Genomic DNA, 41,533 nt, shown 5'->3' with positions numbered 1-41,533 from the left:
TCACGGGCCCAACCTCCCCCCGGGGCCGGGGGGGCCCAGCGCCCCCCCCCCCCGCGCGGGGCCCCCCCCCCCCCCCCGCGCGGCGCCCCCCCCCCCCCCCCGGCGGGGCCCCCCCCCCGCGCCGTCGTCACCCACCAAGGGGAGGACCCCACCTCATGACCACCACACGACCCCGGCGCGGACTGCTGCGCGGCGGCTGCGCCCTGCTCGCCGCCGTACTGGCCGGCCTCGCCGCACCAGCCGCCGAAGCGCATCCGCGCACGGGCGGGATCGTCCGGGTGAGCGTCGGCCTCGACGGCACCCAGCCGGACGGCGCGTCCGCCGCCCTGGGGCTGAGCGCCGACGGCCGCTACGCGCTGTTCTCCTCGGACGCGACCAACCTGGTGCCCGGCGACACCAACGGGGCGACGGACGTCTTCGTCCGGGACCTGCACACCGGCCGCACCCAACGCGTCAGCGTCGGCGCGGACGGCGCCCAGCTCGACGCCCCCACCACCCAGGCGTCGATCAGCGGCGACGGCCGCTTCGTCGCGTTCAACACCAAGGCCACCAATGTGCTCCCCGGCCACCGGGCCAACAGCGGCGGGGAGGTCTACCTCCGCGACCTCCGGGACGGCGTCACCGAGCTGATCACCGCCGGCGACCCGGCGGCCACCGGCCAGGACGGCCGCATCTCCCGTGACGCGGTGGCCAGTTGGGACGGCCGCTTCGTGGCCTTCTCCTCCTCCCGGACGGACCTCGCGCCGGTCGGCACGTTCACCAAGGAGAACATCTACGTCACCGACCGCCGGGAGGGCACCACCCGCCTGGTCACCCTCGGGGTGAACGGCAAACCGGGCAACGGCGACTCCTACCTGCCCTCGATCAGCGCCGACGGCCGCGTCATCGGTTTCAAGTCCCGCGCGTACAACCTGCTCCCGGCTCCCGCCCAGACCCCCGCAGCCCCCACAACCCCCGAAGGCCACGAAGACCACGGGAGCCACGGCGGCTCCCCCGCGATCCTCGGGCACGCCTCCTACCCCTTCTACGTGTTCGACCAGCACACCGGGGTGATCAGCGGCGCGAGCACCGACCCCGCCGGCCTGCTCGCCAACACCGGCCTGGACGCCACCCTCAGCCCCGACGGACGGTACGCCGTCTACACCCTCGACGCGCCCGGCGGGCCGATCCTCGGCCGCCACCAGGAGCTCTACACCCGCGACCTGCGCACCGGCACCGTGACCAGGGTGACCACCCCGCTACCCGGCACCACCACGGTCGGCTCCGCCGGCCGCGGCACCATGTCCTACGACGACCGCTGGGTCTACTTCGTCTCCGACGCCGGCAACCTCGTCCCCGGCGTCGACGGCGGGCAGCAGAACGTGTTCCGCCGCGACCTCGCCACCGGAGCCGTCGAACTCGCCGGCGCGGCCGAGGACGGCACCGCGAGCACCGGCACCTCGGACAACCCGTACACCGACGCCTCCGGCAGCGCCGTGCTGTTCACCTCCGAGGACGGCACCCTCGTCCCCGGCGACACCAACCACGTCCCGGACGTCTTCCTCCGCCGGCTCCTCACGCACTGACGCCGGACGGGCTGTTACGGGTGCTGACCAGGCGGGTTCCGGAATCCGCCGGTGAAGGCCCAGATCACCGGTCATCCCGGCCGCGAAAAGCATGATCCGGCGGGGAGGAACAACGGCAACACCCGTAACAGCCCCCGGGCGAAAACCGTGCCGCCCGGCGTCGCCAGCACATAATCACCACATACTTACCCCGAATTGTAAGGCCACTGTCAAGGCACCAAGGTGCGCCAGGCCGCAGTGACTTCAGGACACTGTCGAGGATTCTGTTTTCATCACCCCTCGGGCGACGGATGCTTGTACGTACAGTCTCCGTTCTTTTGGCACTGCCGTGTTATCCGCAGGCCAGTCCACGGAGCGTGCAGCAGGACGTGCTGCTCCCGGCGACGACTCGTGAGGTCGATCGTGACAATGAGAAAAGCCTCAGGAAGTCGATAGCCGTAGCTGTGGAGACGGCACCCAATCCAACCGTCCAAGGAATAGTCCGAGACGGAACGAGGGTAAAAGTGAAGGCCCTTCTCTACCACTTCCACGGAATCGATGACTTCGATTTCTCGACCATCTCGCCCGAGGACCTCCCCGAGGTCCAGAAGGCTGCGGAATCCCGTGAGTACGGAATTCTGCCGACCGTCTACCTGCGGCGGGAGAATCTCCCCCGCCTGGTGGAGGTCCTCCAGGAGTACCACCGGCTCGAACAGGCGAACGCAGTTCCCAACATCGCCGGTTTCGCGATCGAGGGCCCGCTGCTCGGGCCGCAGGGAGGGATACCGCGGGCCGGACGGTGGTTCCCGTCGGCGAAGGAGTGGGACGTCATCGCGTCCCTCGGCCCGCTCGGCCTGCGCTACATCGTGATGGCGCCCGACGCCATGGCCCTGGACGAGCGCATCGACGCCGGTCCCACCTTCGCCGACCTGCTCACCAGCTTCTACGAGCAGGGGCTCCGGATCGCCGTGGGGCACTTCCACCGAGAGGCGCCCGAGCGCAGCGCCGTCCGGCTGCGGGAAGTGCTCGAATTCCTGCACAGCCGCTACGACTCCTCCCCGTACCTGGTCCTGACCGACCATCTGTACAACGACACCCCGCGGAACTTCACACATTCCTGGCGCACGCCGCAGGAGCGGGTCAACCGCGAAGTCGAACTGCGGCGGGTGCTCGATCCCGACTGGAACGAGACCGACCTCCGGGAACTGCTCGGCCCTGTTCCAGCCGAAATGCTGCGCTCCGCACGCGAGTCCCTCCTGTACCCGTGCATCAACTTCGACGGGTACCACGTCGACCTCGAAATCTGCCGGCGCACCGTCGAATACCTGGGCGTGGACCGCCTCATCGCGCTGACCGACCACACCGAGGTCGCCACGATGGCTCAGGAGCCGCTTTCCCGGAGTGACCACAATCCGCTGTGGCTGCGTGACGACGGGGCCGTGGCAGCGGGGTCGAGCGGTTATGAGCAGCAGCGGCAGAACATTCTCTCCATCGGATTCGATGACACGGCGGTTCACCGCATGTTCGTCGACAACCCCGTGACGGCGATCGGATACCGCATCAAGAAGGGCGCCGCGTAAGGGCCTGGAGGGCCGAAAGTCAGGAAGACATCGGGAGAGGAACTCACGGCCACTCGGGCGTCGCGCCCCGGCCACTTCCCCGACCGTGTCGTGCGGGCCGGGGACACGGCCGCCGCCACCGCGGCGATCCCGGTCGTGTCCCCGGCAGCCGACGGCCCGCGCATCCTCCAGGACGACGTCCGGCTGCGGTGCGGCTACGCGGATCCGCCGGCGTGATCCGCCGGCGTGATCCGGCGGATCCGGATGTGAACCACATTGGCGAACCACGAGAGGAGACCAAGGCATGAGCAAGGTTGTCGTCACGGGTGGCGGCGGGTTCATCGGCTCGCACATCGTCGACCGGTTGTGTGCACAGGGACACCGCGTCCTGGTGGTGGACGACTTCTCCACCGGCGATCGGGCCAATCTCGCCGAGAGCGAGGCCCGTTGGCCCGAGTTGAGCGTTCTCACGGCCGACGTGGTCGACGAGTCCACCGCGGCCGCGGTGGAGGCCTTCGCGCCCGAGGTGCTGCTGCTGCTGGCCGCACAGTTCAGCGTGAAGGTGTCGATGCGGGATCCCCTGCTGGACGCCCAGGTCAACGTCATCGGCCTGGTCCGGATGCTCGAAGCGGCGCGGCGCAGCCGGAGCCGCAAGGTCGTGTTCGCCTCCAGCGGCGGGACGATCTACGGGCCCGCCGGTGAGGACGGGGTGCCCATCAAGGAGTCCGCGGGCCGGGTGCCCAGCTCCTTCTACGGGCTGACCAAGTCCGTCGCCGTCGACTACCTGCGCCTTTACCACGAGACCTACGGCCTGGACTACGTCGCGCTCGCCCTCGGCAACGTCTTCGGCCCCCGCCAGACCCCGTTCGGTGAGGCGGGAGTCGTCTCCATCTTCGCGCAGCGCATGCTCTCCGGGCAGACCTGCGTCATCAACGGGGACGGCCTGCAGACCCGCGACTACGTGCATGTGAGCGACGTGGCCGATGCGTTCGTGCGGGCCATGGACCAGGGGCACGGTCTGATCAACATCGGTAAGGGCCAGGAGAGTTCGGTCCTGGACATCCATCAGGCGGTCGAGAAGCGGACCGGCCGTTCGCTGCCGCCCCGCTTCGGGCCGCCGCTGGCGGGAGAAGTGCGCAGGGGGTGCCTGGATCCCTCCCGCGCCCAGGCCCAGCTGGGCTGGACCGCCGGGACGACGCTGGAGGACGGGGTCGACTCCGTCGTGTCCTGGCTGACCGCACGCCCCCTCCAGAAGACGGACTCCGCCGAGGCGGGGCAGACCGGATGAGGCTGGCGGGGATGATCCTGGCAGCCGGGCGCGGCAGCCGGATGGGAGCACTCACCGCCCGGACGCCCAAGCCGCTCCTGCCCCTGGCGGGCAAGCCGCTGCTGGGACACCTGCTGAACCGGTGTGCCGAGACCGACGTCACGGACGTCTACCTCAATCTGCACTACCAGGCCGAGCAGATCCTTCGCTTCCTCGACGGCACCACGGTGAAGGTGCCCGTCCACGCCCGGACCGAGCCCCGCCTCACCGGGCCCGCCGGGGCGCTGCGGCTGTTCCACGAGGAACTGGCCGCCTTCGACGCCGTGCTCGTCACCTCCTGCGACGTCATCATGGGCGAGCCGCTCCAACGGCTCGTCGACGCGCACACGCGCGGAGGGTACGCCCTGACGTTCGCCTGTACGCGGATCCGGCAGGCCCGCCGCTACGGCGTGCTGGACATCGACCCCGGTGGTCGGATCCGCGGCGCCCGGGAGAAGCCCGACGTCCCCGACGACGAGACGCACTGGATCAGCGCCGGGGTCTACTGCCTGGACCCCCGCGTCATCGCGCACATCCCCGAGGACGTCGTCTACGACTACGCCAGGGAACTCGCCCCCGCGCTGATGGCCGCCGGCGAACGCGTGGGGGCGCACCGGCTCACCGGCTACTGGCGGGACGTGGGCACTCCCGATTCGCTGCGCGAGGCCGGCGAGGACGCCGGCCGTGGGCTCATTCCCTGGCTCACCGAAAGGGCGGACCGATGAAAGTCCTGATGCTGACCTCCAGTTACGAACCCCTGCACGGCGGGGCCGAGACCTATGCCCGGCTGTTGTGCGAAGGGCTGGTGGCCGACGGCCACGACGTCGTCGTCGCGACCGACGGGTCGTGGCTGGACCACCTGCCCGGGGACCGCGAGGAGGACGCGGGGCGGGTCGTGCGGCTGCGCGACTTCGCGGACCGCGTGGACGCGCGGGACAAGGTGAGATGGCGGCAGATGCAGTACTCCGTCCTCGACGAACTCGGGGCCGTGCTCAAGGGCGAGAGCTTCGACGTCGTCCACGCCAACAGCCATGAGACGCTGATCCTCGCGAGCATCGTGGCGCTCGAAACGGACGCCGCACTGGTGTGCTCGCTGCACGAGCAGAACCCCGACCTGGAGCGGTTCGGCCGTGGCCGGTGCCGCCTGTCGTACCAGACCCTCCCCGTCGACATGCACTTCGTCCCCAGCCGCTTCTTCGCCGAGCGCGCCGCCCGCTTCGGCGCCCCAGCCGACCGCATCAGGCTCGTCCACAACGGCGTTCCCGACGCCCCGCCGGACGACGTGGCCCGGAACCTGCGCTCCGCGCTGCGCGCCGAACTCGGCGTCGCCCCCGACCACCGGCTGGTCGTCCTCCCGGGCCGGATGTCCGCCCGCAAGGCCCAGCTCGACCTGGCCGCGGCACTGCCCCTGGTCGCGGCGGAGTTGCCCGAGGTGCGGGTGCTCCTGTCGGGGAGGGTCTCGGACTACGCGTACGAGAAGAGCGTGTGGGACCGGCTCGAACGCGGCGGTGTGGCAGAACTGGTCACCCTCCGCCAGGACTTCGGGGCCGAGACGATGCCCGCCGTCTACGCTGCGGCGGATCTGGTGGTCCAGCCCTCCCTGGCGGAGGGACTTCCGTTCAGCGTGGTCGAGGCGATGCGCGCCGGCAAGCCCGTCGTCGGCACCCGCGTCATCGGCATCAGCGACGTCATCACCGACGGCGTCGACGGCCTGCTCGTGCCGGCGGCCGACCCGCCCGCACTGGCCGAAGGGATACTGCGGGTGCTCACCGACGAGGCGTTGGCCGCCGAGCTCGCGGCCAACGCGTACACCACGGCGGAACGGGAGTTCAGCAGCCGCAGGATGGTCGCGGACACCCTGGACGGCTACCGGGTGGCCATGGCGCGTCGCCGGCAGTCGGCGTCCGCGGCCCCGACCTCGTGAAGGGGTGACCGTGTCCGACTACGCGCGACTGGTCAAGGCCTACGACATCCGCGGGGAAGTCCCCGCCGAACTCGACGGCGAGGTCGCGGAACGCATCGGCGGCCTGTTCATCCGCTTCACCAACGCCCCGCAGGTGGTGGTGGCCAGAGACATGCGCCCTTCCTCGGCCATGCTGGTGCGGGCGTTCAGCGACGGCGCCCGCCGGGCCGGTGCCGACGTCATCGACGCCGGGCTCGGCTCCACCGACTACCTCTACTACGCCAGTGGATCGCTCGGACTTCCCGGCGCCATGATCACCGCCAGCCACAACCCCGCGAAGGACAACGGCATCAAGCTGTGCCTGAGCGGCGCGGCCCCCCTGGGGGAGAACACGGGCCTCGGCCGGATCCGCGATTGGCTCGTCGCGGGGGAACGCGCCGCACCCGCCGCGTCCCGCGGCACCCGTACGGAAAGACCACTCCTCAAGGAGTACGCGGCACACCTGCGGCAGCTCGTCGACCTCACCGGGATCCGGCCCCTCAGGGTCGTCGCCGACGCGGGCAACGGCATGGCCGGCCTGACCGCCCCGGAGGTCTTCGCGGGCCTGCCCGTCGACCTCGTCCCGCTCTACTTCGAACTCGACGGCACGTTCCCCCACCACGAGGCCAACCCCATCGACCCCAGGAACCTCGTCGACCTCCAGGCCGAGGTCCGCAGGCAGGGGGCCGACATCGGACTCGCCTTCGACGGTGACGCCGACCGTTGCTTCTTCGTCGACGAAGGCGGTCAGCCGGTCTCGCCGTCCGCCGTCATCAGCCTGATCGCAGGCCGGGAGCTGGCACGGCACCCCGGCTCGGCCATCGTGTACAACCTGATCACCGCGGAGGCCACGGTGCGGAGCATCCGCCGCCACGGCGGACGCCCCTTCCGGTCCCGCGTGGGGCACTCCCACGTCAAGGCGCTCATGGCGCAGCACAACGCCGTGTTCGGCGGAGAGCACTCCGGGCACTACTTCTTCAGGGACTTCTGGCGTGCCGACAGCGGCATGCTCGCCGCGCTCCACGTGTTGGCCGCCCTCGGCGGACAGGACCGGCCGCTGTCCGCCGTGATCGCCGCGCACAGTCGCTTCGCGCTGTCCGGTGAACTCAACTGCGTCGTCGCCGACGTCCCGGCCACGATCCGGGAGGTGGAGGAGCGCTACCGGCACCGGGCCGGGGTGACCACGGACCGGCTCGACGGTCTGACGGTCGGCCTGCCGGGCGGAAGTCGTTTCAACCTGCGTCCCTCGAACACCGAACCGGTCCTTCGGGTCAACGTGGAGGCGCACGACCAGGAGACCATGGAGCACCTCCGGGACGAGGTCCTCGCGTTGATCCGACCATAAGACGTTTCTGACGGTGCGTCGGGGCGTGCTCAGGTTGTGGCCGGTCGGCCGGTGACGCCGGTAGTCTGCTCCCGGATTGCGAAGCGGGTGATCATCTCGGCTCGGTGCCCGGGGGCGGGGCGGTCATCGGCGTGGGCGGCGGATTCCCGGCGGCCTGACCCGGCCTCGCCCCACCCCTGCCTACGGCACTTCGAAGAAGGGCATCCCATGGGCTTGGCCCCGTCCTATGACCATGTCGGCGGCGGCGCAGGGGTCTCGCCATGACGGCGCCCGTCCCCCCGGGCACCGCGCGGCTGTTGACCGTGGGCGTCGCCTCCGTCGGAGGGCTGCTGTTCGGCTACGGAATCGGGGTGATCGCCGGAGTCCTGCGGCTGGTCGCCACCACCTTCGCCCTGTCGTCGTGGCAGCAGGGAGCGGTCGTGTCGGCCGCCCTCCTCGGCGCGGCGCTCACCGCCCTCACCAGCGGGCGGCTGGCGGACAGGTTCGGGCGCCGACCGGTCATCGGCGCCGCCGCGGCCGTGTACGCCCTCGGAACGGCGGCTTCGGCGGCGGCCTCGGGCTCCACCGCGCTCCTCACCGGGCGGTTCCTCGTCGGACTCGCCCTGGGGGCCGTCTCGTTCGCGGTCCCGCTGTACATCTCCGAGATCTCTCCGCCCGCCCGACGCGGCGCGCTCGTCACACTGAACCAACTCATGATCACGATCGGGCTCCTGCTGTCCTACGTGGTGGCCTATCTCCTGGAACCCGCGGGGGCCTGGCGCTGGATGCTCGCTCTCGGGCTCCTGCCCGCGTGCGTGCTGATGGCCGGCATGTGCCTGGTGCCCGAGTCGCCGGACTGGCTGCACTCCAGGGGAGACACCGCCCGGGCGGCGAGCGCCGCCCGGCGCCTGTCCCCGCCCGCCCCGGGCGGCACAGCCGCGCGCCCCGGTGGCCGCCCCGCGACGGCGACCGCCGCACGGCCCACCGCCGGCCCCGCGACCGCAACCGTCGCACGGCCCACCGCCGCCCCCGCTGCGAGCCTCCGGCAGGCCTGCGCGCTGGCCGGTCCCCGCTGGGTCGCGCTGGGACTGGCGATCGCCGTCCTGGTCCATCTGACCGGTCTGAACACCGCGATCTACTACGTGCCGACCATCCTGGGCGGAAGCGGCATGACCGCTGCCGGAGGCATCCGGGGAGCTGTCCTGGTCGGACTGTGCAACGTGGCCGCCACCGTCGTCACCATCGCCCTGCTCGACCGGGTCGGCCGCCGGAAGACGATGATCGGAGGGCTGCTGGTCATGGCGGTCGCGGCCGTCGGCATCGCGGTGGCACAGCCGCTCGGGCACACGGGGGCGCCGACCGCAGCGCTGCTGTGCGTCTTCATCATGGCGGGAGCGGTGGGCCCTGCTGCCGTCTTCTGGGTCTACATCGCCGAGATCTACCCGGCGGGTGCCCGCGGAGTCCTGATGAGTCTGGCCACCGCGGCCCACTGGGGAACCGACTTCGTCGTGGCGACCACGTTCCTCCCCCTCGTGCAGGAGCTGTCGCTCGGCGGGGCGTTCGGTGTGTACGCGGCGATCAGCGCGGCGTCCGCCCTGGCCCTGGCCCGCTGGATGCCCGAAACCCGTGGCCGTCTGCTGCTGTGAACGGGACCGGGCGCGAGACTCCTGCGCTCGCGCCCGGGCTGGGCTTCACCCGCCGCCACCTGACGATGCGCCAGAATTGCCGTCAGCCGAGCAATCAGCCGCGCGTCCCCGAAGGTAGGCATCATGACCCGCTACAGCGTCGACCCGAACCGGCACGAGCTCATCGCCACCTGGGGAACCGGCGAAGGCGACCTCGCCACCCGGATCACCGCCCTCCCGACCGACGCGGCCGGCGCCACGCTCCTGCGCCTGGCCGGCGCGCTGACCCGCCTGTCGGAGGCGGCCTGGCGCACCTACACCCACCCCGCCAGCGCTGCCGGCTCCCTCGAACCCGACACCGAAGGCTGGCGCCGCGAGCAGGAACGCGACACCTTCAGCGAGGTCGCCGAGGCCGTGGCCGCGCCGAACCTGCCCCACGGCGGCCTGCTCACCGTCTCCTACAGTCCCCTGCTGGAATCCGCCCACCAGGCCGGCCGCGCCCTGCACGCCCTCGACGAAGCCGAGTTGACGAAGGCCGTCCTCGCCGAGACCGTCACCGAACTCACCGCCGTCGAGAGCGCCGAACTCGGCAACCTCACCGGCCGCGCCCAGCAGGCCGTCCTGCTCAGCCGCGAGGACGCCTCCCCCGTCCAGGTCGCCGCCGCCGACCACCTGCTGGAGCAGAACCCCTTCGGCTCCCTCGCCCTCTTCTCCGACGTCGACCCGACCGCCGCCGCCGTCGCGGCCGCGCACTGGCTCGCCGCCGCGGCCGAGGTCGCCGCCGGCGCCTCCGGCCACGACGCCACCGCCGTCCTGCTCGAAGCCGACAGCATCGAGGACCTCCCGCACCAGACCCCCACCCTCGTCCTCGAACTCCTCGACGCCGGCCACACCCCCCACGACGCCGTCACCGGCCTCGTCCGCCACGCCCTCCACATCGCCGACGGCCTCCTCCCCGACCCCGCCGGCCTGCGCGAACAACTCGAAGACCTCGACGGGGCCCTCGACGACTACACCGAGGACTACACCGACGACGAGGAGACCGACCCGGAGGACACCGGCCTGCGCCTCACCCCCCTCGACCCCAGGCGCCCCGCCCGCGACCTCCTCGAAGACCTCCTCGCCGGCATCCACGGCTGCTGGGTCCTCCACACCGAGTACGACGACCTCGACGAAGAGCACCTCGGCACCGATGACGCAGGCTTGGCCGACGCGGGCCCGGACGACGCGGACCTGGACGACGAACGGGCCGAACAGCACCGGCACCACAGCCGCGAGAACTTCGCCCGTCTCGTCCGCGAAACCGCCGCCCGCCACCGCGACCGGCTCCTCTGACCGCACCTCACCGCCCCGCCGGGGACGGCGGGCGACCGCCCGAGTCGTGCGGCCGGCTCCGCCGCCCCCGCCCCCCGAGCAGCGGGGAGCGGGGGCAGGGGCGACCCCGACGGTGCGGTCAGCCTCTGCGCAGGCCGCCGTCGCCGCTCTGCTTGCGCGCCTGCTGCGGGTCGTAACCGGGGAAGGGGCGTTCGAAGAGCCAGTTGTAGAGCAGCTCCCGGCAGATCTCCGGCTGGTACGCCGGCACCTGGTGTCCGGAGTCGGGCACGCTGACCTGCGTCAGGTTGCCGTGGCGGCGGACGAATCCCTTCGGGTTCCCCTGGGCCTGCGTCCAGACCAGCCGGGGAGCGTTGCGCCACTCCGCCTGCTCGCCCTCTCGTGTCATGAGGTCGTCCAGGATCTCCTCGGTGCTCCGGTACCCGCAGGCGGCGTCGAAGTTCCCGGTGTAGAGCAGGGTCCGGTATCCCCTTTCGATGATCTGGGCGTACTGCCCGGTGCAGTCCGCCATGTTGTCCCGCACCAGCGCTTCCGCCACCGGACCCTCGTTGTCGGCGCACTGCCAGGTGACGTTCGGCGGGACGTGCAGGGCCTCCTTCACGTCCGCGCTGTTCAGATAGGTGCGCAGCGCCCCCATCGACAGGTCGTCCCAGCGCCGCACGTCGTAGACGTCGAAGTTCCCGCCGTAGGCCAGGGTCGTGGCCACCAGGTCGTTGCCGAGTTCGGTGGCCCCCTCCAGGTCTCCCGCGTCGAGGGTGCTCTTGAAGTCCTGGTAGGACTTCTCCAGGGCTTCCTTCTGGCTGATGCCGAGGAAGCCGGCCGCGTAGGCGTAGTCGATCAGGACGCGCAGTGACAGCTCGGGCTTGATCCAGCCGTTGCCGACGGCGATGCCCTGCAAGTTGATGCGCCCGCCCGCGTTCTCCGTGTTCCGCGCGTCGATCTCCAGCGCGATCGCCGGCACGTACTTGCCGGCGTAGCTCTCGCCGCAGACGTACAGCGGGCACTGCGCGTACTCCGGGTGCGCGTCGAGGAACCCCTGGAGGGCGTCGCAGAACATCCGGCCGAGGGCCTCCTCGTCCCGGACGTACTCCAGGGCGTCGTCGGCGTAGCTGTACCCGGTGCCGATGGGCTGGTCCCAGAAGACGACGTGCGCTTCCTGGTTCCAGCTGTGGGGCGAGACCGACACCGTTCCGGCGGCGTCGTCGCCGATGGACAGCGGTCCGTTCTCCAGGAACAGCCCGAGCAGCGAGGAGGCGCCGGGGCCGCCGTTGAGCCAGATCAGCAGGGGCGTCCGGCTGATCAGCTCCTGCTGGTCGTGGACGGCGACGTGGGGGTTGCAGGTCTGGCTCTCGAAGAACCAGTAGAACAGGTGGTTCTTCTTCTGCGGGTGCCGGTGCTCGGTGCTGTCGAGGTGCACGTGTCCGGCGTACGAGCGGACCTTCTTGGTGTCCTCGGTGTGGAAGTCGATGCGCAGGGTGTTGGGGATGTTCGCCGGAATCGAGGTGACGAGGTCTGAGGGCATGGTTTCACCGTCCGTTCGGCAGCGGGCTCAGGGAGCCAGGGGGCGGCGGCGCCGGGACGGCGTGTGGTAGAGGCCGGTGAACAGCCCTTCGGTCCGTTCCACCTGCTCCAGGACGCCGATGCGCTGGCCCTGGAGCAGTTGCAGCGCGGGGAAGCGGTTCTTCTCGAACAGCAGGATGTTCAGCGAGCCGCCGTACATGAAGTTCCCGACGCGCTCGCCCTTGTCCACCTTGACCGGCTCGTCGAGCGAACCCCGGAACTTCTCCTCGAAGTTGACGGAGGCGATCGAGTTGAGACCGACGATCACCTGCCCGACGTACCCCTCGCCGGCCTTGCGTCCGTTGGCGTCCAGGTAGTCCGTGCGGTAGACGAGGTATCCCCGGCGGAAGTCGTCGAACATCTCGTAGTCGTAGCCGTAGCCGACGTTCCCCTTGTTGAGCAGTTCGGGGAAGTCCCGCATCCCGTAGTAGACACCGGGGACGAGGTCGCGGGCCTCGACCACTTCGCCCGCCACCGGGGTGTGGTACCAGTGGTAGCCGTCGGGCATCAGGATGCACGACACCGCCGTGCCGCCGATGAACCTCTGGGCGTAGTCGGAGTCGTCGAGCAGCTGCCTGACGTTCATGGTCACCGTCTTGACCGGGATCGGCGTGTTCTCGGTCAGGTCGTCGACGATCATGTTGATGACGCAGTCGGCCGGGGCGACCACCACGCTCTTGTCGGTCCTGGCGTCGATCGGCCGCCGCGACGGGTCCTTGAGTTCCCGGGCGAAGAACTCGTTGAAGTTCTTCCAGCCACCCTCGGGCTCCTGGAAGTCCTCCATGTGTCGGCCGAGTTGGTCGCGCCACTTCTTGATGAGCACCTTCGACTCCGGCGAGTCCATCTGCAGGCCTTGCAGGTGCGTGAAGTCCGCGAGGATCTTGCGCCCCGGGCCGCTGGTCACGAAGACCATGCCGTAGTCGTTCTCGTAGTTGATCCAGCTGAACTTCTCGATGTAGTCCAGCCCTTCGTGGAGCCCGGGCTGCGAGTTGTACCACTCCGTGAGGAAGGTACACAGGAAGTCGACGTTCTGGTCCTTCCAGTCGCACTGCACCCGCTCCGGGGTGTCGGCCGGGTACGGCACCACGTGCTTGACCGTGGCGTCGTACATGGTCCTGAAGCCCTCGTGGTCCTCCTGGTACCACCGCCTGACCTTCGCGAGCAGCTCGTCCAGGTCGTTCGAGTACGGCTCTTCTTGGTTCGCCATTGCGTTGTCTCCTTCTGATGGAAGTGTCGAGCCCGGCCCTTTCGGGCGATGCGGGCCGGTCAGGAACCGGTGGGGGTGACGTTGCACCGCTCTGCCGGGAGTTCGCTGAGGTAGCCCTTGGCGATGAGGTTGTTGACCTTGTAGCCGCCCTCGAGCCCTGCGGGCGCGAGGTCCGGGTCGAGCCACTCCTGCTCGTCGTTCGGGATGGCCGCCGGCCCGAATCTCTCCTGGTCGCAGTAATACACCCCGGTGATCGGCGACTCGGTGACGTCGGGCGGCGGCGGGCAGTCGTCGGGAACGGCCGCCGCGGCCCGCACGGGCTGCGCGTTCACCGACTGCGCGTTCACCGACTGTGCGGCAGCGGCGCCGCCTGCGGCGGTCAGTCCGGTGATCGGGAGGGCGCAGGCCAGGGAGGCGGCGAACATCGTTCGCACACGCATGCAGTACTCCGGTTTCGTGGGGAGGGAACAGAGGGGGCGCCACGGCGGGGAAGGGGGAACAGTCACACGACACAGGCCGCGAGGGGGACGACACACAACAGCCGCACACACCGCGCGCGATGGCCGGCGGCGGTAGGACGGAACGTCAACTACGGGTGCTTTCCGCGGAATCCGGCGGTTTCGCCCTCGTCCGCGTTCTCCTGACCTCTCCGCCGTTTCCGGCGCCGCTTCGAAGTCCGCTACTCCGTACCCTCCCCGGAACCGGCCGATTCCCCGCTCAACCCGACCGGGCTACATCCGGGCGGACCGGCTCGGCCCGAACGCCTACGGCCTTCCGGGCCCCTTGCTCGGCTTCCCCGGCGCCGGGACGGTGCTCGGCGGTCCGCTCGCGCTGCGGCTGCGCCCGGCCCTCGCGCCGGCCTCCCCCGGGCGGCTGCTGCTGGTGCCGGCAGGCGCGGGCGGCGGGTCGCCCGGCCGCCGCCGACCGCTGGAATCGCTCCGTGCCGTCCGGACGGCCCAGCACCGCTCGTGGTCCGGGCGTGCAGAACAAAGCATGGAGAGCACGAACCGGGCGGCTGCGGGCTTGCACGTGCCCACCGACGGCCGAGCGGATGACGGGATGACCGGAGGGTTGTGCGTGATGCGTACGCTGTACACCAGCCAGGGCGGCGGCCCCCGGCTGCCGCGAAGAGTGGGCGCCCTGGCCGCGGCGGCAGGAACGGCCGTCCTCCTCGTGGCGTCGTGCTCATCCGGGAGCTCGTCCGGGCCCGCGACGCCGACGAACGCGGCGGGGGCGACGCTGTCGGAGGCGCCCAACCCGTCGAGCTTCTCCGGGGAGCCGCCCTCCGCCTTCGCCTCCGCGCTGGAGTCGGCCTCGGCCGCGGCGTCCGCGCGCTCGGCCTCGGCGGCGGCCGCCGCCTCGGCGTTCGAGGCATCGGCGGACGCGCAGGCCGCGCAGAACCGGGCGAAGGCGACCGAGGTGCTCAAGACCGTGGAGGGCCCCGGCAACGCCACCTCCGACATCACCCTGACCGGCGTGCCGCGATCCACCACCGGCGGCCTCCACGCCGCCGCCGTGACCATCGTCAACAGCACCCGCGAGGCCGCGTCCTACGCGGTCCAGGTGGACTTCACCGATGCGTCGGGCCACGCCGTCGACTCGGCGATCGTCGGCGCCGAGAACCTGGCCCCGGGCGGGAAGGCCAGTCCGATCGCCTTCAGCCGCCAGCCGGCCGACCTGGCCCTGGTCCCGGTCGTGGTGAAGGCCCAGCGCTACTGAGCCCAGCGCCACCGGGCACACCCCGGCCGGGCAACGCCCGACGTCCCGCCGGCTTCCCGTGCACCGGTGCACGGGAAGCCGGCGGGACGTCAGCAGGACGTCAGCGGGTGATCAACGACCCTGGAGGGACTTCACGTTGTCGCCGAAGCTCCATCCCTTCGAGCCGTCCCAGTTGAGCGACCACGTCATGAGCCCCTTCAGCGAACCGCCGAACGCGTTCCACGACTGGCCGACCAGGCCCGGGTCCATGTAGCCGCCGCCCGCGCCGGGCTGGGCCGGCAGGCCGGGCACCTGCTTGTCGTAGGGCACCTTGACGGTGGTGCCCTGGATGGTCAGGCCGTTGTTCAGGCAGGTGGTCTGCGCGGTGAAGCCCTGCACGGTGCCGGCCTGGTAGGAGTCGCCGGAGCAGCCGTACATGCTGCCGTTGTAGTACTGCATGTTCAGCCACCACAGTTGCCCGTTGTCGGCGTACTTCTTGACGATCGGCAGGTAGGCGCCCCAGATCGAGCCGTAGGTGACGCTCCCGCCGGTCACGTACGCGGTTTCGGGGGCCATCGTCAGGCCGAAGCCCGCGGGCATCTGCGCCAGCACGCCGTCGATGATGCGCATCAGGTTGGCCTGGGAGGCGGACAGCGTGCCGATGCTGCCGCTTCCGGACAGGCCGGTCTCGATGTCGATGTCGATCCCGTCGAAGTTGTACTTCTTGAGGATCGGGACGACGGTCGCCACGAACCGGTCGGCGACGGTGCTGGAGCTCAGGTCGATGCCTGCGGCGGCACCGCCGATCGACATCAGGATCGTCGCCCCGGCCGCCTTGGCCTGGCACATCTCGGCGGGGGTCGAGACCTTGACGTTGGTGTCCATGCCGTCCTGCCACTGGACGGTGCCGTCCGAGAGGATCACCGGGAAGGCGGCGTTGATGACGTTGTAGCCGTGTGCGGCGATCCGGCTGTCCGTGATGGGGACCCAGCCCATGCCGGGGTGGACGCCGTTCGCGGCGCCGTCCCAGTTCTCCCAGTACCCCTGGAGGACCTTGCCCGACGGCTTGGGCTTCGTGGGGCACGTGTCACCCGGCGCCGGGGTGGTCGGCGGCGGGGTGGTGGGCGGAGGAGTCGTGGGCGGCGGAGTGGTCGGCGGAGGGGTCGTCGGCGGCGGGGTGGTGGGCGGTGGAGTCGTGGGCGGAGGGGTCGTCGGCGTGGGGCTGCTGCCGCCGGGGCCGGTGAGCGACACGTCGTCCGCGTAGTACGCGGGCTGCCCGTACCAGCCGTGCAGGTAGACGGTCACCGAGGTGGTGTTCGGCCCCGTGGTGAAGCCGACGCTGAGCTGGCTGTACGCCGCACTGCTCGGCGTCCAGGTGGACGGGTCGCTGCCGGCGCCGGTGCCGGTGGCGCCCAGGTAGACGTAGCTGCCCTGGACGTAGGCGCTCAGCGTGTACTGGGAGTTGGGCTGCACGCTGACGGTCTGGCTGCACTGGGCGCTGTCCGGGCCGGTCGGCGTGGCCTTGAGCGCGGCGGCCCCGGAGTGGACCGGACTGCTGACGACCGCGCCGGAGCCGCCGGAGCAGGTCCAGCCGGAGAGTCCGCTCTCGAAGCCGGGGTTGGCCACCAGGTTGGGGGTGGCGGCCCCGGCCGTGACGGAGCCGGCCGCGGCGACGCCGGCACCGATGACGGCGACGGCGCTCACCCCGGCGAGGGAGCGCCGCAGGACGCTCGGCCCGTGCTGGGCACGGCTGGTCCGGTTCACCTGCGCCGTGCGTTCCACGCCCGCCCGCGGCTGCGGGCGAGGGGTCCGGAGCGGCTCGCTCCCGGCCGGGTCGCCTTCGGGGCGGCCGGGATCCGGACAGGGTCGGACATCGCCCGACGGACGTGGAGTACGCGACCTTCGACGGAACATGCTGCGCTCCCTTCCCGCCGAACGCCATGGACATGACCGACGCGTGGGGGCGCGACGCCCGGCTGTGGGTGAGGTGGGGACATGTGGGGCTGTGCCGGACCGGATCGTAGGAGGGGCGGCGCAGCTCGTCAATAGGTCTGGACCAATCGCGAGGCGCGGCCCGGTCGACCGGGCAGGGGCCCGGGCGCGGCCGACGGGCCGTCCGGATCGGACGGCCCGTCGGTTCGCTACGGGGCGGTCACCGGGCCAGGCCCTCCGGGCTCCGCCAGCTCACCAGGCGGGCGCCGTCCGGCGGGAGGTCCACGACCTCGTTCCCGAAGACCCGATTGATCGAGCTGCCCCCGTTCAGCGAGATGTCGGCGCCGTAGACGTGCAGGGAGACCGCGCGACCTGTGCCGCCGTTCGACACCCGGTGGATGTCCTCGTCGGGCGGTACGAGGAACTGCACCCGGCCGGGAGAGCAGGTGGTCCGGCCGGACGGCACCAGCACCCGGCGGCCGGTCCTGGAGGGCCGCCACAGCCGGAACGCCTCGTCCACCTCGACGCCCTCCACCACACCTGACACGCACCAGGCGACATGGTCGTGGATCGGAGTGGACTGCCCGGGCAGCCAGGTCAGGGCCACCACGGAGTGCGTCCGTCCGGCGTGCAGCAACCGCTGCGAGTAGCCGTCGGTGCCACCGGCGCACAGGTCGTCGGGCACGATCAGCCCGGACCGCAGGTACTTGCGCAGGGTGTCCGCGGTGAGCTGCGCGGTCAGCACGTCCGCGGCGGCGTAGCGCGCGAGGTCGGAGAGGAACTCGTCGAGGTTGGAGCGCGGTTCCACGGTCTACCGCCCCACCCCGGTGAGCGCGCGCAGCGGCACCGGTGCGGCGATGACGCGGGTCACCGCCACCAGGGCGACGAACAGGCCGATGGTTGTGCCACCGCGCGACGACGCGGCTTGGTCGATCATGGGAATCCTTTTGAGCGGTGCGGAACTTGCCGAAGGCCCGACCGTAGGAATCCATGGCAGACAAGTGATCAACGCGCGGTCGGCGGCGTCGGCGCCGGCCCGCATTCACCTCAGCTGCATTTCGGCCAACTGTGCGAAAGGTCTGTTCGCAGCCACGGCACCCCCTTAGAGTGGCGGCGATCCTCCACAAGTGGCCTTTTCTTCACGCCAGTTCACTGGATCTTCACATCAGTGCACCGGCCTCGGGACGTTCAGCGCAGTCTGTTCCCACCATCGAGCCGAAAGGGCCGGGTCCGTGACGCAGGCGTTCCAGTCCCCCGGCTTCGCCGCGCTGGCGGCCGACCGCGCGGTCGAGACGCGGCTCGTCGACGAGCGCTGGCAGGCGGTGGCCTGGGACCTGAGGACGGGCCGGCGCCGGGTGGTCACCGACCGGCCGGGGGGCGTCCATCTGAGCGAGATCGAGCCGGACGGCGACGCCATCTGGTGGTTCGACGCCGACAACGCCGGGGAGGGCCGGTGGTGGCGCGAGCCGTTCGCCGGTGGCGCGGGCGGCGAGGCGCTGCACGACGTGCCGCGCGGGCGGGCATACGGCGTCGCCTTCGACCGGACGGGCGCGCTCGCCGCGGTGGTCGTCGGTGTCGACGGCGCCTCGCACTGCTACGTCGGACCGCCCGCGGGCGAGGCCCGGCTGATCGGTTCGGCGCCGGGGTACCTGAGCCTGGCCGACCTGTCGCCGGACGGTCGGCTCCTCGCCCTCGGCGGGCGGCCCGACGGGGACGACTCAGTGGTCCTGTGGCCGACAGGCGCCCAGGCGGGCGCGCAGGCGGGCACGCAGGCGGACGGTCCGCTGCGGATCGCCGGGGACCGCCGACTACGGCTCTGGCCGATCGAGTTCAACCCGCTCGCGGGACTCGAACCGGAGCTGCTGCTGGTGGTCGAGGAGGACGAGCGGTACACCGTCGCGACCTGGCGGGCCGGCACGGGACTGCGCAGGTACCCGGGGCTGTCGTTCGACTCGCAGATATCGGCCGGCTGGTACCGGGGGCCGCGCGAGGTGCTGATCCAGCACGAGCGGGCCGGGCGGAGCCGGCTGCTCCTCGCCGACCTCGACCCGCCGGAGGGACAGGGGGCGACGCGGCAGCGGGTGACGCCGCAGGGAGCCGCACGGCAAGGACCGGCGGAACAGGCCCCGCCCGTCCGGGAGATCAGCACGCCCGGCGGCACGATCCACGACCTGTCCTGCGCTCCGGACGGCACCTTGCACTGCGTCTGGAGCCGGGAGTCGACACCGCCCCGCCCGCTGGTACTGCGCCCCGGCACGGAGGCTGCGCACCACCCCGGACAGGGCCTCGACCCGGACCGGGGCGACACCTCCCGCAGCCGGCGCTGGACGCCCCGGCCGTACGGGCGGATCCACAGCTTCGTCAGCACCCCGGTCGGCGAGGGCCCGTGGCCGACCCTCTTCCTGGTCCACGGCGGCCCCGCCACCCACGACCGCGACTCCTACGACCCGCGGGTGAACGCCCTGGTCGGCCGTGGCTACGCGGTGGTGCGCACCAACTACCGCGGCTCCACCGGCTACGGCGCCCGCTGGCAGCACGAGTACGGCCACCGGGTCGGGCTGGCGCAGATCGAGGACCTGGCCGCCGTCCGCACGGAGCTGGTCGCCGACGGTACGGCGCTCGCGGAGCGCACCGGCCTGTGCGGATTCTCGTGGGGCGGCTACCTGACCCTGCTGGCGATGGGCGCGCAGCCGGAGTTGTGGTCACTCGGCATGGCCGCTCAGCCGATCGCGGACTACCCCGCCGCCTACCGCACCACCACCCCCGCACTGCGCGCGCTCGATCGGCAGCTCTTCGGCGGGACCCCGGACGAGGTTCCCGAGCGCTACCGCGCGGCCGACCCGCGATCGTACGTGCACCAGGTCCGCTCGCCCGTCCTGCTGGTCGCCTCGCGGACCGACGAGCGGTGCCCGCCCGACCAGGTCGCCCGGTACGCCGCGGACCTGCGCCGGCTGGCGGTGCCGCACGAGCTGCTCTGGGTGGACGGCGGCCACTACAGCCGCCGGACCGCCGACCACCGATCGGTGCTGGCCACGATGGTCCGGTTCGCCGAGCACGCCTGGCCGGCACCGCTCCCCCTGCCACCCCGGGGCGACCGCCCCGAGGTACCCGCCGAACTGGTGGAAGGAGGTGAACATCCATGAAGCGACGCAGCATTCAGAACGACCCGATCAGCACCCCGGAGCGTGACCGGGGCGCCGTGGTGGTCCAGGCCTTCGCACTCGACATCACCAAGGCCGCGGTGGTCGCGCCTGCCCTCAAGGGGCAGCCGAAGCCGAAGCCGGAGACCAAGGGCAAGTGATTCTCCGTCGCTCCGGGGCGCCTGCGGTGCCCCGGAGCGACACCTCATCGACCGCCGGCGATCAACAGAAGTGGCCACCATGCGTATCGTCCTGCTGCACATGCCCTGGGGCGCGATCGACGTGCCGTCGCTGGCGCTCGGGATCATGCACACCGCCGCCGCACGCGCCGACCACCAGGTCGAAGTGCGGTACGCCAACCTGGACTTCGTGGACTGGGCCGCCGAGACCGCGGGTTTCGGCGTGGACGACTACCAGTACTTCTCCGAGAAGTCCTACTTCCAGGGCGCGGGCGACTGGGCGTTCGCCGGTGCGCTGTACGGTGACGACGGCCCGGCCCCCGGCGTCGAGGGCGACATCGAGGGCGACATCGACGACAGCGACGGCGAGTTCGCGGCCTACTTCGAGTACCTGGCCACCAGCGGTGCGAGCGAGCAGGAGATCGCACTGACCCGGGCCACCCGCGCGATCGCCCCCGCGTTCATCGCCCGACTGGTCGACGAACTCGCCGCCGACCCACCGGACCTGGTCGGCTTCACCACCACCTTCCAGCAGAACACGGCGAGCCTCGCCGCCGCGAGGCTACTCAAGCAGCGGTGCCCGCAGGTGCGCACGGTGTTCGGCGGCGCGAACTGCGACGGTCCGCAGGGCGCCGCGCTGCACCGCAACTTCCCCTTCCTGGACTACGTGGTGCGCGGCGAGGGCGAGGCCGCCTTCCCGGCACTCCTGGAAGGCGGCGACCTCTCCGCCGTCCCCGGGCTGTGCTGGCGGGACGGCTCCGGGAAGTCGACGGCCAACGAGATGACGAGGCGTCCGCTGCCGCCCGCGGCGATCCTGGCGCCCCGCTACGACGGCTTCTACGAGCGGCTCGACGCCTCCGTCGCGGCCGGCTGGGTCGATCCCAAGCTGGTCGTCGAAGGCTCCCGGGGCTGCTGGTGGGGCGAGAAGCACCACTGCACCTTCTGCGGGCTCAACGGCTCCTCGATGGAGTTCCGCTCCAAGCCGCCGGCTGACTTCCTCACCGAGGTGCTCACGCTCGCCGAACGCCACCAGCTGTTGGACGTCTACGTGGTCGACAACATCCTGGACATGGGCTACTTCGACACCGTCCTGAAGTCGCTCGCCGAGCTCCCGGTGGATCTGCGGCTGCACTTCGAGATCAAGGCCAACCTGCGCCGCCACCAGTTCCAACTCCTCGGCGACTCGGGCGCGGCCCAGGTACAGCCCGGCATCGAGAGCCTGAGCACCCGGGTCCTGCGGATCATGGACAAGGGGGTGACGGGCTGCCAGAACGTCCGCGCGCTGCGGGACGCGCAGAGCGCCGGAGTGTCGGTGAGCTGGAACTACCTCTACGGCTTCCCGGGCGAGCAGCCGGCCGACTACGAGTCGGTGATCCGCCAACTGCCCGTGCTGCACCACCTGGACCCGCCGACCGGAGCGGGCCGGATCGCGATCGAGCGGTTCAGCCCGTACTTCGACCGCCCCGAGCTGGGCTTCGCGATCACCCGACCGGCCTTCCAGTACGGCGCGACCTACCGCCTGCCGGAGAGCGAACTGGCCGAACTGGCCTACGTGTTCAGCGCACCGCCGCGCGGGATCGGCGGCGACCTCGCGGAGCGGCTGAGCGCGGCGGTGGGCACCTGGATCGCGCGGTTCCCCGACAGCCGGCTCAGCTACCGGGACGCGGGCGGGCGGATCGCGCTCGTCAACACCCGCCCCGGGTACGACTGGCGGGTGGTCGAGCTGACCGATCCGGTGGAGCTCGCCGCCTTCCGGCTGCTGAACCAGCCCCGCTCGACCGCCGCGCTGGCCGCCAAGGTCCCCGGCGGCGCGGCGGCGGTCGAGCCGGTGCTGGAGCGCTTCACCGCGCTGGGCCTGCTGTTCCACGACGGGGACGGTTTCCTCCAGGTCGCCGTCGAGTCCGACAACCAGGTGCTGATGCGGATGCAGCACCGGCACGGCCCCGCCGCCGCCCGCCCTCGCGCCGAGGAGGTGCTCGATGCCGTCACGATCGGCTGAACGGACTGATGCCGGAAGGACCGATGCCGGAAGAGCCGTTGCGGAAAGGACCGTTGTGGAAAGGACCGTTGTGGGAAGGACCGATGCCGCATCCTGGCGCGCGGCCGGCCCGGAGGTCGAGCTCTGGCTCGACTACGACCCCGCCGCCCGGGAGTTGCCGGGCTTCGCGCTCGGCCACCGCACCCTGTCCGGCCCGGCGGAGGCGGAGGTCACCGAACTGCACCGCGCCGGGGTCCGCTGCCTGCGGCTGACCGAGCCGGTGCGGCTCTGCGCGGACGCGCCGGCGGCCTCCGCGCGGGCGCTGATGCTGCTGCGCGAGGCGACCGGGCAGGGGCTGGCCGTGCTCTGGCAGGCCGACTGCACGGACGGCTGCGCGGCACAGCGCCGGTTCCACCACCTGTACCCGCCCGAGCAGTTGACCGGCGGCCCCGAGGACGTCGTCACCGACTGGCGCGCCACGTACTACCCGAGCAAGTGCGTCTTCCGGCGCGGCCCCGGCTTCGTCGAGGTGCGCGACCGCCGGTTCGGGACGCTGGAGCTGTTCACCATCGACGAGCCGGGCCACCTGGCGCAGGTCGAGGCGCTGGCCGAGGGCGTCGAGGTCGGCCGGCTGCCGGACGCCGTCCACCGGGACTTCGCCGCGGCCGGCCTGATCGCCGAGCAGGCCGGCCGCGCCTGGTTCCTGCCCATGCGGGTGCGCCGCTGGCCCTTCCCGTCGCTGACCGTGTAGTTGCCGGAGTTCGAGCCCGAGGAGTGATCCATGACCACCGCGGTCGACGACGCCGCCGCGCGGATGTCCGCCTTCATCCGCGACCCCTACCCCACGCTCACCCGGATCCGCGAGGCCGGCGCGGTCTCCGTCGTGGAGTTCGGCGAGGGCCTGCCGGTCTATCTGGTGACGCGCTACCAGGACGTCCGGGCCGCGCTGATGGACCCGCGCTTCGGGCAGGACGTCCGCCGCAGCCAGGCCATCGCGAGCGGGCGGGGCTCCGGCCTGACGCTCGGTTCGGAGGTGGTCCACATGCTCAACAGCGACCCGCCGGACCACACCCGGCTGCGCCGGCTGATCCAGGGCGTCTTCACCCGCCGGCGGGTCGATCTGATGCGACCGCTGGTCGAGCGCATCGCCGGCGGCCTGCTGGACGGGCTGCGCGGGCGGGAGGCCGCCGACCTGGTGACGGACTTCGCCTTCCCGCTGCCGATCATGATCATCTGTGAGCTGCTGGGCTTCCCGCCGGAGGACATGCAGGCCTTCCGCACCTGGTCGACGGCGATCCTCACCCAGGGCGGCGACATGACCTTCGACCAGGCCACCGCCGAACTGAACGACTACCTGCGCGAGTTGATGACGGCCCGGCGGGCTTCGCCGAGCGCGGACATCCTGACCGACCTGGTGCAGGCCTGTGACGCCGGTGAACTCACCGAGCGGGAGGTGTTCTCGATGGTCTTCCTGCTGCTGATCGGCGGCCACGAGACCACCGTCAACCTGCTCGGCACCGCCACCCTGGCGCTGCTCCACCACCCCGACCAGCTCGCCTGGTTGCGCGCCAACCCGGCGGCGATGCCGGTCGCGATCGACGAGTTCCTCCGCTACGAGTCTCCGGTGAGCATGGCCACGCTGCGGTTCACGAACGCCGACGTGATGGTCGACGACGTGGAGATCCCGGCGGACGAGCTGGTGCTGCTCTCGCTCGGCGCGGCCAACCGGGACCCGGCCCGATTCACCGATCCCGACCGGCTGATCCTGGACCGGGGCGATCCGGGCCACCTGGCCTTCGGGCAGGGCCTGCACCGGTGCCTCGGCTCCTTCCTCGGCAAGCTGGAGAGCGAGGTCGCGCTGACCGGCCTGCTGGAGCGCTTCACGCGGATCGAGCTGGCCGCCGCGGAGGAGACCCTGCCCTGGCGCAACACGATCATGCTGCGCGGCCTGGAGTCGCTGCCGGTCTCGCTCGATGGCTAGCGGCGCGGGAGCAAGCGATACGGGGACGGACAACGCGGAGACGGGCAGCACGGGGACGGGCAGCACGGGGACGGGCGGCGCGCGAGCAGGCGGCGCGGCGGGGCTGTTGCGGTTCCGCCCCCGGATCAGCGTCGCGCCCCTGCGTGCGCGGGGCTTCCGGCTGCTGGTGATCGGGCAGGGCACCTCGGAGTTCGGCAACGCGTTCCAGGTGGTCGCCCTGCCGCTGCTGGTCTACTCCCTCGCCGGAGGCGCCCGCCAGCTGAGTCTGGTGGTCGCCGCCTACGGCGCGGGACGGCTGGCCGCCACCCCGCTCGGCGGGATGCTCGCCGACCGGTTCGGCGCCCGCCGGGTGATGCTGGCCGCCGACCTCGGCCGGCTGCTCGCCACCGCCGGGCTGTGCGCGATCGCCGCCGGCGGGGCGGCGAACTTCTGGCTGATCGGCGGGCTCGCGCTGCTGGTCGGCCTCGGAGCAGGGGTGTTCCTGCCGGCCGCCTGGGCGATCACCCCGACCCTGCTGCCCTCCGAGGACCTGCACGCGGGCAACGCACTGAACAGTACGGTCACCTTCGGCGCCGGTCTGCTCGGTCCGGCGCTGGCCGGCCCGCTGGTCGCCTGGCTCAGCCCGGCCGCCGCACTGGGCCTGGACGCGGCCACCTTCGCCGTGTCGGCGGCCACGCTGTTGCTGATCGGTCGCGGCAGCCTCGTCGCACCCGCCAGCCCGATTTCCGAACGTGCCTCCGTACCGAAGAACTTCCGTGGCCTGCTGCGGGAGTCGCCGTTGCTGCGCGCGGTGCTGACGGTGACGGTGATCGCGAACCTGACGGTGGGCGGCGCCACCCGTGTCGCCCTGCCGACCCTGGCCACCCACGGCTTCGGCGCCGGTGCCGTCGGGCTGGGCCTGCTGCTGGCCGCGTTCACCGGCGGTGCGCTGGTCGGCGGCCTGTTCGCGGCCGGCCTCACCGAGGTGCGCTCGCGGGGCCGCACGGCGATGCTCTCCGGTCTGGTGATGGGTACGGCGATCGGGCTGGTGCCGTTCACCGGCCTCGTCGGCGCCGTGCTGCTGCTCTGCCTGGCCGGCGGCGCCAGCACGGTGACCAACGTCCTGATCGTCACCGGCGTGCAGAAGAGCACCCCGCCCGCCTTGCTGGCCCGGGTCATGGCGGCCGTCACCTTCTGCGCGCTGGGAGTCTTCCCGATCTCGGTGATCGCGGCCGGCGCGGCGGTGGACGCCTTCGGGAGCCGGGGCGTGTTCGCGACGACCGGGCTCTGTTTGACGGGCGCGTTCGGGTACGCGCTGACCAGGCGTGAGATCCGCGAGCTGTGAGCGCCCAGCCGGCCGCCGGGCCCGCCCCTGCCACCGGGAGGCAGGAGGCGGGAGGCGGGGGCGGGGGCGGGCTGCGGCCCCGTCAGCGCAGGGTCGCGGTGACGACCGTCGCGTCCAGGTCCTCGCACCAGGCGTCGACGGCGTCGAGGCCGGCCGCGCGGGCGACGGCCAGGGCCGTCGGGGTCTGCCGTTCGCTGGTCTCGAACAGCAGCGACCCGCCCGTGGCCAGCCAGTGCGGCGCCTCGGCGGCCACCCGGCGCAGCACGTCCAGACCGTCGGCACCGCCGTCCAGCGCCGGCCGGGCCTCGTGCAGCCGGGCCTCCGTCGGCAGCAGCGCGATGTCGGCGCTGGGGACGTACGGGACGTTCGCGAGCAGGACGTCGATCCGGCCGCGCAGGGCGGCGGGCAGCGCGACGAACAGGTCGCCCTCGAAGACCGGGGCCCCGGGCCCGGTGAGGTTGCGGCGGGCGCAGCGGACGGCGACCGGGTCGACGTCGGCCGCGTAGAGCTCGACCGGGTGCGCGGCGGTGGCCGCCACGGCGGCGCCGAGGGCGCCGCTGCCGCAGCAGAGGTCGACGACCACGGCGCCCGGGCCGGTGAGCTCGGTGGCCGTGGCGGCCAGGAACTCGCTGCGGCGGCGCGGCACGAACACGCCCGGGTCGACGGCGATCCGCAGCCCGGCGAACTCGGCCCAGCCGACGACGTGTTCCAGCGGCCGGCCCTCGGCCCGGGCCCGGACCATCACGGCCAGGTCGGCCGGTGTCGCGGCGGCGGCGAGCAGGACCCGCGCCTCGTCCTCGGCGAACACGCAACCGGCGGCACGCAGCCGGGCGACGACCGAGGAACGGAGAGCTGCGGAGGCAAAAACCGACAAGATGACCCCTTGGGGGAATCGGGAGGAGGACGAACGACTCCGTCAGGGCTCCCGCAAGGGCCGACACCGCGCCGACGCGTCCGCGCTACGCGCGCGACGCGCCCGCACGGCCGCGCTCCGGGAGCACCCGCTCGGACATACCGGTAATGGGGCTCACCTCCTTGAGTCGCGGTCGTACACGGCGTCGGCCACCCTACCGCACCCTTGGCGCGGGCGATCAACTGGCCTTCCGGGCCCAGGTCCTGTCCGGCTGTCCGGCTGTCCGGCCGGTTGGCCGGCCGCGGCCGGCCTAGCCGAGCTGCTCGGCGACCAGGGCGGCGAACTCCTCCGGGGTCATGACGGGCACTCCGAGCTCCTCCGCCTTGGCACGCTTGGAGCCGGCCTTCTCGCCCGCGACGAGGAGGGTGGTGCGCTTGGACACCGACGAGGAGGCCTTGCCGCCGGCGCGTTCGATCAGCTCGTTCATCGCGTTGCGGGAGAGCTCGGCGAGGGCTCCGGTCATGCTGCCGGTGACGACCACGCTCTGGCCGGCCAGCGGGCCCGCCGCGGTGTCGTCCGCAGCCGCCGCGCCGCCGTCCGCGGCCCGGTCGGCGGGAGCCGTCGGCTCGGTCACCGCCGTGCCGACGCCCTGCGCCAAGAGCCGGTCCGACAGCGGTGCCACATCGGCGAGTTCGGCGACGATCACGGCGGCCTTCTCGACGCCGATACCGTCCACGCCGGCCAGCGCCGCGGCGTCGGCGGCGCGGATCGCGGCCATGCTGCCGAAGTGCGCGGCGAGTCGGCGGGACATCGTCCGGCCGGTGCCGCGGATGCCGAGGGCGCAGAACACCCGGTTCAGCGGGCGGCTGCGGGCGGTCTCGATCGCGGCGAGCAGGTTGTCGGCGCTGGTGTCGCCCATCCGCTCCAGGGTGAGCAGCTGCTCCCGGGTGAGGGTGAACAGGTCGGCGAGGTCGCCGACCAGCCCGGCCTCGACCAGTTGGACGGCGCGGGTGCCGCCGAGGCCCTCGATGTCGAGCTGGTCGCGCCCGGCCGCGTAGATCACCGAGGCGACCGCCTGGCAGGCCCGGCCGCGCACGCAGCGCCAGCGCTGCTCGGAGGTATCGATGGCGTCGCCGCAGCGCGGGCAGACCTCGGGGAAGGCGATCGGCTGCTCGGCGCCGGTGCGCTGGTCGACCAGGGGCGCCTCGACCCGCGGGATCACGTCGCCGGCCCGGTAGACGAACACCTGGTCGCCGATCATCAGCCCGCGGCGCCCGATGTCGGCCGGGTTGTGCAGGGTCGCGTAGGTGACGGTGACGCCGTCGATCACCACCGGTTCGAGGACGGCCCGGGGCGCGATGATCCCGGTGCGGCCGACGTTCCACTCGACGCCGAGCAGCCGGGTGACCTTGTGCTGCGCCGCCAGCTTGCGGGCCACCGCCCAGCGCGGCGCGCGGGAGCCGGACCCGGCCGCCTCCTGGTCGGCCACCGCGTCCGCCTTCACCACCACGCCGTCGATCCCGAAGGGCAGCGCGGCGCGCAGGCCCGCGATCTCGTCGATCCGCTGCTGTGCCTCGGCGAGGGTCGCGCAGCGGCGCGGCGCGGCATCGGTGCTGGCGGCGGTGTTGGCACCGAGGACGGCCAGCCGGGCGAGCAGGTCGGCGTGGTCGAGGCCGGGCAGGCCGAGGGCGTCGTAGGCGAAGAAGGTGAGTTCGACGCGGTAGGCGCGGTCCTTGGCGCGCAGGGTGCCGGCCGCGCCGCTGCGCGGGTGGGCGAACGGGGTGGCGCCGTGCGCGGTGCGGACGGCGTTGGCCTGCTCGAACTGCTCGTGAGTGAGCAGCACCTCGCCGCGCAGCTCGACGTCGACCGGTTCGGCGAGCCGGGCGGGCAGGCCGAGCACGGCGTCGGCGGCGGCGGTGATGTCCTCCCCCGCCAGGCCGTCGCCCCTGGTCAGCACCTGGGTGAGCCGGCTGGCCCGGTAGCGGGCGGCGACGGCGAGGCCGTCCAGTTTCGGTTCGACGCACCAGGCGGCGACCGGCCGGCCGAGCCGGCGCTCCAGGCCGGCCGCCCAGGACTCCAGCTCCTCGGCCGAGAAGACGTTGTCGAGGGAGAGCATCGGCGCGCTGTGCGGGACGTCGCCGACCGCCGCGCCGCCGGCCACCTTGCCGGTGGGCGACTCGGGCAGCGCCTCGTCCGGGTGCTCGTGCTCGTAGGCCTCGATCGCCCGCACCAGGGCGTCGTACTCGTCGTCGCCGAGCGGGGCGGAGCCGTCGGCGTAGTACGCGGCGGCGGCCCGTACGGCGGCGGCGACGGCGTCAGCGTAGGCCTGCGGGGAGGCCAGGGCGGCGGGAGGGGCCAGGGTGGCTGCGTCCTTCATACCGCCATCATGGCGAGCCGCACTGACATTCGGCCCGTTCGAACGCGGCTCGCACGGACCGGGCTCGGGGGGGGTGCGGCCCGCGCCGGCCAGGGGTGTCGACCAGGGCCGTCGGCGAGGGCGCCGGTCGAGGGCGCCAGCCCGGTCAGTCGGGCTGGGGCCGGGTGCGCCGGGCGTAGGCGCGGGCCGCGCGGGCGCGGTCGCCGCAGCGGGTGGAGCACCAGTGGCGCCGGCCGTGCCGGAGGAGGTACCGGGTGCACGGGGTGGAGCCGCAGGCGGTGAGACGGGCCGCTTCGGGCCCGGTGAGCAGGTCGGCGGCGTCGGCGGCGAGGGTGGCCAGGGCGTGGTCGACGATCTCGGTGGTGGGGTGGGGGGCCGCGCGGTAGGGGCCGCTGCCGTCGTCCCACCGCAGCAGCCGGGCCGTGGGCAGGCGGGTCAGGGCGTCGTTGACGGCGGCCAGGGCAGAGGAGGGTGCGGGCAGCTCCGCGACGCGGGCGGCGAACAGCGTCCTGACCTGTTCGCGCATCGAGCGCACCTGCGCCGTGCACATCTCCTGAAGGCCCGCGTCGGCCGGGGCGAGGCCGTGCTCCAGGAGCCACCGACCGGCGGCGGTCGGCGTGCCGAGGCGGTCGACGACGTGTCCGCCGGGCAGCGTGACGGCGCTGTTGACCAGGGCGAGCGAGGAGTACCGCTGCTCGCCCGGCGCGGGTGGCACGGCGGTCTCGTCGGTGGCGGTGTCCGCGGCGTCCGTCATGAGTCTCATGGTAGCGCTTGCGATCATCCGTGAGAACCGGCTAGCTTTCCTCACGGATAAACCGATCTCAACCGTGAGGTGTGCTTCACCATGGCTTCTTCCGACACGACCGTCGAGCAGTTCCCCGTCCGCCTCTTCGGCGGCCCGACCGCCCTCTTCGAGTACGGAGGCCTGCGCTTCCTCACCGACCCGACCTTCGACGGCCCGGGCGACTACCAGCGGCCGGGCGGCCCGCTCCTCACCAAGACCGCGCCCTCCTCCGGGAGCCCCGCCGACGCCGGCCGCGTCGACGTCGTCCTGCTCTCCCACGACGAGCACCCCGACAACCTCGACCACTCCGGCCGGGCCCTGCTGGCCGACGTCCCGCTCACCCTCACCACCCCCGGCGGTGGCCTGCGCCTCGGCGGCACGGCCCGGGGACTGGCCGACTGGGAGTCGGTCACGCTGGACCGCCCCGGCGGCGGCACCCTCACCGTGACCGGCGTGCCCGCCCTCCACGGGCCCGGGGCCCGCGAGGAGGTGGAGGCCGCCACCGGCCAGGTCGTCGGCTTCGTCCTGACCGGGGACGGGCTGCCCACCGTCTACGTCAGCGGGGACAACGCCTCCCTCCCCGCCGTCGGGGAGATCGCCGAACGCTTCGCCCCCGTGGACACCGCGATCCTCTTCGCCGGGGCTCCCCGCTTCGCCGCCCTCTTCGACGGCGCGCCCATCGTCCTGGACAGCGCCCAGGCCGCCGAGGCCGCCGCGATCCTCGACGCCCGCCGGGTCGTCCTCGTCCACCACGACAGCTGGGCCCACTTCACCGAGGACCGAGACGACCTGGTGGCCGCCTTCACGGCCGCCGGCCTGGCGGAGCGCCTCCACACGGCGTGACCGGCCCGGGGCGGGGCGCGCCGCACCAGGCGCCCCGCCTGTCCGCCCCTGAACCGCCTGCTCAGCCCGGCAGCGACGTCAGCGGCCTGGTCCGGTAGGCGCTTGAGGAGCCCGGGGGGACGAGGCAGGGCAGCAGCCACTCCCACAGGGCGCCGACCCGGCGGGCGCGCTCCTCGCCCGGGCAGCCGTCACCGAAGACGACCTCCAGCCCGCAGGCTGCCGCCACCACCAGGGTCTCCGGGCCGGGATCGCCCGAGCGGTCGCGCAGCTCGCCGGCGCGCCGGGCACCGGTCAGCAACTCCCGAACGACACCGGCCCAGACGCCGTGGAAGCCCCGCACGCCCGCGACCGGCGCGCCGGGGGCGGGCGTGGCGGGAGCGAACGCGGCGGTCCTCGACTGCCAGCCGCCCTCCCGGCCGAGGCGGAACGCCGCCCGGACCACCGCGTCCGACCCCAGGGCGTCGACCAGCCAGTAGCCCACGTCGATCAGCGTCTGCAGGGGGGAGGAAGTGGCCCGCAAACCGCCGCAGGCGCCCCGCAGCGAGCGCTCGGCCCGCTGGAACACCGCCTGCGCCAGCTCCTCCTTGGACGCGAAGTGGAAGTAGAGCGCACCCTTCGTCACTCCCGCGGCGCCGGCGATCTCGCCGAGCGTGGCCCCCGCATAGCCGCAGCGGTCGAACAGCACCGCCCCCGCCTCGACCAGCCGTCCGCGTGTCCGTTCCGACCTCTCCTGCACCACCCGACCCACACCCCTCACAACGACGAGCACGTTCCGACCACACACGAGCAGCGCCCCGGCAGCGACGGCGCCTGCCGCGCGTCCTCAGCCGACCCGGGTGAACCGGGCCACGGACCCCTCCGGCGAAGCGGTCGCGGCCGCCTCGCGCTCCGGGCGCTCCGAACGCTCGGGGCGCTCGGGCCGCTCCGGGCCGGCCAGCAGGATGGAGCGCTGGAGCCGTCGCAGTCCGGTGGAAGGCTCCATGCCCAACTCCCGTACCAGGGTGTTGCGCAGGCGCTGGTAGGCCTCCAGGGCCTCGCCCCGTCGGCCGGAGCGGTGCAGGGCGATCATGTACTGGCCGTGCAGGCTCTCGTGGGTGCGGTAGCGGTCGACCAGGACGGTGAGTTCGGCGAGCAGGACGCGGTGGCGGCCCAGCCGCAGGTCGGCCTCGATCCGCTGGTCCAGCGCGCAGAGCCGCGTCTCCTCCAACCGCTTGGCCTCGACGGCGAGTTGGCCGCCCGCCGGGACGTCGGCGAAGGCCGGACCGCGCCACAGGCCGAGCGCCTCGCCGAGCATCCGGGCGGCCAGCGGGTGGTCGTCGCCGTCCATGGCCCGGTAGCCCATGCCGGCCAGGCGCTCGAACTCCCGGACGTCCGTCAACCCGCCGCCGCTGTTCAGCATGTAGCCGCCCGGCGAGGTCACCAGCACGTCCTTGGCGCAGGAGACCCCTGCCGCCGGGGCGACCTGCCCGAGCGCCCGGTCGATCATGTCGCGCAGTTGCAGCACGTACGTCTGCACCGTCGTGCGCGCGCTGCGCGGCGGGCGGCCCGACCACAGCTCCTCGGCCAGCACCCCGGCCGACACCACCTGGTCGGCCCGCAGGGCCAGCAGCCCCAGCACCTGCCGCGGTTTCGGCGCCGATGGCACCACCGACACCCCGCACACCCGGACGTCCAACGCCCCGAGCACCCGAATTTCCACGATGACCACCCCAATCACACGGAACGCCGCAGGCCGATCCGCCGCGGCCGGCACCCGGGTCGACACCCCTAGGGCGACTGTCACCAGTCAAAAACAGGACGCGCGGTTTGTCAATACAAAACCGAACGTGCTGTTTGTTTCTTGGAATGGGCGGCCCGACTCGGACAGACGGGCGCGGCGGCCACCCTGCGCCACGAACCGGCCACCACGCGCAGCGGAGTGCGGGCAAACCGAAGGCGGCGTCGGACCCCCGTGGATCCCGCGCCGCCACCAATTCGCCCGCACTCCGCGCGCACCGCCGGTCGGCCGACCGTCGGACCGACCACCGGGCCGACCACCGGGCCGACCACCGCCCGGACGCCCCCGCGCACAGGGGGCCACCGAGCCCTGGTCAACTCCGCACCAGCCGAAGCGATTTCCGGCCGGTGCCGGACCGTCAGCCCACACCGACCTCGTCCGCGACCGCGACCGCGACCGGCCGGGCGGCCGACCGCGCCCCGCCCTGCGCCCCGGCGCCCTCCGCCGCCGCGCGGGCGGCCGCCACCTCGGCGACCACCTGGGCACCGCGGTCCGGGCCCATCTGCAGCGAGCCGAGCACACCCGGCACCGTGATGCTCGGCATCAGGTGCTGGAACAGCCCGGCGGCCCGCCGTTCCAAGTCCGCGCGCCCGGACAGCTTCTGCGACTGGATCTGCACACCCGTCCACGCCGCCGTGACCAGCCACGCGGTGTCGGCCGGGACGACGTGCGGCAGCAGTTCACCCCGCTCGCCGGCCGCGACCAGCAGCGCCTCCAGCCGGCTGATCCAGCCGGGGATCGCGCCGCCGCCGAGGTCGTCGAAGACGTCCTGGCCCAGCGAGAGCCGGGCCCCCGCGCTCAGCAGCGGATCACGTGGCATCAGATACGCCACCACCATCCCGGTGTCCACGAACTCCTGCAGTTTGCAGACCCGTTCGGGCACACCGTCCTGGACGAACTGCTCCTCGACGACGCCCTGGGCCAGATCCCGCTTGGAGGCGAAATGGAAATACACCGCACCACGCGTCACACCGGCCCGCGCGACCACCTCGCCGATGGTGGCGCCCTCGTAGCCGAACTCGTCGAAGACCGACGCCGCCGCCTCCAGGATCAGCCGACGCGTCCGGACCGCCCGCTCCTGCCGAACCACCGCAACCACCCCACCCAGAGCTCCCGGAAAACAAAACCAAACACCCCGTATCTTAGCTACCGGTGGCCTACGGACGACAAGATGATGTCGGGGAATCGCCTCAAACGCTTCTCCCCTCCCGCCCGCATCCTCCGCATTTCGCCTACGGGCCGCCGTTCCTTCGCCGGACGACCGAAAGCGGCACCGCCCCCACACCTCACCTATCCGGGGAAAAACCGAACGATCGGTTTCCTAATCGGGACACCGGGAGGCCGGAAGGCGTCACGGCAGGACGGCCACCGCCTCCACCTCCACCAGCTGGTCGTCGTAGCCGAGCACCGACACCCCCAGCAGCGTGCTGGGGGCGTCGTGCTCCCCCATGTAGGCGCGGTACACGTCCCACACCGCGACCAGGTCGGCCTGGTCGGCGGAGGCCACGTACACCGTCGTGCGGGCGACGTCGGTCAGCCCGGCACCGGCGTCCTCCAGCACGGTTATCAGGTTCCGCATCACCTGGTGCGCCTGGCCCGCGTAGTCGCCGACGGCGACCGTCCGCCCCTCTGCGTCGAGCGGGCAGGCCCCGGCGAGCCAGAGCGAACGGGCCTGGGCGTCGACCAGGGCCGCGTAGGCGTAGTCGACGGCCGGGGTGAGGCGGGAGCTGCGGATCAGCTTGACTGCGCTGTTCAAGGGGCACTCCGAAGGGTCGCGGCCGAACGTTCGCGCCCATCGTTGGTCTCTCCTGAACGACCGTCAAACCATTTACCAGCGCTTTCCCGTCCGCCACGGGCCCGTTGCGTCCACGATTCACCGTTGCGGGTGATGGCGGGCCGACCCGCCCGGCCGGAATCCTGGTGGCCGCCACCCGCACGCGCCGACGCCGCGCCGACACCAGGAGGTCACCCATGGAATCCCGACCGCCGTACCGCGACGAGGCCTCCGGGGTCCGCCGGCGCCGGATGCTGGGCCTGGCGCTCGGGGCGGGGCTCGTCCCGACCCTCGCTCCGGTCGCGGCCGCGACCGCGACAACCCGGTCGGACACCCCGGCGCCCGCGTCCGCCGCCCTGGGCCGCCGGGTCGCCGAGGTGGCCACCGCCCAGCTCGGCGTGCCCTACGCCTGGGGCGGCGGCGACCGGCTGGGGGCGAGCCTCGGCTTCTGCGACGACGAGAACGGCTACCTGGACGGCGTCTGCATCGGCGAGAGCACGGTCGGCTTCGACTGCAGCGGCCTGTCCCTCTACTGCTGGTACCGGGCCAGCCACGGCACGGTCGAGCTCGGGCACTACACCGTCGCCCAGTTCCACCACAGCGCCCCGGTGGAACGTGACGCCCTCGCCCCGGGCGACCTGCTGTTCTTCTCCCGCCCGGACGCGCCGCTGCACCACGTCGGGATCCACGTCGGCGACGGCGCGATGATCCACGCCGAGCGCACCGGGACACCGGTCGCCCGGGTCGAGCACGTCCTCGACGTCCCGCGCTGGGCCGGCGAGTTCGCCGGTGCCCGCCGCCCCGGGCCGGCCGGCTGAGCGGGCCTCAGAGGCCGCGCCGCTCCCCCGGCCCCTGGTGTCCCTGGTGGACGCGCAGCAGCAGGCCGTGCAGCAGCTGCCGCTCCCGCGCGTCCAGCGGCGCCAGCACCTCGTCCTGCACCGCGCGCGCCCGGGCGTCCAGCTCCGCGAGCAGCGCCCGCCCGGCGCCGGTGACCGACACCGAGACCCGCCGCCGGTCCGCCGGGTCTCGGACGCGCTCGACGTACCCGGCGGCGGCCAGCTGGTCGGCGACCTTGGCGAGGTCGCTCGGGTCGATGCCCAGCCGCTGGACCAGGTCCCGCTGGGCGTGCGGCCCGAAGTCGGCGAGCGCGGCCAGCACGGCCATGTCCCAGAGCCGGAGGCCGTGCTCGGCGAGCTGCTCGGCGAGGCGGCCCCGTGCCGTCCGGCCGATCCGGGAGAGCAGGTAGGTACTGAGGTCGAGCAGCGTCGGCGGTAGGGAGGGAGTGGACAAGGGAGGGGCGGACAGGGAAGGGGCGGGCAGCGGAGATTCGGGGAGCGGGGGTTCGGGGGCCATGGCGCCAGTCTAGGGTTCATCCCTATAGTGGGTGCCGACCCACTGATATCCGACTGATCCGACCCGCTGAATCCCCGAACCCGGGAGCTTCGACCGTGGACGCCCTGTACCCCCGCCTGCTCGTGACCCGTTTCGCCGAGTGCTTCGGGTTCTACCGGGCGGTCCTGCCGCCCCTCACCGGCGCCGCCCTGGTCAAGGGCGCCCCCGACGGCCCCTACGCCAACTGGGACGTCGACGGGCAGGCCGTCCTGGTGCTCTTCGACCGCGCCGCGATGGCCGCCGCCCTGGGCGCCACCGACCTGCCCGAACGCCCGGCCGCCCCCGCCCAGGACGCCGCGATGCTGGTCTTCAGGGTGGCCTCCGTGGACGACGCGTTCGCCCTCTGCCTGCGCCACGGCGGCGCCCCGGTCGTCGGCCCGACCGACCGGCCCCAGTGGGGCCCGAACCTGCGCAGCGCCCACCTGCGGGACCCGGACGGCCATCTGATCGAGCTCCAGTCCTACTGAGCCGCCCCGCCCGGCCGGCGCGCGGGGTCGTCCGCCCAGAGGTCGGCGCTGCACGCCGCCACCAGCGCGCCGATCCTGGCCCACGCCTCCTCCGCGGGCAGCGGTTCGAGCCGGCGGCCGTCCCGCAGCCGCAGCGCGACCCGGTCGTCCACGGCCTCCTTGGCCCCGACCACGGCCTGGTACGGCACCAGGCGCGCCGCCCGGATCCGGGCGCCCAGGCTGCCGTGCCCGGGGCCGGCGACCTCGGCGCGCAACCCGAGGTCGAGGCAGCGCTGCCGGAGCCGCTCGGCCTGCGGCAGTTCGCCCTCGGAGACCGGCAGCAGCACCACCTGCGCCGGGGCGAGCCAGGCCGGGAACGCGCCGCCGTACAGCTCGATGAGGTGGGCGACCACCCGCTCCACGCTGCCGATCACGCTGCGGTGGACCATCACCGGCCGGTGTTTCGCGCCGTCCGGGCCGATGTAGTGCAGCCCGAAGCGCTCGGGCTGGTGGAAGTCGATCTGCACGGTGGAGAGGGTGAACTCGCGCCCGGCGCCGTCGGCGATCTGCACGTCGATCTTCGGCCCGTAGAAGGCGGCCTCGCCCTCCGCGGCCTCGAACGGCACGCCGGAGCGTTCCAGCACGTCGGTGAGCAGCGCGGTGGCCCGCTCCCAGAGGGCCGGATCCGCCACGTACTTGCCGCCCGCGCCGGGCAGCGAGAGCCGGTAGCGGACCGGTTCGATGCCGAGCGCGCGGTGTGCCGCGCGGATCAGCTCCAGTGCGGCGACGGCTTCGTCGGCGGCCTGCTCCGGGGTGCAGAACACGTGCGCGTCGTTCAGCTGGATCGCCCGGACCCTGGTCAACCCGCCCAGCACGCCGGACAGTTCGGAGCGGTACATGCCACCCAACTCGGCCATCCGCAGCGGGAGTTCCCGGTAGCTGTGGGGTCGGGAGCGGTAGATCAGGGCGTGGTGCGGGCAGAGGCTCGGCCGGAGCACCATCTCCTCCGAGCCCAGTTCCATGGGTGGGAACATGTCATCGCGGTAGTGCGCCCAGTGGCCGGAGATCTCGTACAGCTCGCGCTTGCCGAGCACCGGCGAGTACACGTGGCGGTAGCCGGCCCGCCGCTCGCGCTCGCGGATGAACTCCTCCAGGGTGTGCCGGATCGCGGCGCCGTCGGGCAGCCAGTAGGGCAGGCCGGAGCCCATCAGCGGGTCGGTGTCGAACAGGTCGAGTTCGCGGCCGAGCTTGCGGTGGTCGTGCGCGGGGTGGTCGTGTGCAGGGCGGTCGTGCGCGGCGTGGTTGTGCGCGGCGTGGTTGTGCATGGGGTGGTCTCCACTCGGATCTGCGGGCGAGTGGTCCGGAAACGGCGAAGCCCCGGGGCACTCGCCCCGGGGCTTCGGACTAGGTCAGCAGTCAGCGCACCGGGACTCTCTCCGGCGTCGTCGTGGCGAGTGCAGCGCGCTTCATGCGATCCACGATAACAGGGCGCCGACCGCCGTGGCGATCTTTATCCGCGGCCGCTCAGAACAGGACGGCGCAGCCGCGCGCGTCGAGCGCGCCGAGCAGCCGCGGCGAGGGGCGAGCCTCGTTCCACCGCAGGTCCAGCTTCTCCAGTGCGGGCAGTTCGGCCAGCCAGTGCGGCAGTTCGGTGATCCGGTTGCCCCGAAGGTCGAGCCGGCGCAGCAGCGGCAGCCCGGCGAGCGCCGGCGGGACCTCGGCGAGCGCGTTGTCCCGCAGTTCGAGTTCGCGCAGCGCGGTGAGGCCGCCGAAGGTGTCCGGCAGGGTGGTCAAGTGGTTCCCGCACAGCCAGAGTTCACGCAGGGCGGTCAGTTCGCCGAGGCGGTCGGGCAGCGCCGTGAGCCGGTTGTGCTGGACGCGCAGCTCGACCAGGGCAGCCATGTCGCCGATGGTGGCGGGGAGTTCGGTGAGCCGGTTGTCGCCGACGTTGAGGTAGCGCAGCGCGGTGAGGCGGCCGAGCGCGGCCGGCAGCGCGGTCAGCGCGTTGTCGTGCAGGTAGAGGAAGTCAACGAGCCCGGTCAGCTCGCCCAGTTCGGCGGGCACGCCGGTGAGCCGGTTGTGCCCGAGGTCGAGGGTGCGAAGCCGTCGCAACCCGCCGACCTCGGGCGGCAGTTCGGTCAGGCCGGTCTCGGCGAGGATGAGCACGGTCAGGTCGGTCCGGTCCCACACCTCGGCCGGTACCGCGCCGAGGGGCCGGCGCCAGAGGTTCAGCGTCACGTCGGTCACGCCCGTCATTGTCCCGTCCGCGCGCCCGCTGCCGACGGGCGGTCGTGACGACATGTGAACGGATCTGGCGCCTTCCTTCACTGCTCCGATACGTTCTGGATCACTCAGCGGTCAGCAGCCCCTCCGGGAGTCGTCATCAACGCTCAGCCCGTCCCCGTCCCCGTCCCCGTGCCCCTCACCCTCCCCGCCCTGCTGGACCACCGGGCGGCGCTGCACCCCGACCGGGAGGCGCTGCTGGTGCCGGGCGGCGGCAGCCTCACCTACGGCCGGTGGCGCGAACGGGCGGTGCGGGCCGCGCACGGGCTGGCCCGGGCCGGGGTACGGCCCGGGGACCGGGTGGCGCTGCTGCTCGACAACCGGGAGTGGGACGCGTACGCCGTGGCGTTCCTGGCCGCGCACTACGCGGGCGCGGCGGGGCTGGTGATCCGCGCGGACCTCTCCGGGGCGGACGTCGCGCGGCTCGTCGACGCCGCGGGGGCGCGCTGGGCGATAGCCGGGAACGGGCCGCACACCGCTCTGCCCACCTTCACCCTCGACGACCTGGAGGGCAGTGGTGACGGCGAGGGCAGCGGTGACGGCGAGGGCAGCGGTGACGGCGAGGGCAGTGGTGACGGCGAGGGCAGTGGTGACGGCGAGGGCAGTGGTGCCGAACCGCCGCATCGGGCCGCTCCCGGGGACCTCGCCCAGATCATCGGCACCTCCGGCACCACCGGCACCCCGAAGGGCGTCCGGGCCGCGCACGCCAGCCTGACCGCCGGGCTCGTCCTCAACCCCCGCCCCCGCCCGTACGCGCACTCGCGCTACGCGGTGCACGCCTTCCCGATCGGGACCAACGCCGCCCAGGTCGTCCTGGTGAACGCGCTGACCGCGCAGCCGGCCACGATCTGCCTGCCGCGCTTCGACGCGGAGGAGTTCGGCCGGGTGGTCGAGGAGTACGGCGCGGGCACCGTCTTCCTGGTGCCGTCGATGGCGGTGGAACTGCTGAACTCCGGGATCGCCGAGCGCCGGGACCTGAGCAGTGTCCTCCTGGTCAGCTCCTCGGCCGCCGCGCTCCCGCCCGCCGTCGCCGCCGGGCTCTGCGCCGCCCTGCCCAAGGCGACCGTCGTCAACACCTACACCTCCGCCGAGGCCTCCCCCGCCCAGATCTCCGCGATCGTGGACGCCGGCCGCCCCGGTTCGGTCGGCCGCCCCACCGACCCGGCCGACCTGCGGATCCTGGACGAGGCCGGGCAGCCCGTCGCGCCCGGCGACACCGGCGAGCTCTGGCTGCGCCAGCCGGGCCCGCCCCGGGGGTACGTCGGCGCGGACTCCGGCGCCGTGTTCCGCGACGGCTGGGTGCGGATGGGCGACCTGGGCCGACTGGACGGGGACGGCTACCTCCACCTGGTCGACCGGGAGAGCGACATCGTCAAGTCCGGTGCGCTGAAGGTCTCCACGCTGCGCATCGAGGCGGTGCTGCACGAGCACCCGCAGGTCGCCGACGCGGCCGCGCTCGGGCTGCCGCACCCGGTGATGGGCCAGGTGCCGGTGGCGGCCGTGGTCCCGCTCCCGGGCGGGATCGACCTCGACGGGCTGCGGCTCTTCCTCGGCGAGCGGCTCGCCCGGGCCGAACTGCCCGTACGCCTGCTGGTGACGGACTCGCTGCCGCGCAACCCCAGCGGAAAGGTCGTCAAGCACCGGCTCCGGGCCAGGTTCGAGGAGCCCGTGCCCACCGCCGGCACCGCACCGGCCACCGCCCGGGAGCGCGCGCTGGCCGAGCTGTGGCGGGGCGTGCTGGGGCGGCCGGTCCGGGCCGTGGAGGAGGAGTTCTTCGCGCTCGGCGGGGACTCCTTCCGGGCCGTCCAGCTGGCCGCCGCGATCTCCGCCGAGTTCGGCGTGGCGGCCGGTACGGCCCTGGTGTTCGAGCGGCCCTCGCTGCGGGCCCAGGCCGCCTGGCTGGAGCAGGCGGCGGCCTCGACCGGCTCCGCCGGGCCGGTGGAGCCGGTCGAGGCCGAGGCGACGGCGTTCCTGCGCTCGCTGCGCGCCCAGCCGCACGAGCTCCCGCTCACCGCGCAGCAGGAGAACTTCCTGCGCTGGATGGCCGAGGCCGCGGGCCGCAACGTCGGCTCGGTGGCGGTGATGTTCCGGGTGCTGGAGGAGCTGCGGACGGACACCCTGACCGACGCCCTCCACCAGGCGATCCGCCGCCACCCCGCGCTGCGCACCAGGTTCGTCCCGGTGCCGGACGCCGAACCGGGGGTGCTGCGGGCCGTGCTCGACGACGAGCCGCGCGCCGACGTGGTGCTGCTGGACGCCCCCGGCGCGAGCGATGCGGAGGTGTCGGCCCGGCTCGTCGCCGAACGCGACCGGCTGACCGACCTGGCCTCGGGGGCGATGACCAGGCTCGCCGTGGTGAGCCGGGGCCCCGGGGACCACGTCGTCATGCTGGCGGTCCACCACATCGTCGCCGACGGCTGGTCGCTGGGCGTGCTGCTGCGCGACCTGGGCGTGCTGTACTCGGCGCTGCGCGGCGGCCGCCCGGCGCCGGCCGCCCGGCCCGGCCCGGCGTACCGGGAGCTGGTGGAGTGGTCGAACGCGCACTGGCCGGCCACCCGGGCGCACTTCGCGACGGCGCTCGCGGGCGCCCCCACGGCGATCGACCCGTTCCCCGGGCGGCAGGACACCGAGGTGGTGCTGAGCGCCGTCCGGACGCTGGAGGTGCCGACCGAGCGGGCGGGCGCGCTGCGGGCCCGGGCGGCGGAGCTGGGGGCCACCCCGTTCCTCGCGATGGCGGCGGTGTGGAGCGGGCTGCTGGCCGCCCGCAGCGGACAGCGGGACTTCGTCCTGATGACCCCGGTGCCCGGCCGCACCAGGCCGGAGGCGGAACGCGCGGTCGGCTGCTTCGTCCAGTCGCTGCTGCTGCGGGTGGACGCCGCCGGGGAGCCCGGGTTCGCCGAACTGCTGGACCGCGTCCGCACGGCCGCCACCACCGCGCTGGACCACCAGCTGTACCCCTTCGCCGAGTTCAGCCCGCTGGTCCCGTTCGCCGCCTGGCTGCGGTACGAGAGCTGGAGCGCCCCGGCACAGCTGCCCGGAGTGGCGTGCGCCGCGTGGGAGCTGCCGCGCAACGCCACCGTGCCGTACCCACTGCCCGGCGGCGACCGGCACGTGCCGGAGCTCGCCGTCACCGAGCAGCCGGACGGCTCGCTGCGCTGCTGGCTGCGGTACAACGAGCACGCCTTCACGGCCGAGGCGGTGGACGCGCTGGCCGCGGACCTCGCCGCCGCGCTGGCCGGCGCCGCGCGGGTGTGAACCGGAGCCCCCGCCCCCGCGCTGCTTGGGTTCTAGCGGTCGTCGCAACACCCGAGCTCAAGGTGTGCGATGGACTTCGAGATCCGAGGGGACCGGAAGCCGCAGGGGCCCAGGAAGC

35 protein-coding genes are annotated in these 41,533 nt (G+C 72.9%); 19 read left to right on the top strand and 16 right to left on the bottom strand.

The features are described 5' to 3' along the window. Positions 1 to 155: 155 nt before the first annotated feature. The 8 genes from ACIP37_RS35470 (at position 156) to ACIP37_RS35435 (ending at position 10,635) form a co-directional block, all read left to right on the top strand. Positions 156 to 1,565 carry a hypothetical protein gene (locus tag ACIP37_RS35470; protein WP_400808078.1) on the top strand — a complete coding sequence of 470 codons (1,410 nt, stop codon included), beginning with the start codon at positions 156 to 158 and terminating at the stop codon, positions 1,563 to 1,565. Between the two features lie 503 nt (positions 1,566 to 2,068). Beyond that, positions 2,069 to 3,124, top strand: coding sequence for a hypothetical protein (locus ACIP37_RS35465; RefSeq protein ID WP_363586275.1), 1,056 nt, complete (start codon positions 2,069 to 2,071; stop codon positions 3,122 to 3,124). 283 nt (positions 3,125 to 3,407) lie between these two features. Beyond that, positions 3,408 to 4,391, top strand: a complete 984-nt coding sequence (locus ACIP37_RS35460; protein ID WP_363586274.1) for an NAD-dependent epimerase/dehydratase family protein — start codon at positions 3,408 to 3,410, stop codon at positions 4,389 to 4,391. Positions 4,392 to 4,402: 11 nt separating this feature from the next. Then, a complete protein-coding gene (locus ACIP37_RS35455; RefSeq protein ID WP_363632999.1) occupies positions 4,403 to 5,134 on the top strand; it encodes an NDP-sugar synthase in 732 nt (243 codons plus the stop codon). 8 nt (positions 5,135 to 5,142) lie between these two features. Then, positions 5,143 to 6,333 carry a glycosyltransferase family 4 protein gene (locus ACIP37_RS35450; protein WP_400845208.1) on the top strand — a complete coding sequence of 397 codons (1,191 nt, stop codon included), beginning with the start codon at positions 5,143 to 5,145 and terminating at the stop codon, positions 6,331 to 6,333. 10 nt (positions 6,334 to 6,343) lie between these two features. Further along, positions 6,344 to 7,696 (top strand): phosphomannomutase/phosphoglucomutase, encoded by a 1,353-nt coding sequence (locus ACIP37_RS35445; protein ID WP_400808089.1) that lies wholly within the window; start codon positions 6,344 to 6,346, stop codon positions 7,694 to 7,696. 260 nt (positions 7,697 to 7,956) lie between these two features. Further along, the gene (locus ACIP37_RS35440; RefSeq protein ID WP_363586270.1) at positions 7,957 to 9,321 is read left to right on the top strand and encodes a sugar porter family MFS transporter; all 1,365 of its coding nucleotides are present in this window, start codon (positions 7,957 to 7,959) and stop codon (positions 9,319 to 9,321) included. Positions 9,322 to 9,444: 123 nt separating this feature from the next. Next, positions 9,445 to 10,635: a hypothetical protein gene (locus tag ACIP37_RS35435; protein ID WP_400808094.1), complete on the top strand. Its 1,191-nt coding sequence runs from the start codon at positions 9,445 to 9,447 to the stop codon at positions 10,633 to 10,635. 118 nt (positions 10,636 to 10,753) lie between these two features. Here ACIP37_RS35435 and ACIP37_RS35430 read toward each other — a convergent pair whose 3' ends face one another. The 3 genes from ACIP37_RS35430 to ACIP37_RS35420 are packed head-to-tail and all read right to left on the bottom strand — an operon-like array spanning position 10,754 to position 13,839. Further along, positions 10,754 to 12,154 (bottom strand): S10 family serine carboxypeptidase-like protein, encoded by a 1,401-nt coding sequence (locus ACIP37_RS35430; protein WP_363632991.1) that lies wholly within the window; start codon positions 12,152 to 12,154, stop codon positions 10,754 to 10,756. A gap of 27 nt (positions 12,155 to 12,181) precedes the next feature. After that, positions 12,182 to 13,399 carry a phosphatidylserine decarboxylase gene (locus ACIP37_RS35425; RefSeq protein ID WP_363632989.1) on the bottom strand — a complete coding sequence of 406 codons (1,218 nt, stop codon included), beginning with the start codon at positions 13,397 to 13,399 and terminating at the stop codon, positions 12,182 to 12,184. A gap of 59 nt (positions 13,400 to 13,458) precedes the next feature. Beyond that, positions 13,459 to 13,839 carry a hypothetical protein gene (locus ACIP37_RS35420; RefSeq protein ID WP_400845204.1) on the bottom strand — a complete coding sequence of 127 codons (381 nt, stop codon included), beginning with the start codon at positions 13,837 to 13,839 and terminating at the stop codon, positions 13,459 to 13,461. A gap of 640 nt (positions 13,840 to 14,479) precedes the next feature. Here ACIP37_RS35420 and ACIP37_RS35415 point away from each other — a divergent pair. Continuing rightward, positions 14,480 to 15,118 (top strand): hypothetical protein, encoded by a 639-nt coding sequence (locus ACIP37_RS35415; protein ID WP_400845201.1) that lies wholly within the window; start codon positions 14,480 to 14,482, stop codon positions 15,116 to 15,118. A gap of 111 nt (positions 15,119 to 15,229) precedes the next feature. Here the strand turns inward: ACIP37_RS35415 and ACIP37_RS35410 are convergent, their stop codons facing one another. The 3 genes from ACIP37_RS35410 to ACIP37_RS35400 all read right to left on the bottom strand — a co-directional run bounded on the left by ACIP37_RS35410 (position 15,230) and on the right by ACIP37_RS35400 (position 17,966). After that, entirely contained in the window at positions 15,230 to 16,861 is a 1,632-nt protein-coding gene (locus ACIP37_RS35410; RefSeq protein ID WP_400845198.1) for a carbohydrate binding domain-containing protein, read from the bottom strand. Positions 16,862 to 17,249: 388 nt separating this feature from the next. Then, positions 17,250 to 17,837, bottom strand: coding sequence for a cysteine dioxygenase family protein (locus tag ACIP37_RS35405; protein ID WP_363586263.1), 588 nt, complete (start codon positions 17,835 to 17,837; stop codon positions 17,250 to 17,252). Between the two features lie 3 nt (positions 17,838 to 17,840). After that, entirely contained in the window at positions 17,841 to 17,966 is a 126-nt protein-coding gene (locus ACIP37_RS35400) for a hypothetical protein (RefSeq protein ID WP_363586262.1), read from the bottom strand. 295 nt (positions 17,967 to 18,261) lie between these two features. Here ACIP37_RS35400 and ACIP37_RS35395 point away from each other — a divergent pair, with 295 nt between their 5' ends. From ACIP37_RS35395 to ACIP37_RS35370, 6 genes are all read left to right on the top strand, one after another. Beyond that, the gene (locus tag ACIP37_RS35395; protein ID WP_363632985.1) at positions 18,262 to 20,172 is read left to right on the top strand and encodes a prolyl oligopeptidase family serine peptidase; all 1,911 of its coding nucleotides are present in this window, start codon (positions 18,262 to 18,264) and stop codon (positions 20,170 to 20,172) included. Then, positions 20,169 to 20,330 (top strand): hypothetical protein, encoded by a 162-nt coding sequence (locus tag ACIP37_RS35390; protein WP_363586260.1) that lies wholly within the window; start codon positions 20,169 to 20,171, stop codon positions 20,328 to 20,330. The genes ACIP37_RS35395 and ACIP37_RS35390 overlap by 4 nt, the downstream gene beginning before the upstream one ends. Before the next feature lie 79 nt (positions 20,331 to 20,409). Further along, positions 20,410 to 22,347: a RiPP maturation radical SAM C-methyltransferase gene (locus ACIP37_RS35385; RefSeq protein WP_400808104.1), complete on the top strand. Its 1,938-nt coding sequence runs from the start codon at positions 20,410 to 20,412 to the stop codon at positions 22,345 to 22,347. A gap of 70 nt (positions 22,348 to 22,417) precedes the next feature. Continuing rightward, positions 22,418 to 23,077 (top strand): DUF5825 family protein, encoded by a 660-nt coding sequence (locus ACIP37_RS35380; RefSeq protein ID WP_363632982.1) that lies wholly within the window; start codon positions 22,418 to 22,420, stop codon positions 23,075 to 23,077. A gap of 30 nt (positions 23,078 to 23,107) precedes the next feature. Further along, positions 23,108 to 24,307 (top strand): cytochrome P450, encoded by a 1,200-nt coding sequence (locus tag ACIP37_RS35375; protein WP_363586257.1) that lies wholly within the window; start codon positions 23,108 to 23,110, stop codon positions 24,305 to 24,307. Positions 24,308 to 24,413: 106 nt separating this feature from the next. Continuing rightward, on the top strand, positions 24,414 to 25,631 hold the full coding sequence (locus tag ACIP37_RS35370) for an MFS transporter (RefSeq protein WP_363586256.1): 1,218 nt from the start codon (positions 24,414 to 24,416) through the stop codon (positions 25,629 to 25,631). Between the two features lie 82 nt (positions 25,632 to 25,713). On the opposite strand, the gene ACIP37_RS35365 is transcribed toward ACIP37_RS35370, so the two are convergent. The 3 genes from ACIP37_RS35365 to ACIP37_RS35355 form a co-directional block, all read right to left on the bottom strand. Beyond that, entirely contained in the window at positions 25,714 to 26,505 is a 792-nt protein-coding gene (locus ACIP37_RS35365; protein WP_400808108.1) for a putative protein N(5)-glutamine methyltransferase, read from the bottom strand. Between the two features lie 289 nt (positions 26,506 to 26,794). Then, positions 26,795 to 28,861, bottom strand: coding sequence for an NAD-dependent DNA ligase LigA (ligA, locus tag ACIP37_RS35360; protein WP_400845195.1), 2,067 nt, complete (start codon positions 28,859 to 28,861; stop codon positions 26,795 to 26,797). A gap of 145 nt (positions 28,862 to 29,006) precedes the next feature. Then, complete coding sequence (locus tag ACIP37_RS35355) at positions 29,007 to 29,624, bottom strand: CGNR zinc finger domain-containing protein (RefSeq protein WP_400808113.1); 618 nt, start codon at positions 29,622 to 29,624, stop codon at positions 29,007 to 29,009. A gap of 81 nt (positions 29,625 to 29,705) precedes the next feature. On the opposite strand from ACIP37_RS35355, the gene ACIP37_RS35350 reads away from it, so the two are divergent. After that, positions 29,706 to 30,488 carry an MBL fold metallo-hydrolase gene (locus tag ACIP37_RS35350; protein ID WP_363586253.1) on the top strand — a complete coding sequence of 261 codons (783 nt, stop codon included), beginning with the start codon at positions 29,706 to 29,708 and terminating at the stop codon, positions 30,486 to 30,488. 61 nt (positions 30,489 to 30,549) lie between these two features. Here ACIP37_RS35350 and ACIP37_RS35345 read toward each other — a convergent pair whose 3' ends face one another. From ACIP37_RS35345 to ACIP37_RS35330, 4 genes are all read right to left on the bottom strand, one after another. Continuing rightward, positions 30,550 to 31,227, bottom strand: coding sequence for a ScbR family autoregulator-binding transcription factor (locus ACIP37_RS35345; RefSeq protein ID WP_363625720.1), 678 nt, complete (start codon positions 31,225 to 31,227; stop codon positions 30,550 to 30,552). A gap of 84 nt (positions 31,228 to 31,311) precedes the next feature. Continuing rightward, positions 31,312 to 32,187, bottom strand: a complete 876-nt coding sequence (locus ACIP37_RS35340) for a BTAD domain-containing putative transcriptional regulator (RefSeq protein ID WP_400808117.1) — start codon at positions 32,185 to 32,187, stop codon at positions 31,312 to 31,314. Positions 32,188 to 32,623: 436 nt separating this feature from the next. Continuing rightward, a complete protein-coding gene (locus tag ACIP37_RS35335) occupies positions 32,624 to 33,364 on the bottom strand; it encodes a ScbR family autoregulator-binding transcription factor (protein WP_400808119.1) in 741 nt (246 codons plus the stop codon). A gap of 252 nt (positions 33,365 to 33,616) precedes the next feature. Then, positions 33,617 to 34,021 (bottom strand): RidA family protein, encoded by a 405-nt coding sequence (locus ACIP37_RS35330; RefSeq protein ID WP_400808122.1) that lies wholly within the window; start codon positions 34,019 to 34,021, stop codon positions 33,617 to 33,619. 215 nt (positions 34,022 to 34,236) lie between these two features. On the opposite strand from ACIP37_RS35330, the gene ACIP37_RS35325 reads away from it, so the two are divergent. Then, on the top strand, positions 34,237 to 34,857 hold the full coding sequence (locus ACIP37_RS35325) for a C40 family peptidase (RefSeq protein ID WP_400808124.1): 621 nt from the start codon (positions 34,237 to 34,239) through the stop codon (positions 34,855 to 34,857). 7 nt (positions 34,858 to 34,864) lie between these two features. Here ACIP37_RS35325 and ACIP37_RS35320 read toward each other — a convergent pair whose 3' ends face one another. After that, the gene (locus tag ACIP37_RS35320) at positions 34,865 to 35,329 is read right to left on the bottom strand and encodes a MarR family winged helix-turn-helix transcriptional regulator (RefSeq protein WP_400808127.1); all 465 of its coding nucleotides are present in this window, start codon (positions 35,327 to 35,329) and stop codon (positions 34,865 to 34,867) included. A gap of 158 nt (positions 35,330 to 35,487) precedes the next feature. On the opposite strand from ACIP37_RS35320, the gene ACIP37_RS35315 reads away from it, so the two are divergent. Next, a complete protein-coding gene (locus ACIP37_RS35315; RefSeq protein WP_400808130.1) occupies positions 35,488 to 35,898 on the top strand; it encodes a VOC family protein in 411 nt (136 codons plus the stop codon). Here the strand turns inward: ACIP37_RS35315 and thrS are convergent. Next, entirely contained in the window at positions 35,892 to 37,202 is a 1,311-nt protein-coding gene (thrS, locus tag ACIP37_RS35310) for a threonine--tRNA ligase (protein ID WP_400808133.1), read from the bottom strand. The genes ACIP37_RS35315 and thrS overlap by 7 nt on opposite strands. Positions 37,203 to 37,401: 199 nt before the next feature. Beyond that, entirely contained in the window at positions 37,402 to 38,124 is a 723-nt protein-coding gene (locus tag ACIP37_RS35305) for a leucine-rich repeat domain-containing protein (RefSeq protein WP_400808135.1), read from the bottom strand. A gap of 168 nt (positions 38,125 to 38,292) precedes the next feature. Between ACIP37_RS35305 and ACIP37_RS35300 the strand changes: the two genes are divergently transcribed. Further along, the gene (locus ACIP37_RS35300) at positions 38,293 to 41,415 is read left to right on the top strand and encodes an AMP-binding protein (protein ID WP_400808138.1); all 3,123 of its coding nucleotides are present in this window, start codon (positions 38,293 to 38,295) and stop codon (positions 41,413 to 41,415) included. Positions 41,416 to 41,533: the final 118 nt, after the last annotated feature.

This window comes from Kitasatospora sp. NPDC088861 (assembly GCF_044750105.1).
In the GTDB taxonomy this organism is placed as follows: Bacteria; Actinomycetota; Actinomycetes; order Streptomycetales; family Streptomycetaceae; genus Kitasatospora.
Note: the sequence above shows the minus strand (reverse complement) of the source record. Positions and strands in the feature narration are given on the sequence as shown.

Bases quoted from the DNA above. Each gene is read 5' to 3' on its own strand.
- ACIP37_RS35470 (WP_400808078.1), top strand. From the start codon at position 156: ATGACCACCACACGACCCCGGCGCGGACTGCTGCGCGGCGGCTGCGCC.
- ACIP37_RS35460 (WP_363586274.1), top strand. From the start codon at position 3,408: ATGAGCAAGGTTGTCGTCACGGGTGGCGGCGGGTTCATCGGCTCGCAC.
- ACIP37_RS35455 (WP_363632999.1), top strand. From the start codon at position 4,403: ATGATCCTGGCAGCCGGGCGCGGCAGCCGGATGGGAGCACTCACCGCC.
- ACIP37_RS35450 (WP_400845208.1), top strand. From the start codon at position 5,143: ATGCTGACCTCCAGTTACGAACCCCTGCACGGCGGGGCCGAGACCTAT.
- ACIP37_RS35440 (WP_363586270.1), top strand. From the start codon at position 7,957: ATGACGGCGCCCGTCCCCCCGGGCACCGCGCGGCTGTTGACCGTGGGC.
- ACIP37_RS35435 (WP_400808094.1), top strand. From the start codon at position 9,445: ATGACCCGCTACAGCGTCGACCCGAACCGGCACGAGCTCATCGCCACC.
- ACIP37_RS35430 (WP_363632991.1), bottom strand. From the start codon at position 12,154: ATGCCCTCAGACCTCGTCACCTCGATTCCGGCGAACATCCCCAACACC.
- ACIP37_RS35425 (WP_363632989.1), bottom strand. From the start codon at position 13,399: ATGGCGAACCAAGAAGAGCCGTACTCGAACGACCTGGACGAGCTGCTC.
- ACIP37_RS35420 (WP_400845204.1), bottom strand. From the start codon at position 13,839: ATGCGTGTGCGAACGATGTTCGCCGCCTCCCTGGCCTGCGCCCTCCCG.
- ACIP37_RS35415 (WP_400845201.1), top strand. From the start codon at position 14,480: ATGCGTACGCTGTACACCAGCCAGGGCGGCGGCCCCCGGCTGCCGCGA.
- ACIP37_RS35400 (WP_363586262.1), bottom strand. From the start codon at position 17,966: ATGATCGACCAAGCCGCGTCGTCGCGCGGTGGCACAACCATCGGCCTG.
- ACIP37_RS35390 (WP_363586260.1), top strand. From the start codon at position 20,169: ATGAAGCGACGCAGCATTCAGAACGACCCGATCAGCACCCCGGAGCGT.
- ACIP37_RS35385 (WP_400808104.1), top strand. From the start codon at position 20,410: ATGCGTATCGTCCTGCTGCACATGCCCTGGGGCGCGATCGACGTGCCG.
- ACIP37_RS35375 (WP_363586257.1), top strand. From the start codon at position 23,108: ATGACCACCGCGGTCGACGACGCCGCCGCGCGGATGTCCGCCTTCATC.
- ligA (WP_400845195.1), bottom strand. From the start codon at position 28,861: ATGAAGGACGCAGCCACCCTGGCCCCTCCCGCCGCCCTGGCCTCCCCG.
- ACIP37_RS35355 (WP_400808113.1), bottom strand. From the start codon at position 29,624: ATGAGACTCATGACGGACGCCGCGGACACCGCCACCGACGAGACCGCC.
- ACIP37_RS35350 (WP_363586253.1), top strand. From the start codon at position 29,706: ATGGCTTCTTCCGACACGACCGTCGAGCAGTTCCCCGTCCGCCTCTTC.
- ACIP37_RS35325 (WP_400808124.1), top strand. From the start codon at position 34,237: ATGGAATCCCGACCGCCGTACCGCGACGAGGCCTCCGGGGTCCGCCGG.
- thrS (WP_400808133.1), bottom strand. From the start codon at position 37,202: ATGCACAACCACGCCGCGCACAACCACGCCGCGCACGACCGCCCTGCA.